This is a genomic window from Pseudomonas zanjanensis (assembly GCF_014268745.2).
In the GTDB taxonomy this organism is placed as follows: domain Bacteria; phylum Pseudomonadota; class Gammaproteobacteria; order Pseudomonadales; family Pseudomonadaceae; genus Aquipseudomonas; species Aquipseudomonas zanjanensis.
Genome location: NZ_JABWRB020000009.1, coordinates 1 through 56,505 on the forward strand (window position 1 = coordinate 1; position 56,505 = coordinate 56,505).

The following is a 56,505-nucleotide window of genomic DNA, read 5'->3' on the forward strand; positions in this document are numbered from 1 at the left end:
CTAAAACAGACCTTCCACCAAACACATAACCTTGTGGCGAGGGAGCTTGCTCCCGTTGGGCTGCGCAGCGGCCCCAAGCCCTCAAAAGCGACGACTGCTTCGCAGCCGAGCGGGAGCAAGCTCCCTCGCCACAAGAGCCCTGCAATCACCGCGTTTATTTCGATGTAGGACCACGTAGGAGCAGGCTACGCCGCCTTGCGCCATTGCCTACAACTACGCCAGAATCCGCCGGCTTGTGCGCCTTGGGCTCGGGCTTTATCGTTTCCCCGTCGCTGAAAATCAGCGATCGGGTTTAGCAGCTCGAACAACATCAAGGCACGCCAGCGTCGCCATTCGAACAGTCGATCATCATCGACTTGTCAGCATTATGGCGGCTATGCGTGGGGCACTTCGGTGCGCCGGGTTCCTTGATGCCTGGTCTGCTAACCCGCGTACAGCCGCCACCCTCTTCGTTTAGCAGCGACGGGGGACGACTCCACTCATCAAGGAGTTTCATCTATGTTCAAAGCAACCCCCAACCCGCCAGATACCGACCCAGCCAACCCGAACTCAAAAGAGTTCGACGAAACAGCTGACCGCGTCCTCGACTACTACCTCAACCCAAAACCCAGCAAACCCGAGGCCGATCCAAGCCAACTGTTCACCGTCGTCAATGGCGTCGACACCGAAACCCTGCTCGCCAACCTCAGCGAAAACCTGGCCTCGGCCAACGCCATGGTCAGCGACCTGGCATTCGACCTGAAAGGCTCCAGGCGGCAAGTCGCCCTAGGCATTCAGCAATTGATCGAACTAAGCGTTTTACTGGCGAACCGGGCACTGGACAACGTCGAACCCCGCCAGTCGACATAGCGCATCCCCCTGTGGCGAGGGAGCTTGCTCCCGTTGGGTTGCGCAGCGGCCCCAAGCCCTCAAAAGCGACGACTGCTTCGCAGCCGAGCGGGAGCAAGCTCCCTCGCCACAGTTAGTGCGCCAAGCCATCAAATAAAGGTCTCAACCGATACGCCGAAGCGCTCCGCCAGCCAGCGGATCTGCCTTAAATTGAGCTGACGCTTGCCACTCAATATCTCCGATACCACCGACTGGGTACCGACACCCGGCAAGTCGCTCTGGCTCTTCCCATGCTCGCGCATCAAATAACGAAGCGCCTCAACGCCAGTGGCCTTGGGCATCGGTCGGTGTTGATGATCCCAGGCCTCGATCCATTCACCGATAATGTCCACCAGGCTCATCAGCGGATGGGCTTCTTCTTCGCCAACCAACTCCAACAATTCATCGAGCGCTGCGACCAACCGGTCGTAATCCTCTTCGCTCCTGGGCTTACGCAGCAAGGGAGACACAAACTCCCAATGGGCGGCGACTTGTTCGATCAGTGCACTCATCCCTTTTCCTCATCGCATTTTGCTATGGACGAGTTAAGCACAAATCGCACTTATCGCAAATTGCGATAACGCTAGGAAGAAAGATGACAGCTTTTACGGCGAGGATTGTCTGGACGAGAGTCATCGCGAGCAAGCTCGCTCCACAGGGGTGGGGTGTTGTCGCAAATATCGCGGTCACACAGCCATCCATGTGGGAGCTTGCTCTCGATGGCGATCTTGAATTCATCGCCCCCTGATCACCCAACCTTATCGTTCCCCTGCTCAGGCGTCTCGATCCCCGGCTCTGCCTCTTCAACCCCCTTCTCCTTGGGTTTTGCCGGCGGCTTTTCCTCGGGATAACCGGGCATGCCGCGGGCGTCTTCAGGGGTCAGTTCGTCCCGATCATGGCGACGGTCGGTGGCGTAGGCCGGGGCGGCGTTGGGGTCTTCGTCGCGGCCGGCGGTGCCGAGGACGAAGCCGTCGTCGTTGGGGTTGTCCACTGTTTGGGGAGTGGCTGGGTCTTGAGGATGGCTCATGGGACCTCCTGAGTCTGCAAACAGGTACGTGGTGTCTTTTTGAGGCCGTGACAGCTTTTCAGTGCGGCGCACCTGATGAATGGCAACCTTGATAAATGTCCTTGGAAAAGCCTGGAGTGTGAGTTCCTGTGGGAGCGGGCTTGCTCGCGAAGGCGGCGTATCAGACACATAGATGTTGACTGATACACCGTCTTCGCGAGCAAGCCCGCTCCCACAAGGAGAATCCGGTGGCATTACTGTCTCCGTCCTACGCCATATCACTGTGGCTGAACTCCTCGGCCAGAAAGTCGATCAGCGTACGAACCGACGGCAGCAACCCGCGGCGTGAGGCGAAGATCGCATGGACGATCCCGCATTTCGGCGTCCAGCCCGGCACCAGTTCCACCAGCCGGCCGGCCGCGATGTCTTCGCGCACCACCACGGTGGGCAGGTGGGCGATGCCGATGCCTGCCAGCACCGCATGACGCAGGGCCAGCAGGTCGTCGGTGACCATGCGTGGCGCGTGACGGATCAGCGCGCGGGTGCCATCCGGGCCGAACAACTCCCACTGGTATTCCCGCTGCGCCGCGCCCCAGTGCACGCTGGGCAAGCCGTTGAGGTCCGCCGGGGAGGCCGGTGAAGACAAGCGCTCAAGGAACGCCGGGCTGCCCACCAGGCATTGGGTGCTGTTGCTCAGCACCTTCATGACCATGTCGGTGTTTTCCAGCGGCGGAAAGCGCACCCGCAAGGCGATATCGAACCCTTCATGGATCAAGTCGACCCGGCGGTTGGTGCTCTCGATGAACAACTCCACCCGCGGGTACTTGAGCATGTAGCGGGTCAACATCGGCCCGACCCAACTGTTGAGCAGCGCCGTCGGGCAACTGATGCGCACCAGCCCCTGGGGTTCGGAGCGGTTGCGCTCGATCACTTCCGCCGCGCTCTCGGCCTCGACCCGCATCGCCAGGCAGCGCTGGTAATAGGCCTGGCCGATCTCCGTCAGCGTGCAATGGCGGCTGGTGCGATGGAGCAACCGTACCCCGAGCCGCTCTTCCAACTGGGCGATACGCCGGCTGAGCTTTGACTTCGGCATGTCCAGCGCCCGGCCGGCCGCGGCGAACCCACGGTGCTCGACCACCTGGGTGAAATAGTAAAGCGTGTTGAGGTCTTCGATGATCGTTCTCCAGATAGAACGCTAAGGCTGATTTTCGCAGTCTAGCGCTTCAAAGGTGCCAGTTTTAATCTACACCCATCGAAACGCAACACGGATTCAAACCGGCGCTTCGGCCAGATGAGTCACCCAATAATCGCTGCACCGAATTCAAAACCTTAACCACGCCGAAACCTTCGGCAAACAAAACTTAATGAGGGCTACGCCATGACTACTTCCTACAACCGTCTCGACAAAGATAACGCCGCCGTTCTGCTGGTCGATCACCAAGCCGGTCTGCTGTCGCTGGTACGCGACATCGACCCGGACCGTTTCAAGAACAACGTACTGGCTCTGGCTGACCTGGCGAAGTACTTCCAACTGCCGACCATCCTCACCACCAGCTTCGAAACCGGCCCCAACGGCCCGTTGATGCCCGAGCTCAAGACATTGTTCCCGGACGCGCCGTACATCGCCCGTCCTGGCCAGATCAACGCCTGGGACAACGAAGATTTCGTCAAGGCAATCAAGGCCACTGGCAAGAAACAACTGATCATCGCCGGCGTCGTCACCGAAGTCTGCGTAGCCTTCCCGGCCCTGTCAGCCCTGGCTGAAGGTTTCGAAGTGTTCGTGGTCACCGATGCATCTGGCACGTTCAACGAACTGACCCGTCAATCGGCCTGGGACCGCATGTCTTCCTCCGGTGCGCAATTGATGACCTGGTTCGGCCTGGCCTGTGAACTGCACCGCGACTGGCGCAACGACGTGGAAGGCCTGGCGACCCTGTTCTCCAACCACATCCCGGACTACCGCAACCTGATGACCAGCTACAACACGCTGACCAACGCAAAATAACTGGCAACACTGAACTAAATGTGGGAGCGGGCTTGCTCGCGAAGACGGTGTGTCAGTCGACATCTAGGTGTCTGACACACCGCATTCGCGAGCAAGCCCGCTCCCACAGGTTTTTGCAGTGGTTTCTATATAGTGTTCAATCTGTGCCAATGATTTTCTGGAGACTGACCTGATGCTGATCCCCTGCCCCCATTGCAACGGGCTCAATCGCATACCCGCCGAACGCCTGGGCGACCAGCCCAAGTGCGGGCGCTGCAAGGCCCAGGTGTTATTGAGCAAGCCGTTCGAACTCAAGCAAGGCGACTATGCCAGCCAGATCAAAGGCGACCTGCCGTTGCTGGTGGATGTGTGGGCCGATTGGTGTGGGCCATGCAAGTCCTTCGCGCCCGTGTTCGAACAGGTCGCCGCGCAACTGGCGGGCAAATGTCGGCTGGCCAAGCTCGACAGCGAGGCCAACCAACAGTTGTCGGCACAGTTGGGGATCCGCTCGATTCCCAGTCTGATTCTGTTCAAGGATGGCCGGGAAGTGGCGCGCCAGAGTGGGGCGTTTCCCTTGCCTCAATTGATGAGCTGGTTGCGCAGCCAGGGGATTTGAAGCCATGAGATGAATGTGTGCGAGCTTTGTGGGAGCAAAGCTTGCTCGCGATCCAGGCGCTGCGGTCCTCAAGAGACCGCGGCGTTTTCATCGCGGGCAAGCCTTGCTCCCACAAAGCCCGCTCACACATCTTGGTTTTGCACAGGTCAGATTCAGGCGCTTTCCAGCAGGCTATGCAACTCCATGAACTGTTGGGTCAGTTTGTGTCGCGGGTCGAGGTGGATCAGCGGCAGGCTAGCCTGGTGGGATTCGCGCATGCGCACCGAACTGCTCAGGTACACCGGCAACACCGGCAGGCCTTCGGCGATCAGTTCGTCGAGAATCTGCTGGGGCAGGCTGGCGCGGGCCTGGAACTGGTTGACTACGATACCTTCGACTTCCAGGCCTTCGTTATGGTCGTCCTTGAGCTCTTCGATTTCCGCCAGCAGGCCGTACAGGGCCTGACGGGAAAAACTGTCGCAGTCAAAAGGTATCAATACCCGATCAGCGGCGATCAGCGCCGAAACCGCATAGAAATTCAAGGCTGGCGGGGTGTCCAGGTAAATCCGGTCGTAATCCTCCTCCAGCTCTTCGAGCAATTTGCGCAGCTTGTTGATCTTGTGCTTGGCCTCGAGCTTGGGCTGCAGGTCCGTCAGCTCCGCCGTGGCGGTGATGACATGCAGGTTGTCGAAGGGTGTTTCGTAGATATCCACCTTGTTCTTTTTCGAGAACGGACCGGACGACAGGGTCTGCTTGAAGAAATCGGCAATGCCCATGGGGATGTCATCGCCGGTCAGGCCAGTCAGGTATTGAGTGGAGTTGGCCTGGGCATCCAGGTCTATCAATAGCGTGCGATAGCCTTCGCTGGCGCTGACCGCCGCCAGATTGCAGGCGATGCTGGACTTGCCCACGCCACCTTTCTGATTGAACACCACACGCCGCATGTCAAAACCTCCGTGTATCAAAGATTCCCGAGTGTAGTAGGGCGCGACACCGCTTAGCTACCTTCTGCGTAGAAGGACTACAGCGACGGTGGCTTTTCCAACGATTCAGGCGTCAATTAAGTCCAGTCAATGACAGGAACAACCGACAGACAAACTCGCGATGATCGCGACAATGGTCTTGCCTGGCACTGAGCGGACCAACCCGTACGTTTTTGCTGGACAAAATGTAACCAGTATTTGCTACAAGCCAACCGCACCGGGATAATGCGCGCCACTTGGGTCGCAAGGCCATGCAGGGTTGGACGCGGGTCAAACCACTGAACCGTGACAATAAAAGCCCGCAGGGGTGGGGTGAAGTTTGTGATCAATTTCAATATCGCCCAATGGCGCGCATGGGCCCCTGGGCTCGAAAGCGTGGATGATTGGCAGGCATGGAGCCGACAGCCGGTCGTATTGCCAGCCAGCGATGCCGCCCCTGACGTCTCGTTCCTGCCCGCCATGCAACGCCGGCGCCTCAGTCGCCTGGCGCGGATGGCCTTCAGCGTCGGCTGGCCACTGGCCGAGGGCCGTCCGGCCCTACCGTTGGTCTTTATTTCCCGTCACGGTGAAACCCCGCGCACTTTCGAGATTCTGAAGGACCTGGCGGCCGACCTGCCCTTGTCGCCGACCCAATTCAGCCTGTCGGTCCATAACGCGGTGATCGGCCTGTGGTCGATCATGCGCGGCGAAACCAGCGAAATGACCGCCCTGGCCGCCACGGGCGATGGGTTGGAGCACGGCGTGCTGGAGGCCGCAGCGCTGTTGAACGAAGGCTCGCCGGCGGTGTTGCTGGTGATTACCGAAGAACAACCGCCGCAGGTCTACGCACCGTGGGTCGATGACGTGCCTTTTCCCTATGCCGTGGGCCTGCTGCTGACCCCGGGCGACGATTGGCAACTGGACCTGTCCGCACAGGCCGACCACTCGCCAGGCGGCGACTGGCCCCATGCCCTGGATCTGTTGCGTACCCTGCTGAACAACGAAACCACCTGCCAACATGCCTGGAAGAATCGTGTATGGACCTGGCAACGCAACCGGTGACCGGCAAACATCGCGACGCCTATTACTGGCGCCTGGTCGCGACCGCCGCCAGCTTCGCCCTGTTCGGGCTGGGCGGGCTGTGCCTGCGTTTGCTGGTGTTCCCGTTGCTGGCCTGGTTGCCCGGAGATGCCAAGGCCCACCGACAAAGGGCTCGTCGCACCGTCGGGCGGTTGTTCTGGTTCTTTATCCGATTCATGGCCCGCACCGGGGTGCTCACCTACCAGATCGATGGTGCCGAACGGCTCGGGCGTCCCGGACAGATGATCATTGCCAATCACCCGTCGCTGATCGACGTGGTGTTCCTGATCGGGCTGGTGCGCGACGCCAACTGCGTGGTCAAGCAAAGCCTGTGGGAGAATCCTTTCACCCGTGGTCCATTGCGTTCTACCCAATACATCAGCAACGACGGCAGCATGGACATGCTCGATGCCGCCAGCGACGCCTTGCAAAATGGCCAGACGCTGATCGTCTTTCCCGAAGGGACGCGCACCCAGCCAGGCCAGGTGCCGGCCTTTCATCGGGGGGCCGCGGCCATTGCCCTGCGGGGTGCGAAAATCCTCACGCCCGTCACGATCAAGGTCAACCCCACGACCCTGACCAAGGCCGAACCCTGGTATCGCATCCCTTGGTGTCGCGTGCACTTCAGTTTTCACGTCGGGGCCGATATAGACCCACAGGCGTTCGCCGCGCTCGGCCCGCCACCCCAGGCTTCGCGCAGGCTCAACGATTTCTTGCATCACTATTACATCAAGGAGCTCGCCGAAGATGAGCGATCTGCACCGTGACATCAAACAGCTGATCATCGAAGCCCTTGGCCTGGAAGACATCGGCATCGACGACATCGGCGACCATCAGACCCTGTTCGGCGAAGGCCTGGGCCTGGACTCGGTGGATGCCCTGGAGCTTGGCCTGGCGATTCAGAAAAAATATGGCATCAAGATCGACGCCGACGCCAAGGACACCCGTAACCATTTCAGCAATGTGGCAAGCCTTGCGGCCTTCGTCACTGCAAAAAGCGCCTGAGACCGACCATGCAAACTCGTGACGACATTTTCAACACCCTGCGTGATGCCCTGGTCGAACTCTTCGAACTGGACCCAGCACGCGTGACGCTGGAATCGAACCTGTACCAGGACCTGGAAATCGACAGCATCGATGCGGTCGACCTGATCGATCACATCAAGCGCCAGACTGGCAAGAAAATCGCGGCCGAAGAATTCAAGTCGGTGCGCACCGTCAATGACGTGGTCGAGGCGGTCTATCGACTGGTCCAACCGGCCGCATGACCCGGCTGATTGGCCTCGGCCTGCTGCTGGCAGGCCTGCTGTACCCCTTTGCGGTGTATTTCGGCATGGAGCATTTCGCCCCGTGGCAGTTCGGGCTGCTGCTGGGGAGCCTGTGGCTGGCCCGGGCGTTGCTTGGCAAGGGCGGCGCCGGCAGCCGTTGGATGGCTGTCACGGCGATCGGTTTTTGTGTGTTGCTCGCGCTGTTCGACAGCCCGCTCCTGCTGCGCTGGTACCCGGTGCTGATCAGCGGGTTCATGCTCGGGCTGTTCGCCCTGAGCCTGAAATACGGCCCGCCGATGGTCGAACGCCTGGCCCGCCTGCGCGAACCGCAGCTGCCGGCCAAGGCCGTGGTGTATACCCGCCAGGTCACGGTGGCCTGGTGTGTGTTTTTCCTGTGTAACGGTTTGCTCGCCGCCGCCCTGACCATTTGGGCGCCGCTGAGCTGGTGGATGTTGTACACCGGCCTGATTTCCTACGGATTGATGGGGCTGCTGTTTGCCATTGAATGGCTCATACGACAACGGGTAAGAGGCCGCCCATGAATTGGATAACACTTGAGCAGATGTTGCTCAGGGCTCAGCCGGAACGCACCGTTACGGTCGCTCCGGCGCTGGATCATTCGCAACTGCGGGAGGCGGCGTTGTGCCTGGCGGCCGGCCTGCAAGCCAGGGGCGCGCGGCATGTGGCGGTGCACCTGGACGATGCCGCCGACCTGGCCATCGCCCTGCTCGGCGCTTGGCGTGCCGGGGTGCGGGTCCTGCTGCCCGCCGACCTGCAAGCGCAGACACGCCAGCGCTGGGCGGCGGACGTGGACCTGTGGCTGACCGACCAGCCCGGCGACACCCATCCCGGCGACGTGCGACACGCACCGATGGATGGCGCCGAACTGAACCTCGATCACTGTTGGCTGAGCCTGTGCACCTCCGGCTCCAGCGGCGAGCCCAAGCGCATCGAGAAAACCCTGCGGCAGTTGAGTAACGAAGTCCAGGCCCTGGAACAGCTGTGGGGCGCCGACCTCGGCCCGGCCTGCATGATCGGCAGCGTGGCCGCCCAGCACATCTACGGGCTGCTGTTCCGGGTGCTGTGGCCGCTGTGCGCCGGGCGTCCATTCATGCGTCGGCAACTGGCGTTTCCCGAGGACCTGCAACGGGCCAGCCGCGAACAACCGGCGTTCGCCTGGGTCGCCAGCCCGGCATTGCTCAAGCGCATGGGCGACAACCTCGATTGGCCGGCCCTGAGCAGCGTGCGCCGAGTGTTTTCCTCTGGCGGCGCCTTGCCCTCCGAGGCTGCACAAAGCTTGCAGCGACGCCTGGGACAATGGCCGACGGAAATTTTCGGCAGCTCGGAAACCGGCGGCATCGCCTGGCGCCAGGGCGGCGGATTGTGGCAACCCTTTGCCGGCGTTGAGTTGAGCCAGGACAGCGACGGCGCCTTGCTGATCGCTTCGCCCTATCTGCCGGCCGGGCATGTGGAACATACCGCTGACGCAGCGCGGATCGCCGACGACGGGCGCTTCGAGCTGCTCGGGCGACTGGACCGTATCGTCAAGCTTGAAGAAAAACGCATTTCCCTGCCGATGCTGGAACAAGCATTGGTGGCCCACGACTGGGTCAGCGAAGCGCGATTGGGCGTGGTGCAGGAGAATCGTGCCTCCCTTGGCGCGCTGGTAGTGCTGAGTGATGCCGGCCTGCATGCCTTGCGCAACCAGGGCAGACGCGCCGTTACCGAGGGCCTGCGCCGGCACCTGAGCGCCCACTGCGAAACCCTCGCCCTGCCACGGCGCTGGCGCTGGCTGCGGCAGTTGCCGCTCAACGCCCAGGGCAAGTTGCCCCAGGCCGAGGTCGAGGCGCTGCTGCTGGCGCCACGTCCAAAAGGCCCCGAAGTCCTGGAGCGAGTCGAAACCGATGGGGAGTGGAGCCTGCAATTGATCGTGCCGCCAGACCTGGCGTACTTCAGCGGTCATTTTCCCTCCGCGCCGGTGTTGCCAGGCGTGGTGCAGGTCGACTGGGCCTTGAGCCTCGGCCGACAACTGCTGGACCTGCCGCCCCGATTTGTCGGCATGGAAGTGCTGAAATTCCAGCAACTGGTGCGCCCCGGCGATGAAATCCAGCTGCACCTGCGTTTCGACCGCGAGCGCGGCAAGCTGTACTTTGCCTTCCGCAATGACACGGCGGTGTGCTCCAGTGGGCGGATTGTGTTGGGGGGCAACAATGCTTAGGCATCTGCACAAATCACTGTGGCGAGGGAGCTTGCTCCCGCTGGGCTGCGAAGCAGCCCCTGGTTTTGCAAGAGCGAGCGCTTCGCACTCGAGCGGGAGCAAGCTCCCTCGCCACAATGGATTTGTGAAGGGCAGAAAACATGCATAACCCCTGCGCCGTCATCCCGGTCTACAACCACGAAACCGCCATCTCGGCGGTGGTCCTGGCGTTGCTCGCCAACGGCCTGCCCTGTGTGCTGGTGGATGACGCCAGCAGCCCGGCGTGTGCCGCGGTGCTGGAACGGCTGGCCGAAGGCGAGCAGGTGCATCTGCTCAGGCTGGCCGTCAACCAGGGCAAGGGCGGTGCAGTGATGGCCGGCCTGCGCGAAGCCTCGCGCCTGGGTTTCAGCCATGCGCTGCAGGTGGACGCCGACGGACAGCACGATCTTGGCGACGTGAAAACGTTCATCGAGCAATCCCGGGCCCACCCGGACGCGGTGATCTGTGGGTATCCGCACTACGACGCCAGCGTGCCGAAAGGCCGCCTGTATGCGCGCTACCTGACCCACGTCATGGTCTGGATCAACAGCCTGTCCCTGAAAATCCGCGACTCGATGTGCGGTTTTCGGGTCTATCCCTTGGCACCGACCCTGGCCGTGATCGACTCGGCCAACATCGGCAAGCGCATGGATTTCGACTCGGACATCCTCGTGCGCCTGGCCTGGCGCAATCAGCCGATGCACTGGCTGCACACCCGGGTCCATTACCCCCAGGATGGGGTTTCGCACTTTCGCCTGTTCCACGACAACGTGCTGATTTCCAGCATGCACACCCGGTTGTTCTTCGGCATGCTGGTGCGCTTTCCCCTGATACTCTGGCGACGGTGGCGGGCATGAGTCTTCAGGCAGACAAACAGCATTGGGCCGACCGCCAGGAGCGCGGCAGTTACTGGCTGATGAAACTCACCGCCCTCGCCGCCAAGGTGCTCGGCCGGCGCTTGCTGACGCCGGTGCTATACGGCATCGTCCTGTACTTCTTCATTTTCGGTCGTAGCGCCCGGCAGGCGGCCTGGCAATACCAGCAACGCCTGGCCGACTGGAGCGCACGTCCCGAATTGCGCCCGACCCGCTGGCGGGTGTTCGGGCAGTTCATGGCCTTTGCCGATTCCCTGCTCGATAAACTCGACGTCTGGAACGGCAAGCTGAGCATCGACCAGATCGAAATCGTCGACCCGGCGCTGTTGCGCAATCACCTGCGCGATGCCCGCGGACAAATGCTGGTGGGCGCGCACCTGGGCAACCTGGAGATGTGCCGGGCCCTGGCCGAGCTGGGCGAGAAAGTCACCATGAACGTGCTGGTGCACACCAAGCACGCCGAGCAGTTCAACCGCTTGCTGGGCGAAGCCGGCGCCACGCACCTGCGGCTGATCCAGGTCAGCGAACTGGACCCGGTGATCATGTTGCAGCTGAGCGAACGCCTGGAGCGCGGCGAATGGCTGGCGATTGCTGGCGACCGCGTGCCGCTGCACGGCGGGCGCAGCGTGACCGTGGATTTCATGGGCCACCCGGCGGCATTCCCGCAAGGCCCGTGGTTGCTGGCCGGCCTGCTCAAATGCCCGGTCAACCTGCTGATGTGCCTCAAGCACGAGGGGCGCTATCGCGTCACCCTCGAACCCTTCGCCGATGCCGTGACGTGGAAGCGCAACGAGCGTGAGCAAGTGATCGCCCACTGGGCCGCCCGCTACGCCGAACGCCTGGCGCAATACTGCCTCCAGGGCCCGCAACAGTGGTTCAACTTTTACCCTTTCTGGAAGACCGATGACGATGCCCACTCTTGAGCCGGTAACCTTCGGCGAACGCCCCTTGCGCATTGAAGACGTGCTGGCCCTGGCCAACCGCCAGGCGCCGACGCAGTTGCAGGATGACCCGGCGTTCCGCCTGCGCATCGCCAAGGGTGCGCAATTCCTCGATTCCCTGCTGGACAAGGAAGGCGTGATCTACGGCGTGACCACCGGTTACGGCGACTCTTGCGTGGTGGCCGTGCCGCTGCACCACGTCGAGGCCCTGCCCCGTCACCTGTACACGTTCCACGGCTGCGGCTTGGGCAAGCTGCTCGACGCCCAGGCCACTCGCGCCGTGCTCGCGGCGCGTTTGCAGTCGCTGTGCCACGGCGTGTCGGGGGTGCGGGTGGAACTGCTGGAACGCCTCCAGGCCTTTCTCGAACACGACATCCTGCCGCTGATTCCGGAAGAAGGTTCGGTGGGCGCCAGCGGCGATTTGACGCCGCTGTCCTACGTCGCCGCCACGCTTTCCGGCGAACGGGAGGTCATGTTCCGTGGCGAGCGCCGCCTGGCCGCCGACGTGCACCGTGAACTGGGCTGGACGCCGCTGGTGCTGCGGCCCAAGGAAGCCCTGGCGCTGATGAACGGCACCGCGGTGATGACCGGCCTGGCCTGCCTGGCCTTCGCCCGCGCCGACTACCTGCTGCAATTGGCGACCCGCATCACCGCGCTGAACGTGGTCGCCCTGCAAGGCAACCCGGAACACTTCGATGAACGCCTGTTCGCCGCCAAACCACATCCGGGGCAGATGCAAGTCGCCGCGTGGCTGCGCAAGGACCTGGCAATCGACGCGCCGACCGCGCCACTGCATCGCCTGCAAGATCGCTATTCCCTGCGCTGCGCGCCGCATGTGCTCGGGGTATTGGCCGACAGCCTGGGCTGGCTGCGCGGGTTCATCGAAACCGAACTCAACAGCGCCAACGACAACCCGATCATCGACGCCGAAGCCGAGCGCGTGCTCCATGGCGGGCATTTCTACGGCGGGCATATCGCCTTCGCCATGGACAGCCTGAAGAACCTGGTGGCCAACGTCGCCGACCTGCTGGACCGGCAACTCGCGCTGCTGGTGGACGAGCGCTACAACCACGGCCTGCCGAGCAACCTTTCCGGCGCCAGTGCCGAGCGAGCGATGCTCAACCACGGCTTCAAGGCCGTGCAGATCGGCACCAGCGCCTGGACCGCCGAAGCCCTGAAAAACACCATGCCGGCCAGCGTGTTCTCGCGCTCCACCGAGTGCCACAACCAGGACAAGGTGAGCATGGGCACCATCGCCGCCCGGGATGCGATCCGCGTGCTGGAACTGACCGAACAAGTGGCCGCCGCCACCTTGCTCGCCGCCAACCAGGGCGTCTGGCTGCGCAGCCGTGCCGAAGACGCACGTCCACTGCCACCGGCCCTGGCCGCCATGCACGAGCAACTGGCCGAGGATTTCCCTCCGGTCATCGAAGACCGCGCCCTGGAAGGCGAACTGCGCCTGTGCCTGCAACGTATCGCCGAGCAACACTGGAGGCTGCATGCGTAGCCAAGGTGTTTTGCACGTCGACACGCAGATCGTGGTGCCATTTTTCGACGTCGATTCGATGAACGTGGTCTGGCACGGCCATTACGTCAAATACCTGGAAGTGGCCCGCTGTGCCCTGCTCGACCTGATCGGCCACAACTACAACGACATGCTCGAATCGGGCCATGCGTGGCCGGTGATCGACCTGCAGTTGCGCTACGTACGCGGTGCCGTGTTCGGCCAGGCCCTGACCGTGCGCGCCAGCCTGGTGGAGTGGGAAAACCGGCTGAAGATCAATTACCTGATCAGTGACGCCGCGACAGGCGAACGCTTCACCCGGGCCAGTTCAGTGCAAGTGGCCGTGGACATGGCCACTCGCGAGATGCTGCTGGCCTCGCCACGGGTCTTTGTCGAAGCCGTCGAGAGGAAACTGTCATGAAGCGCCTGTTCATCTGGTTGCTGCTGTGCAGCCTGTCGCCGCTGGCCCAAGCGTTCGATCTACAACAATTAAGTGACCAGCTGGCCCGCCCGGAGGTGATCCACGGCCAGTTCATCCAGGAAAAACACCTGCGCGCCCTGCCCCAACCCCTCACCAGCAAGGGCCGCTTCGTGCTGGCGAAAAACCACGGGCTGCTGTGGTTGCTGCAAACCCCGCTGCAACAGGACTACCGCATCACCGCCCAGGGCATCGCCCGGCGGGACGGCAATGCCTGGCAAATGCTGCCGAACAAGAGTGCCGGCGCCGAGCAGAACCGGCTGTTCCTGGCGGTATTGCAGGGCGACAGCAGTGGCCTGCAACGGGATTTCGAGCTGAGCCTGTCGGGCGAGCCGCAGCAGTGGAAGCTCACCTTGACCCCGCGCTCGGTGCTGCTCAAGCAAGTCTTCAACCAGATCAACATCGACGGCGGCGAACTGGTCCAGCGCATCGAATTGCTGGAAACCCAGGGCGACAGCACCGTGCTGCGCATGCTGGACGCTACCGCCGCGCAACCTTTGAGCGAAGCGGAGCAACATGATTTTGCCGAGTGAACGGATGCTGCCCCGGCTGTTCCTGATCCTGCTGCTGGCGGTGCTCGCGCTCGCCGGCTGGCAATGGCGCAACGGCGCGCCGCTGTCGGCCAACCTCATGGAGCTGGTGCCGGGCACATCGCCCGACGCCCTGGAACTGATCGCCGAGCAGCGCATGCAGGAGCCGCTCAACCGCGAGGTGCTGGTGCTGGTCGGCCATACCGATCGCCAGCAAGCCATCGCCCTGGCGCAAACCCTGGGCGAGCAATGGCAGGCCAGCGGCCTGTTCGACAAGGTGCAGTGGACGCTGCAGGCCGACGTGCCGGCGCTGCGCACGCAACTGCTCAACGGCCGGCTGGCGATGCTCTCGGCGGCGGACCGGGAGCAATTGATCGAGCAGCCCCAGGCCTTCATCCAGCAGCGGGTGCAGGCCTTGTTCGATCCGTTCAGCGGTTTCAGCCTGGTGCCGAACCAGGACGATTGGCTGGGCCTGACCGGGCGTATCCAGAACAGCCAGCCACAACGCGGTGCGATCCAATTCGACATCGGCAGCGGTGCATTGGTCGCCGATGCCGACGGTAAAAGCTGGGTGATGCTGCGGGCCCGCGCCCAGGGCAACGCGTTCGACATGAACCTGCCGCTGCAAGTGGCCGAGCTGCTGCAACGCAGCCGCGACCAGGCGAGCCAGGCCCAAGGGCAATTGCTGGCCGCCAGTGGCCTGCTGTACGCCGCCAGCGGCCAGCAACAGGCGTCGCGGGAAATCACCTGGGTTGGCGGTGGTGCAACCATCGGCATCTTGATGCTGCTGTTGCTGGCCTTCCGGCGCCTGCGTGTGTGGCTGGCGTTCGTGCCGGTGCTGGTGGGCATGCTGTTCGGCGCGGTGGCGTGCGTGGCGTTGTTCGGACGCATGCATGTGATGACGTTGGTGCTGGGTTCGAGCCTGATCGGTGTCGCGGTGGATTACCCGCTGCACTACCTGTCCAAGAGCTGGAGCCTCAAGCCGTGGCGCAGCTGGCCGGCCTTGCGCCTGACCCTGCCGGGGCTGAGCCTGAGCCTGGCGACCACCTGCATCGGCTACCTGGCCCTGGCCTGGACGCCGTTCCCGGCCCTGACCCAGATCGCGATATTCTCCGCCGCCGGGCTGGTCGGCGCCTACTTGACCGCGGTCTGCCTGTTGCCGGCGCTGCTCAAAGGCGCAGACCTGCGTCCGGCCCAGTGGCCGCTGCGGCTGTGCGAATGCCTGCTCCAGATCCGCCAAGCGTTATTGGCAAGGGTGCCCACGCCGGTGCTGCTGGTGCTGTTGCTGAGCTTCTGCGCGGGCGGCCTCTGGCACCTGACCACGAAAAACGATATCCGCCAATGGATCGGCACGCCCCAGCACCTCACCGACGAAGCCCGCGACATCGCGCGCATCACCGGCTTTCAGCCCACCAGCCAGTTCTTCCTGATCCGCGCCGATGATCAGCCCCAACTGCTGGAGCGCCAGACCGCCCTCAACGAGCGACTGGACCAGTTGATCGCCCTGGAAAAACTCCAAGGCTACCTGTCACTGAACCAACTGGTAAGCCCGCCCGCCGACCAGCAGAAAGTGCGCCAAGCACTGGCCCGATTGCCGGACTTCTGGCAACCGCTGCTTGACCTGGGCGTGCCGGTCGCCGCACTGCAAGGGGAGCTGGCGCAATTGCAGGCCTTGCCGGTGACAGACATCGATGCCGCGCTGGCCGGTCCCCTGGCCGAGCCGTACCGCACACTCTGGCTCGGCCCCACGACGCAAGGCGTGGCCGCCATGATCAGCCTGCAAGGCTTGAACGATGCCGCGCTGCTGCGCGTGCAAGCCGTAGACCTGCCGGGCGTGCAACTGGTGGATCGCCTGGGTGACCTGAACCGGGTCTTCGCCGCCACGCAGGTCAGCGCCGCCGAGTTGAAACTGGCCTCCTGCGTGCTGATTGTGCTGCTGCTGATCTGGCCTTTCGGGGTTAGCGCGGCCTTGCGCATCGTTGCCCTGCCGTTGCTGGCCGCGCTATGCAGCCTGGCGAGCCTCGGCTGGCTGGGACAACCACTGACGTTGTTCAGCCTGTTCGGCCTGTTGCTGGTGACGGCCATCGGCGTCGATTACGCGATCCTGATGCGCGAACAGATCGGCGGTGCCGCCGTGAGCCTGCTGGGCACCCTGCTGGCAGCGGTCACCACCTGGCTGTCGTTCGGCCTGCTGGCATTGTCCAGCACACCCGCGGTGAGTAACTTCGGCCTGGCGGTGAGCCTGGGGCTGGCGTTCAGTTTCATGCTGGCGCCGTGGGTCGGGCGCCAGGAACACCCTATACCTGCTCAAGAAGATCAACGATGACCCAGGATATTCAAGGAATCCCCATGCCTGTCACTGAAACGGAATATCGCCAGGTCGTCATCATCGGTGCCGGCCCCTCCGGTGCCATCGCCGCTGCCCTGCTCAAGCGCAAGGGCCACGATGTGCTGGTCATCGAGCGCCAGCATTTTCCACGGTTCTCCATCGGTGAGAGCCTGTTGTCCCATTGCCTGGATTTCGTTGAAGAAGCCGGCATGCTCGATGCGGTGAATGCCGCCGGCTTCCAGCGCAAGAACGGCGCCGCGTTTGCCTGGGGCGAACGCTACAGCGCCTTCGATTTTGGCGAAACCTTCAGCAACGGCAAGCCCACGACTTTCCAGGTGCAACGCGCCGACTTCGACAAGTTGCTGGCCGACCAGGCCGCCCTGCAAGGCGTGGAAATCCGCTACGGCCAAGCGATCACCAGCGCCGACTTCAGCCTCGCCAAGCCACGCCTGGGCGTGCAGCGCGAAGACGGCAGCGAGTACCGTGTCGAAGCCGACTTCGTGCTCGATGCCAGCGGCTATGGCCGCGTCCTGCCGCGCCTGCTGGACCTTGAGGCGCCGTCGAACTTCCCGGTGCGCCAGGCCGTGTTCACCCACATCGAGGATCGCATCGACGCCCCGGCGTTCGACCGGGAAAAAATCCTCATCACCACCCACCCGAGCAAACGCGACGTGTGGTTCTGGACCATTCCGTTCAGTGGCGGACGCTGCTCGGTGGGCGTGGTCGCGGCGGCGGAACATTTCGCCGGCCGCACCGACGACCTCGATGCGTGCCTGCGCGGTTTCATCGACGAAACCCCGAGCCTGGCCGGCGTACTGCAGAACGCGGTGTGGGATACTCCGGCGCGGACCATCGGCGGCTACTCGGCCAACGTCAAGACCCTGCACGGCCCGGGCTTTGCCCTGTTGGGCAACGCCGCGGAATTCCTCGACCCGGTGTTCTCCTCCGGCGTGACCATTGCCATGCGGTCGGCGAGCATGGCCGCCGACGTGCTCCACCGTCAGCTGCAAGGGGAAAGCGTGGATTGGCAAAGTGAGTTCGCCGAACCGCTCAAGCGCGGCGTCGATACCTTCCGCTGCTACGTCGAAGGCTGGTACGCCGGGACGTTCCAGGACGTGATTTTCTACACTGAAGGCTCTGACGACATCCGCCGCATGATCAGCTCGATCCTGGCCGGCTACGCCTGGGATCAGCGCAACCCGTTCGTCAGTGAACCCAAGCGGCGCCTGCGCATGCTCTCGGAAATCTGCGCGAGCCCGGCGCCGAGTCAGCAACCATGAGCTACCTGAGCGACAACTACGTCGAAGAAACCCGCTTCGGCTTCTGGTTCCTGCGCAGCCACACCTGGCAGCACCATGTGTTGCGCGTGGCGATCAACGACCTGCGCAGCCTGTTCAGCACCGCGCTGCCGACCAACCCGGTACTGCTGGACGCCGGCTGCGGCCAGGGCAAGTCGTTCCAGTACCTGCGCCAGGCGTTCGCACCACAACGCCTGATCGGCGTGGATGCCGACCCTCACAGCCTCGACCTGAGCCGGGAGGAAGCCGCGCGCCAGGGCATGGCCGTGGAGCTGATCGGCAGCGACTGCGCGACCTTGGCGGTGCCCGACGCCAGCGTCGACCTGCTGTTCTGCCACCAGACGTTCCATCACCTGGTGGAACAGGAAAAAGCCCTCGCCGAGTTCTACCGCGTCCTCAAGCCCGGCGGCTATTTGCTGTTCGCCGAATCCACCGAAGCCTACATCGACACCTGGGTGATCCGCTGGCTGTTCCGCCATCCGATGCACGTGCAGAAAAGTGCTGCGCAGTACCTGCAGATGATCCGCGATCAAGGGTTCCAGTTCGAAGAACGCAACGTGTCCTACCCGTACCTGTGGTGGAGCCGCGCCAAGGATTTCGGCCTGCTGGAGCGCTTCGGCCTACGCCGGCCCAAGCCCTTTGGCGAACGTGAGGAAACCTTGGTCAACGTGGTGGCGCGCAAGCCTTGCGAAGGGGCTGCCGGATGATCCGTGGCCTGCTGATCGCCTGCGTGTTGCTGCTCAGTGCCTGCGCCAGCCAGGCACCGTTGCCCGCCCGCACGCCAACCCTGGCGCTGCCGATGCAACTGCACATCGAGCGGACAATGGCCGGCCAGCGTCAGGACTGGTTGCTGGTGGTCCAGCGCGAAGGCACTGGCATCCGTTGGTCGATGATGGACCCGTTGGGCATTCCCCTGGCCCGCCAGCGCCTGGTCGATGGCCAGTGGCAGGCCGACGGTCTGCTGCCCCCCAATGCCGAGGCCCGGGAGTTGTTCGCCGCCCTGCTGTTCGCCCTGACGCCTGAGGTCGAGCTGCCCGGCAACTACCCGGCGGCGCGACAACAGGCCTCGCAACGGAGCCTCGAGAATCGTTGGCAGGTGCGCTACACACAACCGCTGGATTTTGAAATGAGCCTGCCCCAAGGCCTGCGCTACCGCATCACACCGTTGACCGAGAACGCCCCATGACTCATGCCGATCAGCCAAGTGAACACCACGGGGAAACACACAAACCGTGGCGAGGGAGCTTGCTCCCGCTGGGTCGGTCCGACGCCTCGGGCGCAGCAGCCCAAAAACAGGGCCGCTTCGCGCCCCAGCGGGAGCAAGCTCCCTCGCCACAGGATTATTGCTCGGCTTTATTTCTCTTACTGACTGGCATTAGCCCATGACCGCCTATTTGAATGCCCTCGGGGTGATCTGCGCCCTGGGTCGCGACAAACACACCGTCGCGCGCAACCTGTTTGCCGGCGACTGCTCGGGCGTGCGTATCGAGGACGGCTGGGTGGCCGAACGGGCCTTGCCGGTCGCCGCGGTGCCCGGTGAACTCGCGTCCATCCCCCCGGCCCTGGCAGCGCAACGCAGCCGCAACAATCAACTGCTGTTGGAGGCGGGGCTGCAAATCCGCGCCGAGATCGACCAAGCCATCCAGGCCTACGGTCGCGCCCGCATCGGCATCGTCCTGGGCACCAGCACATCGGGTATCGATGAGGCCAGCCAGGGCATCGCCCATTACCTGCGCGAGCAACGCTTCCCTGACGGCTATGACTACCAGCAACAGGAGCTCAGCGCGCCGGCCAACTTTCTTTCCGACTGGCTCGGCCTCAGTGGCCCGTCCTACGTGATTTCCACGGCCTGCACCTCCAGCGCCCGCGCCTTGATGAGCGCCCGGCGCCTGTTGGACCTGGGCCTGTGCGATGCCGTGCTGTGCGGTGGCGTGGACAGCTTGTGCAAATTGACCCTCAACGGTTTTTCCGCACTGGAGGCGGTGTCGAACGAGCGCTGCAATCCGTTCTCGGTGAACCGCAGCGGCATCAACATCGGCGAAGCAGCGGTGCTGTTTCTCATGTCCAAGACGCCAGGCGAGGGTGTACCGATTGCCTTGCTCGGCGACGGCGCCAGTTCCGATGCCCACCATATTTCCGCGCCTGAGCCCAGCGGTCGCGGCGCGCGCCAGGCCATGGAAAAAGCCCTGCGCTGCGCCGGCCTCGACGCCAGCCAGATCGATTACCTGAACCTGCACGGCACCGCCACGCAACACAATGACGCCATGGAAAGCCAGGCCGTGGCCGGGCTGTTTCCGGCGGGCGTGCCCTGCTCGTCCACCAAGCCCATGACCGGCCATACCCTCGGTGCGGCGGGGGCGTTGGAAGCGGCGTTCTGTTGGCTGGCCCTGAGCACCGAAAACACCGCCCTGGCCCTGCCGCCGCATGTCTGGGACGGCCAGGCCGATCCTGCCCTGCCGGCGCTGGACTGGGTCACCATCCACACCCGCCTGGACCCGGCCACCCCGCGTCGCCTGATGAGCAACTCATTTGCCTTCGGCGGCAACAACGTCAGCCTGATTATCGGAGACGCCCCATGATTGACTGGCCGCTCGCCGAACTGCTGCCCCATGCCGGCGACATGATCCTCATCGACCGGATCCTGTCGTTCGATGACGAACAGATCCACACCCACGCCACCGTCACGTCCGGCGGCTTGTTCAACCGCGACGACGGTGCACTGCCGGCCTGGGTCGGCATCGAGTTGATGGCCCAGAGTGTCGCGGCGTTTGCCGGTTGCCACGCACGCCAACGCGGCGATGCCGTGGCGCTGGGTTTTCTGCTCGGCACCCGCAAGTTCGAATGCAACGTCGACTGTTTTCCCCTTGGCACCGAGCTGAGCATCCATGGCGTGCGCTCCCTGGAAGACGACAACGGCATGGGCGTGTTCGAATGCCACATCCACGCGCCAGGCATCCATGCCACGGCCCGGCTCAATGTCTTCCGTCCGCCCCAGGCCGCCCATTACCTTCATGAACCGCCCGCAACAGGAAACCCGTCATGACTGAATCCGTACTGGTCACCGGCTCCAGCCGTGGCATCGGTCGCGCGATCGCCCTGCGCCTGGCCCAGGCTGGGCATGACATCGTGCTGCACTGCCGCAGCGGCCGCGCCGAGGCCGAAACGGTCCAGGCGCAAATCCAGGCCTTGGGCCGCAACGCCCGGGTGCTGCAATTCGACGTGGCCGACCGCGCCGCCTGCAAGGCCGTTCTCGAAGCCGACGTGGAAACCCACGGCGCCTATTACGGCGTGGTGCTCAATGCCGGCCTGACCCGCGATGGCGCCTTCCCGGCCCTGAGCGAGGACGACTGGGATGTGGTGATGCGCACCAACCTCGACGGTTTCTACAACGTGCTGCATCCGGTGATGATGCCGATGATCCGTCGCCGCGCCGCCGGACGGATCGTCTGCATCACCTCGGTTTCCGGGCTGATCGGCAATCGCGGCCAGGTCAACTACAGTGCCTCGAAGGCTGGGTTGATCGGCGCGGCCAAGGCATTGGCAATCGAGTTGGGCAAGCGCAAGATCACCGTCAATTGCGTCGCGCCGGGGTTGATCGACACTGCCATGCTCGATGAAAACGTACCCGTGGAAGAACTGATGAAAATGATCCCCGCCCAGCGCATGGGCACCCCGGAAGAAGTGGCGGGCGCGGTGAACTTCCTGATGTCCGCCGAAGCCGGCTACATCACCCGGCAGGTCCTGGCCGTCAACGGAGGCTTGTGCTGATGAAGCGCGTCGTCGTCACCGGCATGGCCGGCATCACGTCCATAGGCAGCGACTGGGACACCATCGCCGCCAACTTCGCCGCCAACCGCAGCGGCATCCGACGCATGGATGAGTGGGACCGTTTCACCGAACTGAACACCCGCCTGGCCGGGCCCATCGACGACTTCCAGGTTCCGGCCCACTGGACCCGCAAGCAACTACGCAGCATGGGCCGGGTCTCGCGCCTGGCGGTGGGCGCGGCGGAACAGGCCCTGGCCGATGCCGGCCTGCTGGGCGACGAATCGATCAAGGACGGGCGCATGGGCGTGTCCTGCGGTTCGTCCACCGGCAGCACCGACGAGATCAAGGCGTTCGGCAACATGCTGCTCAACAGCGTGGCCGAAGGGTTGAACGCCAACTCCTACGTGCGAATGATGCCCCACACCACGGCGGCCAACATCAGCATCTTCTTCGGGCTGACCGGACGCCTGATCCCGACGTCCAGTGCCTGCACCAGCGGCAGTCACGGCATCGGCTATGCCTACGAAGCCATCAAGTTCGGCCGCCTGCCGTTGATGCTCGCCGGCGGCGCGGAAGAACTGTGCCCGACCGAAGCGATGGTCTTCGATGCCCTATACGCCACCAGCCTGAAAAACGATGCGCCGCAAACCAGCCCCCGGCCCTACGACAAGGGTCGCGATGGCTTGGTGATCGGCGAAGGCGCCGGCATGCTCGTGCTGGAAGAACTGGAGCACGCCCTGGCCCGGGGCGCACGGATTCACGCCGAGATCGTCGGCTTTGGCAGCAACGCCGACGGCCAGCACGCCACCCGTCCCGAACTGATCACCATGCGCCGGGCCATGGAACTGGCCTTGGAAGACGCCGGCCTCGAACCCTCGGCCATCGGCTACGTCAATGGCCATGGCACCGCCACCGAACAGGGCGACATTGCCGAAACCCAGGCCACGAGCAGCCTGTTTGGCGAACACATGCCCATCAGCTCGCAGAAGAGCTTCCTCGGCCACACCCTGGGCGCCTGCGGAGCGCTGGAGTCCTGGTTCAGCATCGAAATGCTGAACCGCGACCTCTACGTGCACACGTTCAACCTCGATGAAGTCGACCCCCAGTGCGGCAAGCTCGATTACCTGCGCAACGAATTCCGGCCGATGAGCCATGAATACGTGATGAACAACAACTTCGCCTTCGGTGGGGTCAACACCTCGCTGATTTTCCGCCGCTGGCATTGATAACCGCTATCCCTGGTCAAGGAGACTGATGATGTCATTGAAGAAAATCGCTGTTACCGCCGCCCTGTTGCTCAGCGCCATGCCGCCCCTCAGCCAGGCCCGTGATACCACGCTTTACCTGCCTTTCGACAAAGTCGTCAACGAAGCCATCCGCACCGGCAAGATCGACCGCAGCGTGAAGTTTTACCTGGCGGGCGACGAGCCTCAGGGCAAAGTCAGCGTGCTCAGCGCTGGCGAAGTCACCAATAAAAAAACCAATGCCTTCAACAAATCCGACGTAGAAGCCTGCGAATGGGTAGTGCAATCGGCGCTGATCAGCCTGCACCAAGCCGCCAAGGCCGCGGGCGCCAACGCCGTTATCAACATCGTCAGCTTCTACAAGCGCAACGAACGCCGGGATGCCACCACCTATGAATGCCACGCCGGCGCGATCATGGCCGGTGTTGCGTTGAAAGGGGACTTGGCGAAGGTGCAATAAAAAGCGCCTGGAGCTGTGTAGGAGCGGTAGGAGCGGTAGGAGCTGACGAGTGCAACGAGGCTGCGATCTTTCCTCAGATATTTAGTCCCAAAAAGATCGCGGCCTTCGGCAGCTCCAGGGCCGATCGCGGTGGGGCAGCGCCGATGAGGCTGATGTGCCGCCGTCATCGCGAGCAAGCTCAGCTCCCACAGGGTTCATTGGCACCCCCAAACATTGCCGACACCCCAGGTCCACTGTGGGAGCGAGCCTGCTCGCGAAAGCGGTGGTTCAGTTGGCGTAGATGTCGATTGCACTGCCATCATCGAGAGCACGCTCGCTCCCACAAGTTCTGGGCTTGGCGCCATGGTGCTCTTCAACCTGTTTGGAAATATCCGGCAGCCCGTTTGCCAAGCAAGAATCTTGCTCTCGCTGGTCGGCAGCCCTCGTTCACAAAAGATAATCCTAAATCGTACTCGGGTGCAGGCGATGAACCTCCGCCAGCTTGAGAGCAGGCAAAAAATCCTCCGCCATCGGCACCCCCTCCCGCACGATGATCATGAAACGCCTCTGAAGCGTATTGATAATCTCGTCACCATTGCTCAGGCGACTGCCGACCAGCGCAATGTCGCTATTGTTTTTCCCAGCGCCGGTGATGATCCGTGCCGTGCTGCCATCGGCGTATACCACCTCATCGCCTTTCTGCGCGGCGCGTACTTTCCAGCCATTGTCCAAGGTGAACGTCAACGACGATGACACTTGCTGGATCGTTCCGCCGTCCCGCGTCTGGCTGCCCTCGGTGGCCACTCGATAGATGGCGATTGGCGGATGAGCTTCGACAAAGGCTTTTTGTCGACTCACGAATGCCGCGACGTCTTCGCCGTAACCCTCAAGTAGCCGGGGCTCCAAGTACAAGTCATCCAGATGACGAAGAGCTTCATGGGAGATTTCGTTGGTGTAGGGGGCATCCAAAGATGAGTGCATTTCCAGGGACCTCATTCATGGGCTTCAGGCTGCATCCCTTGCACGGGGAAGGAGCACTGAGCCGGCGGCTTCGGAATGATGAATGAGACGTTGCAGCGCGGGTGAGTCGCAACCCCTGCGGAGTGGTCTGTGTTACGAATCGGAAGCGTCGTAACTGGAAATGTGCGTTTTCCTACAGCCGAAAGGTATTCGACACAACTTTTCGTCCCGCCCTGTCCTGCTGATGCCGATTTAGGCAGCGCTCTTTGCCGCTTGTCGGAACTGTCAGCTCTGACAGTTTCGATGGGCGTCCCCATGGCTTCAGGCTTTTAGCCGTTATCCAGGTCAACGTTCGTTAAAACTGTTCGACCTTATGAGCTGCAATTCGCATCTCAAGAAAATTAACTTGGCTCCAAACATGGATGAAAAATTGATCAACACAATAGCCTGGTCGGGCCGCGCAGCCATGTCTTCCAAACACGCAACAGCGTCTTCGGCGGAACCAAACAGCGTCGTTGTCGACGGCGCGACATTTACCCATTCCTATGTGTCCGTGAACGGTATTCGCCTCCACTACCTTATGGGCGGTGACGGTGAACACCCGATTTTGCTGGTGCATGGTTTTCCGGGCAGTTGGCGTAGTTGGGAACCGTTGATGGGCACGTTGGTGCGTGCCGGTTATACGCCCGTGATTCCTGATTATCGTGGAGCGGGGGCAACTGATGTATCAGCCAGTGGCTACGATAAAAAAAGCATGGCGCATGACTTACACGAACTGATAACGCTCTTGGGCTTCAAGCAGGTTGATATCGTAGGTCACGACATGGGTTTAATCGTTGCCTATGCCTACGCGGCACTGTATCCGGATGAAACGAAACACATCGTATTGATGGATGGGTTCATTCCAGGCATCCCCGGGTGGGAAAACGCTTATAACGGAAACCCTGCTGCGGGCACTACCAGCAAATGGCATTTTCGCTTCTTTGGCAAAACGGCCATTGGCATGATCAAAGGGCATGAAAAAACCTACCTGGATATGTTTTTTGATGACTTTGTATTCGAGGGCAACGATAAAGTGTCCGATGAAGTGCGACAGGCATTGGTAGACGACTACGCCCGGCCAGGCCGCATGGAAGCGGCATTCAAGCTTTATGCAGCCTGGATAGAGCATGACGCGAACGACAACCTGGCGTTTGCCAAGCATAAATTGACTGTTCCGCTACTCACCATCGGCGGCGACCACTCGAGAGGAAAAACCTTGGCCGAGCAGGCCCTGTGCATTGCGACACAACCGCACTCATTGATATTGGTCAATACCGGCCATTGGGTGCTGGAGGAGCAAATGCAAGCGACCAGTGAGGCAATCCTGGCGTTCCTCACAATAAAAAAATGACAAGTGCGCCCACTATCAAATCAACAAGCCTGCGACTGTCTGGAGGATGACCGAAAGAGAAAGCTGCCCAGGTTCATGATGGAGTCATGAACGAGGAAGGCGCCTTTCGGCGCCCTCTCAAACAGCACGAATCAAGACAGCCGGGTTATTGCGCTTGAATCAACTTGCTTTCCGCCACGCCGGCACGGCCGGTTTTATCATCGACGACCTGCAGGTTGTTACGAGCCTTGATGAAACCCACTTTCACTTCCTGCCAGACGAAATAGTTCTTGCCGGCCTCTGCGCTGAGCTTGAGCTCTGAATCGTTTTCCGCAGATGAGACCAGCGTCTGCTGGCCAGCCGGTACCGTTAGCATCAAATACGACTTGGCAACGGTCTGTCCGACGGCTTTGCCGTTGAGTGTTACCGGCATTTTTACCCCGGCACCCATGCTCTCGTTGCGGTAAACGTAGATATTCGCTTTGTCAGGGACAGTCTGGAAGGTTTTCGCCTGCGCATCCTGGGTGTCATCCGCCATTTTTACCGAAGCACACCCTGTGGTCAGCGCGGCGACTGCCAGCAAGGCGGTAAAGGTCAACTGCTTGAACATCCTGTTTCTCCATGATTGGGTTGGTCGAACAATTGAATATCGGCCGAGACGTTGGAAAACTAAAGCAATCTTCATATGCCGGCCAAGGGTGGATGCTGCCATGGCGCCTGGCAACAGCAAGCCTCAAGCCCAGACAGGTAACGCCACCCCATCGGTCAACAACGCCACAAACGCCGCCGCCATCGGCGAACGCTGGTCCTTGCGCTGCACGAGCCACACCGCCGACACCGCCGCCGGGTCGAGTAGCGGGCGATAAACCACCCCATCGATACGCATCCGCTGGTAGGACGCCGGCAATACCGAAACGCCCAGCCCCGCCGCGACCAAGCCAATGATGGTCATGGCTTCACCGGCTTCCTGGGCGAAATGCGGGCTGAAACCGGCGTCGCGGGCCAGGCTCAGGAGTTGAGCGTAGAGGCCGCTGCCGTAGCTGCGGGGGAAAAATACAAACGGCTCCTGGGCCAAGGCCGAGAGGAACAGGCCGTCTTCGTTGCCTTGGGCCAGGGGATGCTTGGCACTGAGCACGGCCACCAGCGGTTCGCGGCTGAGTTCGATTTCCGTCAAGGTGTCGGGCAGGGGCAGCGGGCGCATGATGCCCACCTCGATCACTTCATCGAGCAGTGCGTCGGCGACTTGGGTACTGCTCATTTCCCGCAGGTTCAGGTGCACCGCCGGGAAGCGTTGCCGGAATGAAAAAATCGCCTGGGGGATGGTGGAATTGAACGGTGCCGAGGAGGTGAAGCCGATTTTCAGCTCACCCAGTTCCCCTAGCTGGGCACGGCGGGCTACGTCGGCGGCCTTTTCGACTTGGGCCAGTACCCGTCGCGCCTCCTCGAGGAACAACCGCCCGGCCTCGCTCAATTCGACCCGACGGTTGGTACGCTCGAACAACCGCGCACCAATCTCTTGCTCCAGCGCTTGGATCTGCTGGCTCAACGGCGGTTGGGAGATCCCCAGGGCCAACGCGGCCCGGCCAAAATGCAGTTCTTCGGCCACAGCGATGAAGTAACGCAGGTGACGCAGTTCCATGGGCCATCCAATAGGTCGTTTAACGACTTAAACAGGTCGAACAATATATTGGATAGAAACATTAGCCGGCTATATGCTTTTTTCATTGCCTGCCTGATCGTGTCCTTGCGAGGTCCACTGTGAAAACTGCTGTCGCTCCACTGGCCCATGAAATCCCGCCGCGTGCGCAGGACGATGTCGCCGTCGAACTCAAGGACATCTACATCGAGAAAGGCACGCCGTTGTTCATGCGCACGGTGCTGGCGCTGTTCTGCGGTGGCTTTGCGACCTTCGCCCTGTTGTATTGCGTGCAACCGATGATGCCGCTGCTGTCCAAGGAGTTTTCCATCAACGCGGCGCAGAGCAGCCTGGTCTTGTCGGTGGCGACCGGCCTGCTCGCCATCGGCCTGCTGATCACCGGTCCGATTTCCGACCGCATCGGCCGCAAATCGGTGATGGTCACGGCGCTGTTCGCCGCGTCGCTGTGCACGATTGCCAGCGCGATGATGCCGACTTGGGACGGTGTACTGCTGCTACGCGCCTTGGTCGGGCTGTCGTTGAGCGGGTTGGCGGCGGTGGCGATGACTTACCTGAGCGAGGAAATCCACCCCAAGCACATCGGCCTGGCGATGGGGCTGTACATCGCCGGCAACGCCATCGGCGGCATGTGCGGACGCCTGATCGCCGGGGTCCTGATCGACTTCGTCAGTTGGCACACCGCGATGCTGGTGGTAGGTGGCCTGGCGCTGATTGCGGCGGCGGTGTTCTGGCGGATTCTTCCCGAGTCACGCAACTTCCGTCCCCGTTCCCTGCACCCGCGCAGTCTGTTGGACGGTTTCACCCTGCACTTTCGCGATGCCGGGTTGCCGCTGTTGTTTCTCGAAGCGTTCGTGCTGATGGGCGCCTTCGTGACGCTGTTCAACTACATCGGCTATCGCCTGCTGGCCGAGCCTTATCATCTGGATCAGGCCTTCGTCGGGTTGCTGTCGGTGGTGTATCTGTCGGGTATCTACAGCTCGGCAAAAGTCGGCGCACTGGCGGACAAGCTCGGTCGGCGCAAAATGCTCTGGGCGACCATCGCGCTGATGCTCGCTGGCCTCTTGCTGACCATGGCCACGCCGCTGTGGCTGGTGATCCTGGGCATGCTGGTGTTCACCTTCGGTTTCTTCGGCGCCCATTCGGTGGCCAGCAGTTGGATCGGCCGCCGCGCTCTCAAGGCCAAGGGCCAGGCCTCGTCGCTTTATCTGTTCAGCTATTACGCCGGGTCCAGCGTTGCAGGGACGGCGGGCGGCGTGGCCTGGCACCTGGGCGGCTGGAACGGGATCGGTTTGTTCATTGGTGGCTTGCTGGTGATTGCGTTGTGGGTGGCGGTGAAGCTGGCGAAATTGCCGTTGTTGCCGGGGAATGTGCAGGTTTAGGCCCTCACGACTTCACGACCCAAACCAGGGACAGCGCGGACACTTTGTGGCGAGGGAGCTTGCTCCCGCTCGGCTGCGCAGCAGTCGCAACCTGGTTGGCGGGGTTCACCTGTTGCACCGCGGCGTCTGGTTTTGGGGCGGCTGCGCCACCCAGCGGGAGCAAGCTCCCTCGCCACAAGAGCCCATGCGCCTGGCCAAAATTGTTGTTTACTCGGTCGGTCATTGACGTAAAACCACCCGCGCACCCAGCACACCATTCTCAGCTTCCAGAGTCAGCGACTGCAACACCGCGCCATCACGCTCTTGTTCATCCAGCCAACGAAGCAACGAATTGGCCTCGCCACTGACGGCGAGTCGCAACGAATCGCCGTCGACCTCCATTTGCGCTATGTCCAACCCCGCCGCTGTCGCATCCTCGTTGACGCGCACCGACAAGGGCCGGGTGCCGGCCGTTGTTTCCCGGGTGGGTTCGGCGCGCTGGATCCGGGCACTCAGTTCGGCCTGTTGGCGATGTTGTCGTTCGGCAACCTCCAGCCGTTGCCGAGTCGGTTGCCAGATCGAGGTGTAGGCCACAGCCACCAGCACCAACCCGGCAAGTCCCAGCAACAGCCCTTGCTCGCGACGCGATGTTCTCCCCCAGGCCTGTTTCAAGACCCGCCATCCATCGATGTTCATCAACGGCTCTCCAGTGTGAGGATGGCCTGCACGCGGTTGTTTTGCTTGCTGGCGCTGCCCAGGGAGACGGGCAATCCGTTTTGCTGTCCGCGTTCACGCAGTTGTTCAAGCTCGACAAAACTGTTCGCCGTCAGCTGGATTTTCCAGCCTTCGCCTTCGCGAAAAACGATGCGCTGCACCTCAACGGTGCTGGCACCGATGACCTGCTCGGTCAGACGGGTCAGACGCGCAACCTGAGTGTCCGGACCTGGCCCACGCCGGCTCTGCAATGCCTGGAACTGCGCCGCCAGGTCGACGATCCGCTCCTGCTCCGGATGCAACGACCTGAATCGCTGTTCGCTTTGGACGTACAGACGCCGGGTTTCACTTTCAAGAAAGCCTATGCGCGCTTCACTGAAGGCCCAGGTGAGCATCAACGCGCCGAGCGCAGCCACCGAGGTGCCTCGCCACGGCAGCGGTTGGCGGCGCCGACGGAACTCGCCTTGCAACAGGTCAATGGGATGTCCGCCCGTGCTCAACAGCCACTCATCGATGCCTTGGCGATCACGGTCCTCGTCCAGCCAGTGCATCTCCTCAGGCAAGCCAGGCTTGAGCGTTGCCAAGCCTTGTACCGACAACGACAACCGCGCCGACAGTCCTCCACCCAACAGCCAGCGCCCGAACCAGCGCACCCCAAACGCCTGGTCATCAGCAATCAGATCCGCATCGACATGCACCGCACGGGTATCGATGCCTTGCTCGGCGAGCAGCGCCAACAGCGCCTGGAACCGCGCCCGCGCCGTCACCATCAGCGGATAGCGGTGCTGACGGTCCCGCGGGCCGATGCTGATGTGCAGCGCCTCCAGGTTTTCACTCAGTTGCTCTTCGATGGCGAATGCGAGGGCCTGGGATCGGGGCTGGCGTCGAGAGGGCCACGGATCGCTGCGCAACCAACTGCACATTTCCATTGGCAACAGCACATCGACGGGCCGGCCGTTCAACTCGCCGGCCGCCTCGTGCAACGGCAGGCGACGACGCTCGCCGGTTGGCGACCACACGCAGCACGGCCAGTTGGCGCAAGGCGCGTCCAGCCCTTCGGCGGTCAGGTAAAGCCAGGCTTTCATCAAGGAAACTCGCTGGGGTTGAAGGGTAAGAAACGACGCTGACGAACCGTCCAGCGTCCACTAACGGAATCGCGCTCGATATCCGAGGTCAGGCGCAGACGGCTGTCGGCATGGATCACGCTCACAGTGATTCGAAACCAGCGGCTGCCCACGCCCAACCCATGGCTGTTGAGGCCGACTCCGGACAGCAACGGGTCGTTGGTAAACGCCTGCACGCTGGCGTATGGCACGTGACGACGTTGCTTGACCAATGCCTGGGTGGGCCCGGCTTCCATCCCATCGAGGGTCATCAGCACACGCTGCGAGGCGGTATTGATGTTCAGCCGCGCGTCCTTGGGCAGCAACACCACCCAGGGCTCCAGGCGCCGCAGCGTCTGGCCGTCGACGCCCGGCAGCAGACGCAGTTGACTCAACTCCTGAACCGGCCCGACCTGGGGCAACGTCAGTGGCGGCAGATCCAGCAAGGCCAGCAGGCGACTCCAGCGATCGAGGCTGACCTGATCGATTTGCCCCAGCGCCAGCAACGTGTTGAGATTCAGGCGCCCGGACAAATCCTCGATAGCGATGCGCAGCTCGGCGCCGTCCACCTCCAACACGGGCTCGAGCCGAGCCCAATCCTGGCTCAGGTCAACGGGCCCGGACGACGTGATCCCACTGCCTTCCAACACCACCCGCGCCCAGTCTTCACCCGCCAACCCTAGTTGCCGCAACTGGACCTGTTGCAGTTGCTGCGCACTGCTGTGCAACAACAGGCGATGGCTGCGCAACAGGCCACCGACCAGCAGCAAGGCCAGGCTCAGCACCAGCAGCACGCTGATCAGCGCCACGCCGCGTTGGCGCCTCATGGCAGCGCCTCTGGCAACAGCAACACTCGACGGACCTGCTCGAAACGCCCCGCCGACACGATCAACTCCAGCGCCAGCGGCGCGCTGCCCCTCGCGGTTTCGCGGTGCCAGCCCCGCTGGCGATCGAATACGCGCCAGCTCAGGCTGTGGACGTCGTCGAGCAGTTTCTGCCGCTGCGCAAGCGTCGTGCCTTCACCGACACTCTCGCGCCATAACGCACCGCCCTGGAGCTGATAGGTCACCGCTTGCCGTTCGCTGCGCGGCTGGTCCAATGGATTGCGCCAATGGCTGCGCTGCAACCGCAAGTGCCCCGGCGCGAGCACGACCGAGTCGACAACCGCCTGCCACACATCCCGTTCGATCACGCCGACAGCACGCTGCAAGGCCCGGATGTCGCGCTCATGCTGACCGGCTCCCTGCTGGGTCCGCACCACGCCATCGAATAGCCGCCAACTGGCCAGGCCGAGCAAGGCAAAAATGGCGATGGCGATGACCAGCTCCAACAAGGTGAAACCCGACTGCTTATTCATGATGGCTTCGGATCCACCCAATGGTGCGGTGCGCGACGGTCGCGCTATCGCCGCGGCTAACCTGGATCTCGACCTGCAACAGCCGCCCATCACGGGCCGGGGCAATCCGCTGTTGCAAGACCCAATCGCGGCGATCAAGGTACCGGCTCAGTCGCTGTTGTCCGGGCGCCGGGATAGCTTGCAGGCGCAGTTCGCTCAACTGATTGTCCGCCAGCCAGGCGCCGAACAGACGGTCCTCCAGGCTAGCGCTTTGCTTGAGCACGAACTGGCTGGCCGAAAGCACTGCCGCCGCCAGCGTCGCGAAAATCGCCAGGGCAATCATGACTTCCAACAGCGTGAAACCCTGGCAACCGGCGGCCTGCCTGCGCGCGTTACTCATCGATCAGCAGCTCCGCCAGACCATCACTCGAGACCCGGGCAATCGCCTGCCCAGCGACTTTGATCAGCAGCCTGAACGGGCTGATCTCGTCACTGCTGAGCATCAGCAACTGCGGTGGGCCTTGAACGTCGTCGAGGCGCAGGACGTGACCCTCCTGCTCCAACCCGAGCGTCAGGCCCTCGGGCAATCGATGCAACGCCGATACCGCCGTCCAGTCCTGGGCTTCGAGCCGCAACGCCTGATAACCGTCGGGCTGCACACGCACCCCGTATTCCTGCCCGTCCAATACCGCCCGCTCGCGCAACTGCTGCACCACTGCGGCAAATTCCCGGGCCTGCTGCCGGGCTTCACGCGCCGGGCTCGGTCCCGTGGCGAAGCGGACCATGCCCGCCAGGATGCCGATCAAGACGATGACGACCATCAGCTCCAGCAAGGTGAAACCCCGGCAACGATGCTGCATGTTCACTCGGTCCAATTGCCGATGTCGGCCGCCATCCCTTCACCACCCGACACGCCATCGGCGCCCAGGGAGTAGAGGTCATAGCCGCCATCGAGGGATTTGTGCCCGGGATTGAGGTACTGGTAGGGCGTGCCCCAGGGATCGACCGGCAGGCTTTTCAGATAACCCTGAGGGTTCCAGCTCCTCGCCACGGGCGTGCCGGACGGGCGCTTGCTCAACGCCTCCAGGCCTTGTTGGGTCGAGGGGTAATGGAAGTTGTCGAGACGGTACATTTCCAGGGCCGTGGCGATTGCCTGGATGTCGGTACGGGCGGCCGTCACCTTGGCCTGGTCGGGGCGGCTCATGAACTGCGGCACCACGATGGCGCCCAGCACGCCAATGATGACCACCACCACCATGATTTCGATCAGGGTAAAGCCGCGTTGTTGATGAGGTGCGGATCGGTTGCTTTGGAGTTTCATCGGTCAATTCACCAATTGGTTGAGACTAAGGATCGGTAGGAGAATGGCCATGACAATCAGCAGCACGACGCCGCCCATCAGCACCAACATGGCCGGTTCGAAAAGGCTCACCACCAGCGCGATGCGCGCCGCGAGGCTGGCCTCCTGTTGTTCGGCGGCCCGGGCGAGCATGTTGTCGAGTTCGCCGGCCCGCTCACCGCTGGCGATCATGTGCAGCATCAACGGCGGGATGTCGCCGCCCTGCTCCAGGCCACGCGTAAGCGTCCCGCCTTCGCGGACCGAACGGGCGACGTCGGCCATGCGGGCGCGGATCGTCAGGTTGCCGATCACCTGCGCGGCGATGTGCAGGGCGTCCACCAGCGGCACCGCGCTTTTGCTCAGGATCGCCAGGGTGCTGGCGAATCGGGCCGCTTCCATCGCCCGCAGCACTTCGCCCAACACCGGCAGCCGCAGCAACACACGGTGCCAGCGCAGGCGCCACGCCGGCTGGCGCAGGCTCCAGCGCCACAGCCCGAACAGCCCGGCCAGCGCACCGAGCATCAACAGGCCATAGCGGCGCAAGCCATCGCTCACGGCGATCAGCGCCTGGGTCAGCCAAGGCAATGGCTGGCCGCTGTCGATGAAAATCTTCACCACATCCGGCACCACGTAGCCCAGCAGGAAGCCAACAATCGCGACACAGGCCAGCATCAGGATCAGTGGATACACCAACGCCAGTTGAATGCGCTGGCGCGATGCCTGCCGCGCTTGGGTGTAGCTCGCCAACTGCTCCAACACCTGGCCCAGGTGACCGGATTGCTCGCCCGCCGCGACCGTGGCGCAGAACAGCTCGGGGAACGCCTGGGGAAAGGCCCTCAGGGCCGTCGCCAATGCGTGGCCTTCCATCACCCGGCTGCGCACCGCCGCCAGCAGGTGGGCGACGCGGCGCTTCTGGCTCTGTTGCGCCACAGCTCCCAGGGATTCTTCGAGGGGCAGGCCGGCCTGGATCAACGTGGACAACTGCAACGTCAGCAATGCCAGATCCGCCGGGCTCAAACGCGCTCCGGCATGCCGCCCGCCCAAGGTTCGCGGTTCCTTGGCTTCAGCCAGTTCGCTGGGCAGCAAGCCGCGCTCGCGCAGCAACTGGCGAGCGTGGCGCGGGCTGTCGGCTTCCACACGGCCCTTGCAGCGGCGGCCCTGGGCGTCTTCGGCCCGATAGTCGAAGGTCGGCATGGTGCTAATCCTCCTGGGTGATACGCAGCAGTTCGTCCACGCTGCTCAGGCCTTCCAGCACCCGCTGGAGACCGTCCTGGAACAGGCTGCGGGAGGTCTTGCGCGCCTCGGCGGCCAGCACCTGCTCGGTGGCGCCCTGATGAATCAGTTGCGACAGGGCGGCGCTGACATTGACCAGCTCATAGATCCCGAAGCGCCCGCGATAACCTTTCTGGCAGTGCTCGCAGCCCCGGGCCTTGAACAACCGGGGCGCGGCAGTGGCGTCGAGGCCCAGGCGCCGGCAGGTGGCGGCGTCCGCCACATAGGGCGTCTTGCAGGACGGGCACAGACGACGCAGTAAGCGCTGGGCGACGATGCCAGCCAGGGACGACGCCAGCAGATAGGCATCCACGCCCATGTCCACCAGCCGCGTGACCGCGCCGACGGCGGTGTTGGTGTGCAGGGTCGAGAGCACCAAGTGCCCGGTCAGCGACGCCTGCACGGCGATTTCGGCGGTCTCGCGGTCGCGTATTTCACCGACCATCACCACGTCCGGGTCCTGGCGCAAAATGGCCCGCAAGCCGCGGGCGAAGGTCATGTCGACTTTCGGGTTGACCGGCATCTGGCCGATGCCCGGCAGGTGATATTCGATGGGGTCTTCGACGGTGAGGATGTTGCGGCTCTGGTCATTGATGCTGCTCAGCGCCGCGTACAGGCTGGTGGTTTTCCCCGACCCCGTGGGCCCGGTGACCAGCACGATGCCGTGGGGCTTGCCGAGCAACTGGCGCAGACTCGCCAAGGTGTCGTCGGGCAGGCCCAGGCGCTGCAGCTCCAGGCGCCCGGCCTGCTTGTCGAGCAGGCGCAACACCACGCGCTCGCCATGGGCCGAAGGCAGGGTCGAGACCCGCACATCGACCTCGTGCCCGGCCAGGCGCAAGGCCATTCGCCCATCCTGGGGCACGCGTTTTTCGGCGATGTCCAGGCGCGCCATGACCTTGATCCGCGACACCAGCAGGTTCGCCAGTTCCCGGCGCGGCCGGAGCATTTCCTGCAACTGACCGTCGATGCGCATGCGCACCGACAGGTACTGTTCGAACGTTTCCAGGTGCACATCCGAGGCGTGTTCGCGGACGGCCTCGCTGAGCAGCGCATTGATCAGGCGGATGATCGGCGCATCGCCCTGCTGCTCCAGCAGGTCGGTGGTCTGCGGCATCTGGTCGGCCAGGCTGAGCAGGTCCAGTTCCTCGTCCAGGCCTTGGGCGACCTGTTCGGCGGCGCTCTGGCCCTGGCGATAGACGCTAGCCAGGCGCGCAGCGAACTGTGCCGGCTCCAGTATCTGGATCGGCAAGTCCCGCCCGCACAGACGCTGCACTTCGGCCACGGTGGTGAGCGGTGTATCGCGGCGCATGACCAGGCTCAACGTCGGCCCCGCACCTTCCAGCATCACGCCCAGGCGCCTGGCGAAACCAAAGGGCAACGGGGCTTGCGGTTCAGTCACAGGGCACCCGAGCGCTGTTGCGGATCAACCGCCGCGGCATCTGTGGATGACTCGAACAGCTGGCGGGCGTCCCGGGGCAACAGCAGCGAATTGTTTTTTTGCGAGCCGGGCTTGCTCAACTCCCGAAGCGCGTCATAGCGCTGGCGGCTGACCTCGGCAAGGTCTTCGTTGCTGCGCACGATGGTCGGGCGCAGGAACACCATCAGGTTGCTCTTGGTCTGGGTGTCGCGGTTCCAGCGAAACAACGCACCCAAATACGGAATGCTGCGCAGCAACGGCACACCGCTTTGCTGGGTGCGGACACTGTCGCGGATCAGGCCGCCAATCACGATGATCTCGCCGTCGTCCGCCAGGATCGTGCTCTTCAAGGCGCGCTTGTTGGTGATCAGGTCGGAGGAGTCCACGCCGGAAACAGACGGCGCGATGTCCGAAACCTCCTGCTCCACTTCCAGGCGCAAGGTCGAGCCTTCGTTGATGTAGGGCTTGACCTTGAGGCTGATGCCGACGTCCTTGCGCTCCACGGTGGTGAACGGGTTGTCCGCGCCGTTGCCACTGGTGGCGTAGGAGCCCGTCTTGAACGGGACGTTCTGGCCCACGATGATTTCCGCTTCCTGGTTATCCAGGGTCAGCAGGCTGGGGGTGGACAGCAGGTTGCTATGAGTGTTGCTCGCCAGCGCCGAGATCAGCGCACTGAAGCGGTCGCCGCCCAGCCGCAGGATCGCACCTTCCGGTCCTTTATCCAGCTCACTGAGGTTCAGGTTGCCGATGATCGGGATGTCGGTACCCGGAAAGTTGATAAACCCGGTCGCGCTGCCTCTGTCGAGGCCCCACTGCACGCCCAAGGCTTCGGTAATGTCCCCGGAAACCTCCACGATGGCCGCGTGGATAAGCACTTGGGCCCGAGGTTGATCCAGTTCACGGACGATGTTTTCAATGATACGAATCTGGGCCGGCTCGGCGATCAGCACCAGGGCATTCTGGCTTTCATCGGCCTTGATCATGAACGGCCGGGTGGCGGCAATGTCTCGCTGGCCAGCGAGTGCCGGTGTGGTTTTTTTATCCTGCCCGACGCCTTCCAGCACTTCGGCCAATTGCTTGGCATCGCTGTGGCGCAGGCGGATGACCCGGGCGTTGTCCTGGGATGCCGCAGCCGGGACATCGAGGCTCCGGGCCAGGTCGACCAGGCGCTGGCGCACCGTCGGCGGGCCGATGATCACCAGTCGATTGCTGCGGGCATCAGCGATCACCACGCCCGCCATGTCACCCTCGCGCTTGCCGACGGAGGCTTCCATCAGTGGCGCGATGTCCCCGGCCTGGGCATGCCGCAACCGCACCGCCACATGATTGCGGTTGCGCCCTGAGTCCAACTGCCGAACCACGTCGGCGAGGCGCTGGACATTGGCAGCGGTGTCGGTGACCACCAGGGCGTTGGACGATACCGAAGGGCCGACGTAACCATTGGCCGACACCAGGGGCCGGATCAACCCGGCGACGTCGGCGGCGATGCTTGATTGCAGGTCCAGGACCCGGGTGACGAACTGCGACGGCGTGGCGTTTTTTGCATCCGCGATTGCGGCGCGCGTCTTGGCATCGCTGACCGGGGTGATCAGGATGCGCTCGCCCTCGTCGATCACCGTGAAGTTATGCGCATCGAGGACCGAATAGAACAACCGACGCACGCCTTCGCGGTCCAGCGCCTCGCGGGACATGACGGTAATGCGTCCTGAGACTCTGGGATCGAGCACCACGGTCTTGCCGAGGATCGCTGAGAACTCCTCGACCACGTCGCGCAGTTCCGCGTTGTTCATCGCCAGTTGCCACTGGGCCTCTTCGGCCTGCAGTAAACCGACGGGCATCAGCAGGCAGGACGCGGCGAGGCAGAACAGGACGCGCGAAACACGGCCCCGGATAAAGCTGTTCATGAATTCGATCACTCTAATTGCCCGGCCACCGGGCGTAGGTATTGCGAGGAGTGGATAGCCGCTTGGCGCCCATCTTCGGGGTCCAGCTGGCGCAACAAGGGCTTGGCCGCCGGTTGCAGGGCCAATCGCTCTTCACGTCCATTGCGCCACAGCGTCACATGGCTGGTCTCGACCCGGCGCAGCACACTGCCACCGGGCAAGCGCTCACCCACCTGATAAATGCGCGGGCCGGCGGCGTCCGCCAGCAAGGCCCGCGACAAACCTTGGTCGGCAACGAAACTGGCTTGCAACGTAATGGGTTCGGCGCTCGGTGCCTGGGCACCTGCAGGCACCAGGCCGAGCACGGTCGCCACCGCTTGCACGTTGGGCACGTCGCGAACCGGCGCCACCGGTGAGTCGGCCAGCGCCGGCAGGTCATGGCCCAATGCCTGGCGAAAACGCCACTCTTGTCCGGCCAGGAATCCCCCATAGAGCAGCGGCACGAGCAGCAACAACAGCGTCGGCAGACGGCTGCCGACCCGAAACGACAGGCTCACCTTTGCACTCTCCGAAGCGTGTTTGCAGGCTTGGCGAAGGACATTCGCCGCACCACCCGGCGTCCGGAAAACTCGTGCCAGAGCACCGCGCACAGATGCAGCGCGACGAGCATCGAAAGCACCACGCAAGACAGCCTGTGGACGGTGTTGGCCAGGTCGATCAACACCGGATCAGCCAATGGCTGGGGGAATCGAACGAGGCCAAAGACACTGATGGGGCTTTTCATCATCAGCACACCGGTCACCAGTACGACACCGATGACCAGATAGATAAGCCCATGCACCGCCAAGGCCAGCCGCTTGTCCAATGAAAGCGTCGCGCCACGGGGCGCCAGCTCGCAAACGAACAGCCAGGCCCGCCATAGGAAAAACGGAATGAACAGCGTCGTCAGCGACACATTGAGTGAGCCGACCCACTGTTCGGTCGAAGCGGATACCGAGTTGAACGCCACATAAAAACCGGACGCCAGCGCCCATAAGATAATGGCCGCCGACAACCAGTGCAGCAGCACACGTCGCCTGGAGTAAGGAATAGACATCACTGCGTTCTCATCTGAAAGCCCCAGGCAACCCGTACGGATCGGCTGGGGCTATGCCTGTCAGGACTTACAGCTTGTCCCAGGCGCTCTGCCAGGACGCACCGACACCTGGCTCAAAGCCGTTCGCTGTCGGGGAGTACTGCTTGCAGTAGCCGGACGCGGGGAACGGCTTGCATTCGAAGACTTCGTCAGTCTTGGGCTGCAGCACTTTCGTACCGGCGGTGTAGTCGCTGATGCCTTCAGGGAACACGAAGTCGTATTCAACACCTGCGCCCTCGCCGGTCAGGGTGACCGTCTGGGTCTCCTGGCGCGTGGTGCGGCCGTCTTCGGTGGAGCCCACCAGCGTCAGGGTATGAACCCCTGGGGCGCTGCGCACGTCCAGGCTCAGCGCAGTGCTGCCTTCACCCACCTTGCTCACGACACCCACTTGCTTGTTCTTCTCATCGAACAACGTGGCTTCGAGGTTCATCCGGCGGTTTGTCTGCGCGGCGAACGCCATGCTGACCCGACCTTTGTCGAGTACGTACTCTGGCTGCAGGGAGGAAATTCCCAAGCTGGCGCCCGTGTCTTCCTGCATGTCCAGTTGCACTTCATAGCGGGTCACACCGCTTTCTTCCTGGGCGTACAGGCTGTTGGCGCCCTTGATCGGCGTGATATTGCCTTCGTCGTCACGAACACCGGCACGAATCGGGGAATGGGCGTTGTTGATGGCTTCGGCCAGTTTGAACGACCAGTTTCCAGCCTCGCCTTCTTCGGCGTTGTCGATGCTGATCTCTACGCTGTATTGGGCATTTTCGCCGGTGGCGGAGAATGCCCGGGCCTTGACCTTGTCCCCTGCCAGCAACGGGGTGGATGGGGTAATGCTGCCCACCGGTTTCCAGCCGCCCGGCAATGCGGCTTCGGCGAGGATGTTCACATCCACAGGGTTATAGAACGCGTTATCGGTATCGCCCACTGTCCAGACGCCCAGGATGACGTGGTGACCCGATTTACTGTCAGGAATGACGCAGTTGTGTGGGGCACCGGCTACCGGGGGTTGATGACCACCATCCACCGTGCAGAACGGTGTGTTGTCGAACGAGGCGCGCTTGAGCACTTCGTTCGGGTTCCAACCGTCGCGGGTAATGAAGTATTCGTGTTTGGTCGCAGGGTGCGCGGCGGAGTATTGCCATTGAAACGTGATGTTGCGGTCCCTGATTTCAGTCAGGTGCCAGCGCGTGGCAGATTGCGCATCGAGGGCAGAAAAACTGGCTTTGCCGCCACTGGCGATTTTGCCGTCGACAGGGCCTTGCAGCGGTGCACCACCGACGCCACTCGGGAAGCCCTTGAAGGTTTCGCCGGTACTCTGCGGTTCGTACTGCGCGCCGCCGCAGTTCAGGTTGACACCTTGCTTGCACAACAGCGCACGGGAAGGCGGTACTTCGACGAAACCATGGGCCAGCACACTTTGCGATGCCGCCATGGCCGACAACAGAACTAACGAGGACGCACACCCGGTTAATACATTGCTCTTGTTGAAATTATTCTTCATATAAATTCCAGACCAGTCATCAAAAATGAAAGACGTATCACCGTCTTCTTGAAAGGTGCGCCATACCGCTCGGCGCGTACCCTTGCAAGTGCCGGAACCTTATAGAAAGTTGAACGTGCCCTATGTAGGACAAATCTCTCAACATAGAAGGAATGATCTCTGAATCAATTACCCCTACATAACCAGAGAAACATCTTACGAACAGAAATAACTATCAACTAAAGACAAACAAACACACCTGAAAAAATAATCGGCTGTTTTATCTCGGATCGCTAAACAAGCGGACATTAAAAAGCCTGTCCGGCACAGGTCCGGACAGGCTGGGTGACGGGGGCCGCAAGTCAGACGTGATATTGCGCCGACAACTCATGCACCGCCCGCAGGAAGGCACCGGCGTGTTCCGGGTCGACTTCCGGGGTGATGCCATGGCCGAGGTTGAACACATGGCCGCTGCCACTGCCGTAGCTGGCCAGGATCCGCCCGACTTCAGCACGGATCGCTTCAGGCTTGGCGTAGAGCACGGTCGGATCCATGTTGCCTTGCAGGGCGACCTTATGACCGACACGCTCGCGAGCGTTGCCAATGTCGCAGGTCCAATCCAGGCCCAAGGCGTCGGCGCCGGCCTCGGCAATGCTTTCCAGCCACAGGCCGCCGTTCTTGGTGAACAGGATCACCGGGACTTTGCGACCTTCGTGCTCGCGGATCAGGCCGCTGACGATCTTGCGCATGTAGGCCAGGGAAAACTCCTGGTACGCCGCTGCCGACAGGTTGCCACCCCAGGTATCGAAAATCTGCACCGCTTGCGCACCGGCCATGATCTGGCCGTTGAGGTAGGACGTGACCGACTGCGCCAGCTTGTCCAATAACAAGTGCATGGCTTGCGGGTTGTCGTAGAGCATCGCCTTGGTCTTGCGGAAGTCCTTCGACGAGCCGCCTTCGACCATGTAGGTCGCGAGGGTCCACGGGCTGCCGGAGAAACCGATCAGCGGCACACGGCCGTTGAGTTCACGGCGAATGGTGCTGACCGCATCCATGACGTAGCCCAGGTCCTTCTGCGGATCGGGAATCGGCAGGGCTTCGATGTCGGCCAGGGTGCTGACGACTTTCTTGAAGCGCGGGCCTTCGCCGGTCTCGAAGTACAGGCCTTGGCCCATGGCATCGGGAATGGTGAGGATGTCGGAGAACAGGATCGCCGCGTCCAGCTGCGGGTAACGGTCCAGCGGCTGCATCGTGACCTCGCAGGCGAACTGCGGGTTCATGCACAGGCTCATGAAGTCGCCCGCCTTGGCGCGGCTGGCGCGGTATTCCGGCAGATAGCGACCGGCCTGGCGCATCATCCACACCGGGGTGACGTCTACGGGTTGCTTGAGCAGGGCGCGAAGGAAACGGTCGTTCTTCAGGGCAGTCATGTCGGCATCCGGAAAAAAAGTGCGGGCATTTTCTCAGAGCGCGACGCAAAAGGCACGGCAAGAGCCGTGCCTTTTATCTATCGAGGCAATTTGTCGCAAGGAGTCCACTGAGTTCAGCAGTATCCGGAATCAATGTGGGAGCGAGCCTGCTCGCGAAGAGGCCGGCAAATCCAACATCGAAGTTGGCTGACAGACCGCTTTCGCGAGCAGGCTCGCTCCCACAGGGTTACTGCATTTCAGGCTTGGAGACGGGTCAGACCTGCAAGTAATCCAGGATCCCTTCCGCCGCATTGCGGCCTTCGAAGATCGCCGTCACCACCAGGTCGGAACCGCGGACCATGTCGCCACCGGCGAAGATCTTCGGGTTGCTGGTCTGGTGTTTGTACTGGCCCTGTTCCGGTGCCACGACACGGCCCTGGCTGTCGGTCTGGATGCTGAACTGCTCGAACCACGGCGCCGGGCTCGGGCGGAAACCGAAAGCGATGACCACGGCGTCGGCCGGGATGATCTCTTCGGAGCCCGGGATCGGCTCGGGACTACGGCGGCCACGGGCGTCCGGCTCGCCGAGACGGGTCTCGACCACCTTCACGCCTTCGACCTTGTCTTCACCGACAATAGCGATCGGCTGGCGGTTGTAGAGGAACTTCACGCCTTCTTCCTTGGCGTTCTTCACCTCTTTGCGCGAGCCGGGCATGTTCGCTTCGTCACGACGATAGGCACAGGTCACCGACTTGGCACCCTGGCGAATCGACGTGCGATTGCAGTCCATCGCCGTGTCGCCACCGCCGAGCACCACGACCTTCTTGCCCTTCATGTCGACGAAGTCTTCCGGCGACTTTTCGAAGCCCAGGTTGCGGTTGACGTTGGCGATCAGGAAGTCCAGCGCGTCGTAGACGCCCGGCAGGTCCTCACCGGCAAAGCCGCCCTTCATGTAGGTGTAGGTGCCCATGCCCATGAAAACCGCATCGTATTCTTCGAGCAGTTGTTCCATGGTCACGTCCTTACCCACCTCGGTGTTCAGGCGGAACTCGATGCCCATGCCGGTGAAGACTTCGCGGCGATTGCTCAGCACGGTCTTTTCCAGCTTGAACTCGGGAATGCCGAAGGTCAGCAGACCGCCGATTTCCGGGTTCTTGTCGAACACCACCGGGGTCACGCCACCGCGTACCAGCACGTCGGCACAGCCCAGGCCCGCCGGGCCCGCGCCGATGATCGCCACGCGCTTGCCGGTCGGCTTGACCTTGGACATGTCCGGGCGCCAGCCCATGGCGAACGCGGTGTCGGTGATGTATTTCTCCACCGAACCGATGGTCACCGCGCCAAAACCGTCGTTGAGGGTGCAAGCCCCTTCACATAGACGATCCTGGGGGCACACCCGACCGCAGACTTCCGGCAGGGTATTGGTCTGGTGGGACAATTCGGCGGCCTGGAGGATGTTGCCCTCGGCCACCAGTTTCAGCCAGTTGGGAATGAAGTTGTGCACCGGGCACTTCCATTCGCAGTACGGGTTACCGCAACCCAGGCAGCGGTGAGCCTGGTCGGCCGACTGCTGGGGTTTGAAAGGCTCGTAGATCTCCACGAACTCTTTCTTGCGTTGACGCAACAGTTTCTTCTTCGGATCCTTGCGCCCGACATCGATGAACTGGAAGTCGTTATTCAGACGTTCAGCCATTGTTAAAACCTCATCAAACTCTTCAGGCGCATATCACTGCGGGTTGGCACGAGTGCTGGAAAGCAACGATTTCAGGTTGGCAGCCTTTGGCTTGACCAGCCAGAAACGGCGCAAGTAGTCATCGAGGTTCTCGGCGAGCTCACGACCCCACTCGCTGTCGGTTTCCGCGACGTACTCGTTCAGCACGTTTTGCAGATGGCTGCGGTAGGCCTCCATCGCCTCGCCGCTGATCCGCTGGATTTCCACCAGTTCGTGGTTGACCCGGTCAACGAAGGTGTTGTCCTGGTCGAGCACGTAGGCGAAACCGCCGGTCATGCCAGAGCCGAAGTTATAACCGGTCTTGCCCAGCACGCAGACAAAACCACCGGTCATGTACTCGCAGCAGTGATCGCCGGTGCCTTCCACCACGGTGTGGGCGCCGGAGTTACGCACGGCAAAACGCTCGCCCGCGGTGCCGGCGGCGAACAGCTTGCCGCCCGTGGCGCCGTAGAGGCAGGTGTTGCCGATGATTGCACTGTCCTGGGTCTTGTAGACGCTGCCCTTGGGCGGAACGATGACCAGCTTGCCGCCGGTCATGCCCTTGCCCACGTAGTCGTTGGCATCGCCTTCCAGGTACATGTTCAAGCCACCGGCGTTCCAGACGCCGAAGCTCTGGCCCGCGGTGCCCTTGAAGCGGAAGGTCACCGGTGCCTTGGCCATGCCTTGATTGCCGTGCTTGCGCGCGATTTCGCCGGAGATCCGCGCACCGATGGAACGGTCGCAGTTGCAGATATCCAGTTCGAACTCGGCACCGCTCAGGTCGTTGATCGCCGCAGCGGCCATGTCGACCATCTTCTCGGCCAGCTCACCCTTGTCGAAGGGCGGGTTGCGATCAACCTGGCAAAACTGAGGCTTGTCTGCCGGAATCAGATCGCTGCCCAGCAACGGGGTCAGGTCCAGGTGATGCTGCTTGGCGGTCTGCCCCTCGATGATGTCCAGCAGATCGGTACGGCCGATCAGCTCTTCAAGGGAGCGCACGCCCAGTTTCGCCAACCACTCGCGGGTTTCCTCGGCCACGTAGGTGAAGAAATTCACCACCATGTCGACGGTGCCGATGTAGTGGTCCTTGCGCAGCTTGTCGTTCTGGGTCGCCACGCCGGTAGCGCAGTTGTTCAGGTGGCAGATGCGCAGGTATTTGCAGCCCAGGGCGATCATCGGCGCGGTGCCGAAGCCGAAGCTCTCGGCGCCGAGGATGGCGGCCTTGATCACGTCCAGGCCAGTCTTCAGGCCACCGTCGGTCTGCACCCGGACCTTGCCGCGCAAGTCGTTGCCGCGCAGGGTCTGGTGGGTTTCGGCCAGGCCCAGTTCCCACGGCGCACCGGCGTACTTGATCGAGGTCAGCGGCGATGCACCGGTGCCGCCGTCGTAGCCGGAGATGGTGATCAGGTCGGCATAGGCCTTGGCCACGCCGGCGGCGATGGTGCCAACGCCCGCTTCCGCCACCAGTTTCACCGAGACCAGCGCCTTGGGGTTCACCTGCTTGAGGTCGAAAATCAGTTGCGACAAGTCTTCGATCGAGTAGATGTCGTGGTGCGGCGGTGGCGAGATCAGGGTCACGCCAGGAACCGCATAGCGCAGCTTGGCAATCAGGCCGTTGACCTTGCCGCCGGGCAGTTGGCCGCCTTCGCCGGGCTTGGCACCCTGGGCGACCTTGATCTGCAGCACTTCAGCGTTGACCAGGTATTCCGGTGTCACACCGAAGCGGCCGGTGGCCACCTGCTTGATTTTCGAACTCTTGATGGTGCCGTAGCGCGCCGGGTCTTCGCCGCCTTCACCGGAGTTGGAACGCGCACCGAGGCGGTTCATGGCTTCGGCCAGGGCTTCGTGGGCTTCCGGGGACAACGCACCGAGGGAAATACCGGCCGAATCGAAGCGCTTGAGCACCGATTCCAGCGGCTCCACTTCACTGATGTGCAGCGGCGTGTCGAGGGTCTTGACCTTGAGCAGGTCGCGGATCATCGACACCGGACGGTTGTCCACCAGCGAGGTGTATTCCTTGAACTTGCCGTAGTCGCCCTGTTGCACGGCGGCTTGCAAGGTGTTGACCACGTCCGGGTTGTAGGCGTGGTATTCGCCACCGTGAACGAACTTCAGCAAACCGCCCTGCTGGATCGGCTTGCGCGGGCTCCAGGCCTCGGCGGCCAGGGCTTTCTGTTCGGCTTCGATGTCGACGAAGCGCGCGCCCTTGATACGGCTCGGCACGCCACGGAAGCTCAGCTCGCAGACTTCCTCGGACAGGCCGATGGCCTCGAACAATTGCGCGCCACGGTACGAGGCGATGGTCGAGATGCCCATCTTCGACAGGATCTTGAGCAGGCCCTTGGTGATGCCCTTGCGGTAGTTCTTGAACACCTCGTAGAGGTCGCCCAGCACTTCACCGGTACGGATCAGGTCGCCCAGCACTTCATAAGCCAGGAACGGATACACCGCCGAAGCGCCGAAGCCGATCAGCACCGCGAAGTGATGCGGATCGCGTGCGGTAGCCGTTTCCACCAGGATGTTGGAATCGCAGCGCAGGCCTTTTTCGGTCAGGCGATGGTGCACCGCACCGGTGGCCAGCGAGGCGTGGATCGGCAGTTTGCCCGGGGCGATGTGACGGTCGGTCAGCACGATCTGGGTACGCCCGGCGCGCGCCGCTTCTTCAGCCTGGTCCGCAACGTTGCGGATCGCCGCTTCCAGGCCAATGTTCTCGTCGTAGTTCAGGTCGATGACCTGACGCTCGAAGCCGGGACGATCGAGGTTGGTCAGCGAGCGCCACTTGGCCGGGGAAATGACCGGTGAACTGAGGATCACCCGCGAGGCGTGTTCCGGCGACTCTTGGAAAATGTTGCGCTCGGCACCGAGGCAGATTTCCAGGGACATCACGATCGCCTCGCGCAGCGGGTCGATCGGTGGGTTGGTCACCTGGGCGAACTGCTGGCGGAAATAGTCGTACGGCGTGCGCACGCGTTGCGACAACACGGCCATCGGCGTGTCGTCGCCCATGGAGCCGACCGCTTCGTAGCCCTGCTCGCCCAACGGACGCAGCACCTGGTCACGCTCTTCGAACGTCACCTGGTACATCTTCATGTACTGCTTGAGCTGGTCGACATCATAGAAAGCCGAACCGTGGTCGTTGTCTTCCATGGTCGCCTGGATGCGCAGGGCGTTCTTGCGCAGCCATTGCTTGTACGGATGACGGGACTTGAGGCGGTTGTCGATGGCATCGGTGTCGAGGATCTGGCCGGTCTCGGTGTCCACGGCAAAGATCTGGCCCGGACCTACGCGGCCCTTGGCGATGACGTCCTGGGGCTGGTAGTTCCAGACCCCGATTTCCGAGGCCAGGGTGATGAACCCGTTGGTGGTGGTGACCCAGCGCGCCGGACGCAAACCGTTACGGTCGAGCAGGCAGACGGCGTAGCGACCGTCGGTCATGACGATACCGGCCGGGCCGTCCCACGGCTCCATGTGCATGGAGTTGTATTCGTAGAAGGCGCGCAGGTCCGGGTCCATGGTCTCGACATTCTGCCAGGCTGGCGGCACGAGCATGCGCACGCCACGGAACAGGTCGATGCCACCGGTCACCATCAGCTCCAGCATGTTGTCCATGCTCGAGGAGTCCGAACCCACGCGGTTGACCAGCGGGCCGAGCTCTTCGAGGTCCGGCATCAAATCGTTGGCGAACTTGGTGCGACGGGCCACGGCCCAGTTGCGGTTGCCGGTGATGGTATTGATCTCGCCGTTGTGGGCGAGGAAGCGGAATGGCTGGGCCAGCGGCCATTTCGGCAGGGTGTTGGTGGAGAAGCGCTGGTGGAACACGCAGATCGCGGTTTTCAGGCGCTCATCGCTGAGGTCTGGATAGAAGGCGGTGAGGTCCGCCGGCATCATCAGGCCTTTATAAATGATGGTCTTGTGGGAAAAGCTGCAGATGTAGTGATCGGTGTCGGCGGCATTGGCCACGGACGAACGACGACGGGAGCTGAACAGCTTGATCGACATGTCCTGGTCGCTCAGGCCTTCGCCAGCGATGAACACCTGCTCGATCTGCGGCAGGCGCTCGAGCGCCAAGCGGCCGAGGACGCTGGTGTCGATCGGCACTTTGCGCCAGCCAACCAGTTGCAGGCCGGCGGCCAGGATCTCGCGATTCATGTTTTCGCGAGCCGCCTCGGCCTTCACCGGGTCCTGGTTGAAGAACACCATGCCCACGGCGTACTGCTTGGGCAGGGTTACCCCAAACGTTTCCCGGGCTACGGCACGCAGGAACTCGTCGGGTTTTTGAATCAGCAAGCCACAACCGTCACCGGTCTTGCCGTCGGCGTTGATCCCACCGCGGTGGGTCATGCAGGTCAGGGCCTCAATGGCCGTTTGCAAAAGGGTATGACTGGGCTCGCCCTGCATATGGGCTATCAGGCCAAAACCGCAGTTATCCTTGAATTCATCTGGTTGGTACAGACCTGCTTTCATAGACACTTTCTCACCAGGCTGCCTCTTATCGAGACAAATTTCTTTTCAATTCAACCAGTTGCATGCCGCGCCGAACGTACGCCAGCTTTGCGGGGGCAAAAGGGAGGTCATTGTACACACCGACACAGGGGCTCACAAATTTGACGACGAACTGTCGCAAATCCATGTCGCATTTGTGAAAGGTTTAAAGCTATATGCTGTGCTAGTCAAAACTTTTTTGGGTTCGACCGCTACGACTCAAACGCTACTGTGACGCAGACACCACAAGGCGCGCGGCCTGAAAGGCCGCCCGCCCTTGCGGAAATTTTGAGGTTGCCGGGAGAGGCGGCCTGGGTAAGGCCGCCGAATCTTCAGCGAGTTGCTGCCAGTTCCTGTTGGACGCTGGCGACAGTGCGAGGCCAAGGTTTACCAGCCTGAACCTTCGCTGGCAAGGCCTTGATGGCGGAAACGGCTGCATCACGGTTGGCGAAGCTGCCGTAGGTGATGACATACAGCGGCTTGCCATTGAGGACTTTCTTGAAATAGCGGTACTCGCCGCCCTGTTCCTTGACGAAGTTCTGCGCCGCGGTTTCGGAGCTTGTGCCGAGGATTTGCACCACGTAGTTGCCCGGTGCCTGGCCGGCGTACCAGCTACCGCCCGCGGCCTTGGCCGGGGCAGCGGCAGGCTTGGCCGCCGGTGCTGGCGCTGCCGGCTTGGCCGCAGGCGCTGGAACCGGTGCAGGCTTGGCGGTGGCGACCTGAGTGGGCGCTGGGGTCGGCTTGGCGGCTGGAGCTGGTGCAGGCGTCGTCGGCGCAGGACCGGCCGGTACGCCCGCAGGCGGCGCGGTGGTGGTCACGGTAGGTGGCACGTCGCTGGTGTCTTCGACCGGAGGCGGCGCACCGTCGTCACCCTCGGTGATTCCACCTGCGGCTTCCGCCAGGGGCCCACGCATGACCGGTTGCGAGTTACCGACCAGCGGCAGCGGCATCGGCTGGGTGTTGCCGGCAAATTCCACCGCCGGTGCACCGCCGTTGGGTTGCGGTGTACCTTGGCCAAGGGGCAGTTGCGCCTGTTCGTTGGCAGGTGCGCCGGTGGTTGGCGCCTTGCTGCGACCCGGCATCAGCCAGGCGGCGGCAACCGCGACCACGACGACGGCGGAAATTGCCAATACGTGTTTCTTCGGCATGTTGAACCCCATACTTGGACGCTTCACCGCTGAGCGGCTGGCAATCATGACTTCGATGAGAGCATCGCGGGCAACCTGGTTGATGTTGCCAGGCCAACCGTCGGCGCTTTCGTGAATCTCAGAGATCTGATCGGCGGTGAAAAGTTCGATGCCCCGCCCCGCACCTTCAAGACGCTGGGCCAGGTATTCACGGGTTTCTTCCTCGGTGTAGGGCGCCAGTTCGATGACGTGGAAGCGCTCTTCCTCGAGGTTCAACTGGTCCAGGTCGGCGATCAGCGACGACTCGCCGAACAGGAACACATGAGGGCGACCCTCCGGCGCACCGGCCGCCAGGGCCAGCAGGGCTTCGAGGGCCGATTCGTCAAGTTGCTCGGCATCGTCCACCAGCAGATAGACTTCCTGCCCGGTCAGCGCCAGTTGCACGATCTGATCGAGAATGGCACCGACTTCAGCCTGGGCGACGTTCAGCGCCTGGGCCACCTGGCGCAACACGCCGGCGGCATCGCCGGCGCCACGGGCCGACACCACCACGCTTTGCACCGACTGTTTGTTGGTGCTGGCCACCAGGGCCTGGCGCAGCAAGGTCTTGCCGCTGCCCTGGGGACCGGTGACCACCAGGAGCAACTGGCTGTAGCGCGCCAGGTGATGCAACTGGCCCAGCACCGGCTTGCGCTGGGCGGGGAAGAACTTGAAGCCCGGGACCCGTGGGGCAAAAGGGTCATGACTCAATTGGAAATGGCCGAGGAAAGCCTCGTCGGCATGCAAACTAGTCATCGCAGTCTTATTAACCTTTAAGCTGAGCCAGGGCGCGGTAGTCCGCTCCCAGCGTGGCCTGTAGAACTTCTTTCGGATAATCGTCGGTCACCACCGCTTCGCCCATGTGGCGCAGCAGCACCAGGCGCAGACGACCGTCGATCACTTTTTTGTCGATTGCCATGTGTTGAAGAAAATCCGCCTCGCTCATTTCCTCGGGCGGAACCACCGGCAGCCCGGCGCGCTGGAACAGACGAATACCGCGATCGCGCTCCTGCTCGCTGATCCAGCCCAGGCGCGCGGACATCTCCAGGGCCATGACCGTACCGGCCGCAACCGCTTCACCGTGCAGCCAGACACCATAGCCCATGTGGGTTTCGATGGCATGGCCAAAGGTGTGCCCCAGGTTGAGCGTGGCGCGCACCCCGGACTCACGCTCATCGGCACCGACCACGGCGGCCTTGGCGGCGCAGGAGCGCTCGATGGCGTAGGTCAGCGCCGCTTGATCCAACGCACGCAGGCGGTCGACGTTCTCTTCGAGCCAGCCCAGGAACGGTTCGTCGCAGATCAGCCCGTACTTGATGACTTCCGCCAGCCCCGCAGACAGCTCGCGAGCCGGCAAGGTATTGAGGGTGGCGGTGTCGATCAGCACCACGTTGGGCTGATAGAACGCACCGACCATGTTCTTGCCCAGCGGATGGTTGATTCCGGTCTTGCCGCCCACCGACGAGTCGACCTGCGACAACAGCGTAGTGGGGATCTGGATGAAATCGACACCACGCTGGTAGCAGGCGGCGGCAAAACCGGCCATGTCGCCGATCACACCGCCGCCCAGGGCAATCACCGTGGTACGGCGATCGTGCCGTGCGGTCAGCAGGCCGTCGAAAATCAGTTGCAGGGTTTCCCAATTCTTGAAGGCTTCGCCGTCGGGCAATACCACGGAAATCACCGAAAAGGCCGACAGGCTGCGGGTCAGACGCTCCAGATACAGAGGCGCGACGGTTTCATTGGAAATGATCGCCACTTGCCGCCCGGCGATATGCGGCGCCAGCAGTTCGGGCTGGTCCAACAAGCCTTCGCCAATATGAATCGGGTAGCTGCGCTCGCCCAGGTCGACCTTAAGTGTCTGCATGTGTCCCCACAGTGAAGATGGAATCAGGCGTCCTGCCTGCAATTAACGAAAGTCCACGGTGCTTGTCCTGACGCCAGTTAATGGCCATACGCCACGCCCCAGACGGGCCAAAACGGGACGTCGAGGATAGCGCATTTCGCCAGGCGCATTAACGGGGCGGTAGCTGCTGAAGGCGATCGAGAATATCCAGCACCACCATCCGCGGCGGCCGCTCATCGGTTTCCACCACCAGGTCGGCGATCTCCCGATACAACGGATCACGCAGCTCCAGCAGGTCGCGCAGGGTCTTGGCCGGGTCGGCGGTGCGCAACAGCGGCCGGTTGCGGTCCCGGGCGGTGCGGCCGACCTGCTGCTCGACAGAGGCGTGCAAATAGACCACTCGTCCGCCGGCATGCAGCGCCCGACGATTGGCTTCGCGCATCACCGCACCACCGCCGGTGGCCAACACCACGCCCTCGAACGCGCACAGCTCGGCAATCATCGCCTGCTCACGGTCACGAAAGCCCGGCTCGCCTTCCTTATCGAAGATCCATGGGATATTGGCACCCGTGCGCAATTCAATTTCCTTGTCGGAATCTTTGAACGGCAGGCGCAGCTCTTTGGCCAGCAAACGGCCGATGGTGCTTTTTCCAGCGCCCATCGGCCCAACAAGAATCAAATTTCGCACAGAATCAACGACTCACAGCAATCGCCTGGTTATTCATGATACGCGGAGTGAGGAACACCAGCAGCTCGGATTTTTTCTCCGAAACCACATCACGCCGGAAAAGGCGGCCAAGATACGGCACATCGCCAAGAAATGGCACCTTATCTACGACCTTGCTCTGAGTATTTGAGAAAACCCCGCCAATCACAATGGTCTCGCCATCATTGACCAAGACCTTGGCGTTGACTTCGTTTTTCTTGATCGGCGGCACATCCTGCACCTTGTTCAGGTAGTCCGGCTCATCCTTGGTGACCTTGACCTCCATGATGATGCGGTTGTCCGGGGTGATTTGCGGGGTCACTTCCAGGGACAGCGAGGCCTCCTTGAACGACACCGAGGTGGCACCGCTGGAGCTGGCTTCCTGATAAGGAATCTCCGTGCCCTTGAGGATCTTGGCCGTCTCCTTGTCGGACGTCACCACCTTGGGCTGGGAGACGATTTCCCCGTTACCGGTTTTCTCCATGGCCGTCAGCTCAAGGTCCAGCAATACGTTGTCGGTGATGAACGCAATGCCGATCCCCGAAGTATTGCCCGAGGCGCCCAGGTCCACGAACGGCTGATTGGTGCCGGTACTGCCCGGCGTGCCAATGGTCGTGGAGGTGCCGGTGGTCACCCCCGAGGAGTTCCAGTTGCCCTTGTTCTGGATCGAACCGCCCCAGCGCACGCCCAGGCTTTTGTCGTAGTCGACGTTGGCCTCGACAATGCGCGCCTCGATCATCACCTGGCGTACCGGAATATCCAGCTGCGCCACGATCCGGCGCAGTTCGTCGAGCCGATCCTGGGTCTGGTAGGCAATGATGTTGTTGGTGCGCTCATCCACCGTGATCGTGCCGCGCTCATCGGCTTTCGCCTCGGCGCTGGTCACCGACTGGAACAGCTTGGCGATGTCCGCCGCCTTCGCATAGTTGACCTGCAGCAGCTCACGCCGCAGTGGCGCCAGGTCGGCAATCTGCTTTTGCGACTCCAGCTCCTGGCGCTCCCGCGCCGCGATTTCATCGGCCGGGGCCACCAGCAGCACGTTGCCGACCTTGCGCTTGTCCAGGCCCTTGGTCTTGAGCACCAGGTCCAGCGCCTGGTCCCACGGCACATTTTGCAGCCGCAGGGTGATGCCACCCTGCACCGTGTCACTGGCCACCAGGTTCAGGTTGGTAAAGTCGGCAATCAATTGCAGGACCGAACGCACCTCGATGTCCTGGAAGTTGAGCGAGAGTTTTTCGCCGCTGTAGGCAGCGCGGTCGGCGTTGCGTTTTTGCAGGTCGTCGACGGTCATGGGCCGGACGCTGACGGTGAGCTTGTTGTCGGTCTGGTAGGTCGAGTAGTCGAAGGTGCCGCTGGGCTCGATGCTGATGGTCGCTCGGTCGCTACCGGCGCTGGCATTGACGAATTGCACCGGGGTGGCGAAGTCCTTGACGTCCAGGCGCACCCGCAGCGGCTCGGGCAATTGGGTCTTGGCGAAATTGAGAATGATCTTGCCTTCGCGCTCCTGGATGTCCGGGGCGATGGACGGATCGGACAAATCGATCACCACGTTGCCTTCGCCCTGGGTCCCGCGCTGGAAATCCACCCCACGGATCGCCTTGCCCACCGGCGCACTGCTCCTGGCAGGCGCCGCGCTGGCAACCGCCGGGCGCGGAGCCTGGGCGGTACTGTTGCGGGCAGTGCTCTTCGGGGTGGCGCCCTTGCCGACCACCACGAACAGGTTATTGCCTTCGACCCGAGTGTCATACGGCGCCAGTTGGGTCAGGCCAATGATCAACCGGGTGCGATCCCCTGCCTCGACCACGGTGGCGCTACGCGCATTGCCCCCACCCAGGTCGCGGGTTCTACTGGCCAGTTGATTGGTCACGCCCGGCAGGTCCAGCGCAATCCGGGCCGGTTGTTCGGTGGTGTAGCCCCGCGGTGTCGGCGGCGGTCCGTCGAAGGTAAGTTTCAACTCGACACGGTCCCCCGGCAACGCCGCCACATCCAGCGTCTTCAGGCCGGCCCCAAGAACCATCGGCGATAACAGCGCTGTCCATAGCGAAATACCGAGGGCTGAAAAAAACCTGTTCATTGTTCGACTTCCACTATGAATGCTCTTTCAAAGGAATGGTCCGGGGTCGCTCCAGCCAGGCACCCTCGCCATCGGGAACGATTTCGACCACATCGACCTGGGTGGCGCTGATGGCGACGATCCGCCCGTCGTTGCGTCCCAGATAGTCACCGACCTTGAGCCGGTGCACCCCGCCCGCGCCCCGCAGGAGCGCGAAGGAGCCCGCGGCGTTGGAGATCGTACCGACCATTTCGAACTGTTCGATGTTGAAGCCTTCCAGGTACTGCTTGACCCGGTTGGGGTCGGGCCGGACGTTGCGCGAGCCGCGCTGCCGGTCGGCCTGGTCCACACGGACCTGCCGGGAAAACGGGCTGCGCAGGTTGGCGGCGCTGTAGGTAAAGGTCTCCTGGGGCCTGAACGTCGGCGTCGGCTCGATCTTGCCGGGCGGGCGCAGGCGCACTTCGTTCATGTAGGCGTCCAGGTCGCTGAACCCGCTGTCATTGTTGCAGCCCGCCAACACGACCAGGCCTGCCAGCAGACAGAGACGGCACACCATCGGCCTCATGGCTGCGCCTCCTGCTCGTTGTAGCGGTAGGTCTTGGCCTGGATGCTCATGCGCAGTTTCGTGCCAGCCTCGGGCTCCATCGGGGCGATCTCGAAATCATGCAGCGTGACGATCCGGGGCAGCCCCGCCACCCCACTGACGAACGTCGCCAGGTCGTGGTAGCCGCCGGTCACGGTGATCTGGATCGGCAGCTCGATATAGAAAGGCTGGGTGACTTCCGGCAGCAGCTTGATTTCCTCGAACTCCAGGCCGCTGCCCAACCCGGTGCGGGTAATGTCTTCCAGCAGGCCCGGCACCTCGGTATCGCTGGGCAATTGCCGCAACAGCACACCAAAAGACGTTTCCATCTGTTTCATCTGCTCGGTGTAGCGTTCCAGGTTCGCGGCCATGTGGGCCTTGCCCGCGAATTGCGCCTTGAGCGTGTTCTCTTCCTCGCGCACCTGCTGCAATTGGTTTTCCAGGTCACTCAAGGCAAAGTTATAGCCCAGCCCCAGCACCAGGGCCACCAGCAGGATGCCGGCCAGCCATTTGATCGGTGCCGGCCAGGAGCCGATATTGTTGGTGTCCAGATCATTGATGTCGATCTTGCGCAGCGCGTCGAACCACTCCCCCGGCTTCATTCGGCGTCCTCCACTTCGACCGGGCGGGTCTGGCGAACCGTCAGCTGGAAAACGTTGGCCTGGTCGAGCTGGCCAGCGGTGGTCGCCTTCACCTCCGTCAAACTGGGCGCATCGAACAGGTCCGACGAGTCCAGGTTGCGCATCAGGTCCGAGACCCGGTTGTTCGATTCCGCAGCGCCCTTGATGAAGAGCGTCCGGTCTTCCATTTTCACTTCGGTGAAGTAAACGCCATCCGGCAGGGTCCGCACCAACTGGTCGAAGATGCGTCCGCTGACCGGTCGATTTCCTTGCAAGTCCTGGATGATGCGCATGCGCTCCAGCAATTGCTGGCGACGGGCTTTCAATTCGCTGATCTGCTTGATGCGCTCATCGAGCACGGCGATCTGGCCGGAGAGATGGCTGTTGCGAGCGACCTGGTGGTCGATGGCGTTGTCGATGTAGCGGACGGCGACCAGAATCACCCCGACCGCTCCGACCAGCGCGCCCACCAAGGCCAGCAGAAAGCGTTTGCGCCGTTCTTCGCGCAGCTCTTCGCGCCAGGGAAGCAGGTTGATCCGCGCCATCAGTCGAAACTCCTGAGGGCCAGCCCGCAAGCGATCATCAGCGCTGGCGCATCACTGGCCAGGGCACCGGCATTGACCTTGCTGCTCAGGGCCATGTTGGTGAACGGGTTGGCCACCTGGGTCGGCGTGCCCAGGCGTTGCTCGATCAGCCGGTCCAGGCCGGCGACGGAAGCCGTGCCCCCGGCCAGTAGGATGTGATCCACCGCGCTGTACTGGCCCGAGGCGAAGAAAAATTGCAGGGAGCGCGAAACCTGCTGCACCAAGGCCTCGCGAAAAGGTTGCAACACTTCGCCGAGATAATCGTCCGGCAGCCCACCCTGCTTCTTTGCCAGGCCCGCCTGCTCGGGTGTCAGGCCGTAGCGGCGCTGAATTTCCTCGGTCAACTGGCGGCCGCCGAACAGTTGTTCGCGGGTATAGATGATGCGCCCGTTGTGCAACACGCTGAGGGTGGTCATGGTGGCGCCGATGTCGATGACCGCCACGGTCAGCCGCTCCTGGGACGCGGCCAGTTGCGTGGCGAGCAGGCCAAACGCCCGTTCCAGCGCATACGCCTCCACATCTACCACCCGGGCCGTCAACCCGGCGAGCGCCAACGCCGCCTCGCGGACCTCGACGTTTTCCTTGCGACAGGCCGCCAGCAGTACTTCGACGCGTTCGGCGCTGCGGGGCGAAACGCCCATCACTTCGAAATCGATGGCCACCTCATCCAGCGGATAGGGGATGTATTGATCGGCCTCGATCTTGAGCTGGTTCTCCATCTCGTCGTCGGACAGGCCGGCGTCCATCTCGATGGTCTTGGTGATCACCGCCGAGCCCGCCACGGCCACCGCCACGCTGCGCAGGGGTGTCCGGGCCTTGGCCAGCAGCCGCGACAACGCCTGCCCCACCCCTTCGAGCTCGGCGATGTTCTTCTCGATCACGGCGTTGGCCGGCAACGGTTCGACCGCGTAGGACTCGACGCGG

Annotated in this window: 56 protein-coding genes (1 of these 56 only partly in view); 25 read left to right on the plus strand and 31 right to left on the minus strand. The window is 62.6% G+C overall.

Features of this window, described 5'->3' with window-relative positions; genetic code table 11:
• Nucleotides 1–498 precede the first annotated feature (498 nt).
• The gene (locus tag HU715_RS26205; RefSeq protein ID WP_186706036.1) at nt 499–849 is read left to right on the plus strand and encodes a DUF6124 family protein; all 351 of its coding nucleotides are present in this window, start codon (nt 499–501) and stop codon (nt 847–849) included.
• A 128-nt stretch (nt 850–977) separates the two neighbouring features.
• On the opposite strand, the gene HU715_RS26210 is transcribed toward HU715_RS26205, so the two are convergent.
• The 3 genes from HU715_RS26210 to HU715_RS26220 form a co-directional block, all read right to left on the minus strand.
• Nucleotides 978–1,379 carry a helix-turn-helix domain-containing protein gene (locus HU715_RS26210; protein WP_186706037.1) on the minus strand — a complete coding sequence of 134 codons (402 nt, stop codon included), beginning with the start codon at nt 1,377–1,379 and terminating at the stop codon, nt 978–980.
• A 236-nt stretch (nt 1,380–1,615) separates the two neighbouring features.
• A complete protein-coding gene (locus HU715_RS26215; protein ID WP_186706038.1) occupies nt 1,616–1,894 on the minus strand; it encodes a hypothetical protein in 279 nt (92 codons plus the stop codon).
• 247 nt (nt 1,895–2,141) lie between these two features.
• Nucleotides 2,142–3,047: a LysR family transcriptional regulator gene (locus tag HU715_RS26220; RefSeq protein ID WP_217884362.1), complete on the minus strand. Its 906-nt coding sequence runs from the start codon at nt 3,045–3,047 to the stop codon at nt 2,142–2,144.
• Nucleotides 3,048–3,251: 204 nt separating this feature from the next.
• On the opposite strand from HU715_RS26220, the gene ycaC reads away from it, so the two are divergent.
• Nucleotides 3,252–3,878, plus strand: coding sequence for an isochorismate family cysteine hydrolase YcaC (gene ycaC, locus HU715_RS26225; protein ID WP_018603387.1), 627 nt, complete (start codon nt 3,252–3,254; stop codon nt 3,876–3,878).
• Nucleotides 3,879–4,050: 172 nt separating this feature from the next.
• On the plus strand, nt 4,051–4,473 hold the full coding sequence (gene trxC / locus HU715_RS26230) for a thioredoxin TrxC (protein ID WP_186706039.1): 423 nt from the start codon (nt 4,051–4,053) through the stop codon (nt 4,471–4,473).
• Nucleotides 4,474–4,625: 152 nt separating this feature from the next.
• On the opposite strand, the gene HU715_RS26235 is transcribed toward trxC, so the two are convergent.
• A complete protein-coding gene (locus HU715_RS26235; protein ID WP_186706040.1) occupies nt 4,626–5,396 on the minus strand; it encodes a ParA family protein in 771 nt (256 codons plus the stop codon).
• 360 nt (nt 5,397–5,756) lie between these two features.
• Here HU715_RS26235 and HU715_RS26240 point away from each other — a divergent pair, with 360 nt between their 5' ends.
• The 20 genes from HU715_RS26240 (at nt 5,757) to HU715_RS26335 (ending at nt 23,425) form a co-directional block, all read left to right on the plus strand.
• Entirely contained in the window at nt 5,757–6,476 is a 720-nt protein-coding gene (locus HU715_RS26240) for a beta-ketoacyl synthase chain length factor (protein ID WP_186706041.1), read from the plus strand.
• The gene (locus HU715_RS26245; RefSeq protein ID WP_186706042.1) at nt 6,452–7,261 is read left to right on the plus strand and encodes a lysophospholipid acyltransferase family protein; all 810 of its coding nucleotides are present in this window, start codon (nt 6,452–6,454) and stop codon (nt 7,259–7,261) included. Before HU715_RS26240 ends, HU715_RS26245 begins: the two co-directional genes overlap by 25 nt.
• On the plus strand, nt 7,242–7,499 hold the full coding sequence (locus tag HU715_RS26250) for a phosphopantetheine-binding protein (RefSeq protein WP_186706043.1): 258 nt from the start codon (nt 7,242–7,244) through the stop codon (nt 7,497–7,499). The genes HU715_RS26245 and HU715_RS26250 overlap by 20 nt, the downstream gene beginning before the upstream one ends.
• Nucleotides 7,500–7,507: 8 nt before the next feature.
• Nucleotides 7,508–7,762: an acyl carrier protein gene (locus tag HU715_RS26255; RefSeq protein WP_186706044.1), complete on the plus strand. Its 255-nt coding sequence runs from the start codon at nt 7,508–7,510 to the stop codon at nt 7,760–7,762.
• Entirely contained in the window at nt 7,759–8,304 is a 546-nt protein-coding gene (locus tag HU715_RS26260; protein WP_186706045.1) for a COG4648 family protein, read from the plus strand. Before HU715_RS26255 ends, HU715_RS26260 begins: the two co-directional genes overlap by 4 nt.
• The gene (locus tag HU715_RS26265; protein WP_186706046.1) at nt 8,301–9,980 is read left to right on the plus strand and encodes an ApeI family dehydratase; all 1,680 of its coding nucleotides are present in this window, start codon (nt 8,301–8,303) and stop codon (nt 9,978–9,980) included. Before HU715_RS26260 ends, HU715_RS26265 begins: the two co-directional genes overlap by 4 nt.
• Before the next feature lie 140 nt (nt 9,981–10,120).
• Complete coding sequence (locus tag HU715_RS26270; RefSeq protein ID WP_186706047.1) at nt 10,121–10,855, plus strand: glycosyltransferase family 2 protein; 735 nt, start codon at nt 10,121–10,123, stop codon at nt 10,853–10,855.
• Nucleotides 10,852–11,796 carry a lysophospholipid acyltransferase family protein gene (locus HU715_RS26275; protein WP_186706048.1) on the plus strand — a complete coding sequence of 315 codons (945 nt, stop codon included), beginning with the start codon at nt 10,852–10,854 and terminating at the stop codon, nt 11,794–11,796. The genes HU715_RS26270 and HU715_RS26275 overlap by 4 nt, the downstream gene beginning before the upstream one ends.
• Nucleotides 11,777–13,321, plus strand: a complete 1,545-nt coding sequence (locus tag HU715_RS26280; protein ID WP_186706049.1) for an HAL/PAL/TAL family ammonia-lyase — start codon at nt 11,777–11,779, stop codon at nt 13,319–13,321. Before HU715_RS26275 ends, HU715_RS26280 begins: the two co-directional genes overlap by 20 nt.
• The gene (locus HU715_RS26285) at nt 13,314–13,739 is read left to right on the plus strand and encodes an acyl-CoA thioesterase (RefSeq protein ID WP_186706050.1); all 426 of its coding nucleotides are present in this window, start codon (nt 13,314–13,316) and stop codon (nt 13,737–13,739) included. Before HU715_RS26280 ends, HU715_RS26285 begins: the two co-directional genes overlap by 8 nt.
• Complete coding sequence (locus HU715_RS26290; protein WP_186706051.1) at nt 13,736–14,329, plus strand: LolA family protein; 594 nt, start codon at nt 13,736–13,738, stop codon at nt 14,327–14,329. Before HU715_RS26285 ends, HU715_RS26290 begins: the two co-directional genes overlap by 4 nt.
• Nucleotides 14,313–16,652: an MMPL family transporter gene (locus HU715_RS26295; RefSeq protein WP_186706052.1), complete on the plus strand. Its 2,340-nt coding sequence runs from the start codon at nt 14,313–14,315 to the stop codon at nt 16,650–16,652. The genes HU715_RS26290 and HU715_RS26295 overlap by 17 nt, the downstream gene beginning before the upstream one ends.
• Nucleotides 16,653–16,675: 23 nt before the next feature.
• Nucleotides 16,676–17,935 (plus strand): NAD(P)/FAD-dependent oxidoreductase, encoded by a 1,260-nt coding sequence (locus HU715_RS26300; RefSeq protein ID WP_186706053.1) that lies wholly within the window; start codon nt 16,676–16,678, stop codon nt 17,933–17,935.
• On the plus strand, nt 17,932–18,660 hold the full coding sequence (locus HU715_RS26305; protein ID WP_186706054.1) for a class I SAM-dependent methyltransferase: 729 nt from the start codon (nt 17,932–17,934) through the stop codon (nt 18,658–18,660). Before HU715_RS26300 ends, HU715_RS26305 begins: the two co-directional genes overlap by 4 nt.
• Nucleotides 18,657–19,139, plus strand: coding sequence for a DUF3261 domain-containing protein (locus HU715_RS26310; protein WP_186706055.1), 483 nt, complete (start codon nt 18,657–18,659; stop codon nt 19,137–19,139). Before HU715_RS26305 ends, HU715_RS26310 begins: the two co-directional genes overlap by 4 nt.
• A 196-nt stretch (nt 19,140–19,335) precedes the next feature.
• On the plus strand, nt 19,336–20,532 hold the full coding sequence (locus HU715_RS26315; protein ID WP_186706056.1) for a beta-ketoacyl-[acyl-carrier-protein] synthase family protein: 1,197 nt from the start codon (nt 19,336–19,338) through the stop codon (nt 20,530–20,532).
• On the plus strand, nt 20,529–20,996 hold the full coding sequence (locus HU715_RS26320) for a hotdog family protein (RefSeq protein WP_186706057.1): 468 nt from the start codon (nt 20,529–20,531) through the stop codon (nt 20,994–20,996). Before HU715_RS26315 ends, HU715_RS26320 begins: the two co-directional genes overlap by 4 nt.
• Nucleotides 20,993–21,721, plus strand: coding sequence for a 3-oxoacyl-ACP reductase FabG (gene fabG / locus HU715_RS26325; RefSeq protein WP_186706058.1), 729 nt, complete (start codon nt 20,993–20,995; stop codon nt 21,719–21,721). Before HU715_RS26320 ends, fabG begins: the two co-directional genes overlap by 4 nt.
• Nucleotides 21,721–22,947, plus strand: a complete 1,227-nt coding sequence (locus HU715_RS26330) for a beta-ketoacyl-ACP synthase (RefSeq protein ID WP_186706059.1) — start codon at nt 21,721–21,723, stop codon at nt 22,945–22,947. The genes fabG and HU715_RS26330 overlap by 1 nt, the downstream gene beginning before the upstream one ends.
• 31 nt (nt 22,948–22,978) lie before the next feature.
• A complete protein-coding gene (locus tag HU715_RS26335; protein WP_186706060.1) occupies nt 22,979–23,425 on the plus strand; it encodes an excinuclease in 447 nt (148 codons plus the stop codon).
• 441 nt (nt 23,426–23,866) lie between these two features.
• Here HU715_RS26335 and HU715_RS26340 read toward each other — a convergent pair whose 3' ends face one another.
• On the minus strand, nt 23,867–24,385 hold the full coding sequence (locus tag HU715_RS26340) for a PAAR domain-containing protein (protein WP_186706061.1): 519 nt from the start codon (nt 24,383–24,385) through the stop codon (nt 23,867–23,869).
• A 397-nt stretch (nt 24,386–24,782) separates the two neighbouring features.
• Here HU715_RS26340 and HU715_RS26345 point away from each other — a divergent pair, with 397 nt between their 5' ends.
• Complete coding sequence (locus tag HU715_RS26345; RefSeq protein WP_189656170.1) at nt 24,783–25,757, plus strand: alpha/beta fold hydrolase; 975 nt, start codon at nt 24,783–24,785, stop codon at nt 25,755–25,757.
• A gap of 145 nt (nt 25,758–25,902) precedes the next feature.
• Here the strand turns inward: HU715_RS26345 and HU715_RS26350 are convergent, their stop codons facing one another.
• Entirely contained in the window at nt 25,903–26,346 is a 444-nt protein-coding gene (locus HU715_RS26350; RefSeq protein ID WP_186706062.1) for a DUF2846 domain-containing protein, read from the minus strand.
• A 123-nt stretch (nt 26,347–26,469) separates the two neighbouring features.
• Nucleotides 26,470–27,375, minus strand: coding sequence for a LysR family transcriptional regulator (locus HU715_RS26355; protein ID WP_186706063.1), 906 nt, complete (start codon nt 27,373–27,375; stop codon nt 26,470–26,472).
• Between the two features lie 140 nt (nt 27,376–27,515).
• On the opposite strand from HU715_RS26355, the gene HU715_RS26360 reads away from it, so the two are divergent.
• Nucleotides 27,516–28,772: an MFS transporter gene (locus tag HU715_RS26360; RefSeq protein ID WP_225917703.1), complete on the plus strand. Its 1,257-nt coding sequence runs from the start codon at nt 27,516–27,518 to the stop codon at nt 28,770–28,772.
• A 219-nt stretch (nt 28,773–28,991) separates the two neighbouring features.
• Here the strand turns inward: HU715_RS26360 and gspM are convergent, their stop codons facing one another.
• The 24 genes from gspM to HU715_RS26480 all read right to left on the minus strand — a co-directional run.
• Nucleotides 28,992–29,447, minus strand: a complete 456-nt coding sequence (gene gspM, locus HU715_RS26365; RefSeq protein WP_186706065.1) for a type II secretion system protein GspM — start codon at nt 29,445–29,447, stop codon at nt 28,992–28,994.
• Nucleotides 29,447–30,550, minus strand: coding sequence for a type II secretion system protein GspL (gene gspL, locus HU715_RS26370; protein ID WP_186706066.1), 1,104 nt, complete (start codon nt 30,548–30,550; stop codon nt 29,447–29,449). The genes gspM and gspL overlap by 1 nt, the downstream gene beginning before the upstream one ends.
• The gene (locus HU715_RS26375; protein ID WP_186706067.1) at nt 30,550–31,395 is read right to left on the minus strand and encodes a type II secretion system protein GspK; all 846 of its coding nucleotides are present in this window, start codon (nt 31,393–31,395) and stop codon (nt 30,550–30,552) included. The genes gspL and HU715_RS26375 overlap by 1 nt, the downstream gene beginning before the upstream one ends.
• Entirely contained in the window at nt 31,392–31,925 is a 534-nt protein-coding gene (locus tag HU715_RS26380) for a type II secretion system protein GspJ (RefSeq protein ID WP_186706068.1), read from the minus strand. Before HU715_RS26380 ends, HU715_RS26375 begins: the two co-directional genes overlap by 4 nt.
• Nucleotides 31,918–32,304, minus strand: a complete 387-nt coding sequence (gene gspI / locus HU715_RS26385) for a type II secretion system minor pseudopilin GspI (protein ID WP_186706069.1) — start codon at nt 32,302–32,304, stop codon at nt 31,918–31,920. The genes HU715_RS26380 and gspI overlap by 8 nt, the downstream gene beginning before the upstream one ends.
• A complete protein-coding gene (gene gspH / locus HU715_RS26390) occupies nt 32,297–32,764 on the minus strand; it encodes a type II secretion system minor pseudopilin GspH (protein ID WP_186706070.1) in 468 nt (155 codons plus the stop codon). Before gspH ends, gspI begins: the two co-directional genes overlap by 8 nt.
• A gap of 2 nt (nt 32,765–32,766) precedes the next feature.
• Nucleotides 32,767–33,225 carry a type II secretion system major pseudopilin GspG gene (gspG, locus tag HU715_RS26395; RefSeq protein ID WP_186706071.1) on the minus strand — a complete coding sequence of 153 codons (459 nt, stop codon included), beginning with the start codon at nt 33,223–33,225 and terminating at the stop codon, nt 32,767–32,769.
• 3 nt (nt 33,226–33,228) lie between these two features.
• Nucleotides 33,229–34,437: a type II secretion system inner membrane protein GspF gene (gene gspF / locus HU715_RS26400; protein ID WP_186706072.1), complete on the minus strand. Its 1,209-nt coding sequence runs from the start codon at nt 34,435–34,437 to the stop codon at nt 33,229–33,231.
• A 4-nt stretch (nt 34,438–34,441) separates the two neighbouring features.
• Nucleotides 34,442–35,914 carry a type II secretion system ATPase GspE gene (gspE, locus tag HU715_RS26405; protein WP_186706073.1) on the minus strand — a complete coding sequence of 491 codons (1,473 nt, stop codon included), beginning with the start codon at nt 35,912–35,914 and terminating at the stop codon, nt 34,442–34,444.
• Complete coding sequence (gene gspD, locus HU715_RS26410) at nt 35,911–37,836, minus strand: type II secretion system secretin GspD (RefSeq protein ID WP_186706074.1); 1,926 nt, start codon at nt 37,834–37,836, stop codon at nt 35,911–35,913. Before gspD ends, gspE begins: the two co-directional genes overlap by 4 nt.
• An 8-nt stretch (nt 37,837–37,844) precedes the next feature.
• Nucleotides 37,845–38,372: a type II secretion system protein N gene (locus HU715_RS26415; RefSeq protein ID WP_186706075.1), complete on the minus strand. Its 528-nt coding sequence runs from the start codon at nt 38,370–38,372 to the stop codon at nt 37,845–37,847.
• Complete coding sequence (locus HU715_RS26420) at nt 38,369–38,911, minus strand: cytochrome b (protein ID WP_186706076.1); 543 nt, start codon at nt 38,909–38,911, stop codon at nt 38,369–38,371. Before HU715_RS26420 ends, HU715_RS26415 begins: the two co-directional genes overlap by 4 nt.
• 67 nt (nt 38,912–38,978) lie before the next feature.
• Nucleotides 38,979–40,442, minus strand: a complete 1,464-nt coding sequence (gbpA, locus tag HU715_RS26425; protein ID WP_186706077.1) for an N-acetylglucosamine-binding protein GbpA — start codon at nt 40,440–40,442, stop codon at nt 38,979–38,981.
• Between the two features lie 341 nt (nt 40,443–40,783).
• Complete coding sequence (gene hemE, locus HU715_RS26430) at nt 40,784–41,851, minus strand: uroporphyrinogen decarboxylase (RefSeq protein WP_186706078.1); 1,068 nt, start codon at nt 41,849–41,851, stop codon at nt 40,784–40,786.
• Nucleotides 41,852–42,104: 253 nt separating this feature from the next.
• Complete coding sequence (locus HU715_RS26435) at nt 42,105–43,523, minus strand: FAD-dependent oxidoreductase (protein WP_003196992.1); 1,419 nt, start codon at nt 43,521–43,523, stop codon at nt 42,105–42,107.
• A gap of 33 nt (nt 43,524–43,556) precedes the next feature.
• On the minus strand, nt 43,557–48,005 hold the full coding sequence (gene gltB / locus HU715_RS26440; protein WP_186706079.1) for a glutamate synthase large subunit: 4,449 nt from the start codon (nt 48,003–48,005) through the stop codon (nt 43,557–43,559).
• 350 nt (nt 48,006–48,355) lie between these two features.
• Nucleotides 48,356–49,945: an AAA family ATPase gene (locus tag HU715_RS26445; protein WP_186706080.1), complete on the minus strand. Its 1,590-nt coding sequence runs from the start codon at nt 49,943–49,945 to the stop codon at nt 48,356–48,358.
• Between the two features lie 10 nt (nt 49,946–49,955).
• Entirely contained in the window at nt 49,956–51,056 is a 1,101-nt protein-coding gene (gene aroB, locus HU715_RS26450) for a 3-dehydroquinate synthase (RefSeq protein ID WP_186706081.1), read from the minus strand.
• 148 nt (nt 51,057–51,204) lie between these two features.
• Nucleotides 51,205–51,723: a shikimate kinase AroK gene (gene aroK, locus HU715_RS26455; RefSeq protein WP_060739556.1), complete on the minus strand. Its 519-nt coding sequence runs from the start codon at nt 51,721–51,723 to the stop codon at nt 51,205–51,207.
• Between the two features lie 4 nt (nt 51,724–51,727).
• Nucleotides 51,728–53,815 carry a type IV pilus secretin PilQ gene (locus HU715_RS26460; protein WP_186706082.1) on the minus strand — a complete coding sequence of 696 codons (2,088 nt, stop codon included), beginning with the start codon at nt 53,813–53,815 and terminating at the stop codon, nt 51,728–51,730.
• Nucleotides 53,816–53,828: 13 nt separating this feature from the next.
• Nucleotides 53,829–54,359, minus strand: a complete 531-nt coding sequence (locus tag HU715_RS26465; protein ID WP_272972270.1) for a pilus assembly protein PilP — start codon at nt 54,357–54,359, stop codon at nt 53,829–53,831.
• Nucleotides 54,356–54,979: a type 4a pilus biogenesis protein PilO gene (gene pilO / locus HU715_RS26470; protein ID WP_186706083.1), complete on the minus strand. Its 624-nt coding sequence runs from the start codon at nt 54,977–54,979 to the stop codon at nt 54,356–54,358. The genes HU715_RS26465 and pilO overlap by 4 nt, the downstream gene beginning before the upstream one ends.
• Nucleotides 54,976–55,542: a PilN domain-containing protein gene (locus HU715_RS26475; RefSeq protein ID WP_186706084.1), complete on the minus strand. Its 567-nt coding sequence runs from the start codon at nt 55,540–55,542 to the stop codon at nt 54,976–54,978. Before HU715_RS26475 ends, pilO begins: the two co-directional genes overlap by 4 nt.
• Nucleotides 55,542–56,505, minus strand: partial view of a type IV pilus assembly protein PilM gene (locus HU715_RS26480; protein WP_186706085.1) — the 3' portion only. The gene runs 101 nt beyond the window's last position; 964 of the gene's 1,065 nt are visible here — the last part of the coding sequence; its start codon lies beyond the right edge, outside the window — the gene reads right to left on this strand; its stop codon occupies nt 55,542–55,544. Before HU715_RS26480 ends, HU715_RS26475 begins: the two co-directional genes overlap by 1 nt.

Excerpts from the sequence above, each read along its gene's own strand:
- ycaC (WP_018603387.1), top strand. The coding sequence starts at position 3,252 with ATGACTACTTCCTACAACCGTCTCGACAAAGATAACGCCGCCGTTCTG.
- HU715_RS26210 (WP_186706037.1), bottom strand. The coding sequence starts at position 1,379 with ATGAGTGCACTGATCGAACAAGTCGCCGCCCATTGGGAGTTTGTGTCT.
- HU715_RS26340 (WP_186706061.1), bottom strand. The coding sequence starts at position 24,385 with ATGCACTCATCTTTGGATGCCCCCTACACCAACGAAATCTCCCATGAA.
- HU715_RS26290 (WP_186706051.1), top strand. The coding sequence starts at position 13,736 with ATGAAGCGCCTGTTCATCTGGTTGCTGCTGTGCAGCCTGTCGCCGCTG.
- gspM (WP_186706065.1), bottom strand. The coding sequence starts at position 29,447 with ATGAACATCGATGGATGGCGGGTCTTGAAACAGGCCTGGGGGAGAACA.
- HU715_RS26235 (WP_186706040.1), bottom strand. The coding sequence starts at position 5,396 with ATGCGGCGTGTGGTGTTCAATCAGAAAGGTGGCGTGGGCAAGTCCAGC.
- HU715_RS26245 (WP_186706042.1), top strand. The coding sequence starts at position 6,452 with ATGGACCTGGCAACGCAACCGGTGACCGGCAAACATCGCGACGCCTAT.
- HU715_RS26435 (WP_003196992.1), bottom strand. The coding sequence starts at position 43,523 with ATGGCTGAACGTCTGAATAACGACTTCCAGTTCATCGATGTCGGGCGC.
- HU715_RS26350 (WP_186706062.1), bottom strand. The coding sequence starts at position 26,346 with ATGTTCAAGCAGTTGACCTTTACCGCCTTGCTGGCAGTCGCCGCGCTG.
- HU715_RS26215 (WP_186706038.1), bottom strand. The coding sequence starts at position 1,894 with ATGAGCCATCCTCAAGACCCAGCCACTCCCCAAACAGTGGACAACCCC.
- HU715_RS26260 (WP_186706045.1), top strand. The coding sequence starts at position 7,759 with ATGACCCGGCTGATTGGCCTCGGCCTGCTGCTGGCAGGCCTGCTGTAC.
- fabG (WP_186706058.1), top strand. The coding sequence starts at position 20,993 with ATGACTGAATCCGTACTGGTCACCGGCTCCAGCCGTGGCATCGGTCGC.
- HU715_RS26250 (WP_186706043.1), top strand. The coding sequence starts at position 7,242 with ATGAGCGATCTGCACCGTGACATCAAACAGCTGATCATCGAAGCCCTT.
- HU715_RS26275 (WP_186706048.1), top strand. The coding sequence starts at position 10,852 with ATGAGTCTTCAGGCAGACAAACAGCATTGGGCCGACCGCCAGGAGCGC.
- gltB (WP_186706079.1), bottom strand. The coding sequence starts at position 48,005 with ATGAAAGCAGGTCTGTACCAACCAGATGAATTCAAGGATAACTGCGGT.
- HU715_RS26355 (WP_186706063.1), bottom strand. The coding sequence starts at position 27,375 with ATGGAACTGCGTCACCTGCGTTACTTCATCGCTGTGGCCGAAGAACTG.
- HU715_RS26300 (WP_186706053.1), top strand. The coding sequence starts at position 16,676 with ATGCCTGTCACTGAAACGGAATATCGCCAGGTCGTCATCATCGGTGCC.
- HU715_RS26295 (WP_186706052.1), top strand. The coding sequence starts at position 14,313 with ATGATTTTGCCGAGTGAACGGATGCTGCCCCGGCTGTTCCTGATCCTG.
- HU715_RS26320 (WP_186706057.1), top strand. The coding sequence starts at position 20,529 with ATGATTGACTGGCCGCTCGCCGAACTGCTGCCCCATGCCGGCGACATG.
- HU715_RS26285 (WP_186706050.1), top strand. The coding sequence starts at position 13,314 with ATGCGTAGCCAAGGTGTTTTGCACGTCGACACGCAGATCGTGGTGCCA.
- HU715_RS26255 (WP_186706044.1), top strand. The coding sequence starts at position 7,508 with ATGCAAACTCGTGACGACATTTTCAACACCCTGCGTGATGCCCTGGTC.
- gspD (WP_186706074.1), bottom strand. The coding sequence starts at position 37,836 with ATGAACAGCTTTATCCGGGGCCGTGTTTCGCGCGTCCTGTTCTGCCTC.
- HU715_RS26460 (WP_186706082.1), bottom strand. The coding sequence starts at position 53,815 with ATGAACAGGTTTTTTTCAGCCCTCGGTATTTCGCTATGGACAGCGCTG.
- gspF (WP_186706072.1), bottom strand. The coding sequence starts at position 34,437 with ATGCCGACCTTCGACTATCGGGCCGAAGACGCCCAGGGCCGCCGCTGC.
- HU715_RS26335 (WP_186706060.1), top strand. The coding sequence starts at position 22,979 with ATGTCATTGAAGAAAATCGCTGTTACCGCCGCCCTGTTGCTCAGCGCC.
- gspL (WP_186706066.1), bottom strand. The coding sequence starts at position 30,550 with ATGAAAGCCTGGCTTTACCTGACCGCCGAAGGGCTGGACGCGCCTTGC.
- HU715_RS26310 (WP_186706055.1), top strand. The coding sequence starts at position 18,657 with ATGATCCGTGGCCTGCTGATCGCCTGCGTGTTGCTGCTCAGTGCCTGC.
- HU715_RS26420 (WP_186706076.1), bottom strand. The coding sequence starts at position 38,911 with ATGTCTATTCCTTACTCCAGGCGACGTGTGCTGCTGCACTGGTTGTCG.
- HU715_RS26280 (WP_186706049.1), top strand. The coding sequence starts at position 11,777 with ATGACGATGCCCACTCTTGAGCCGGTAACCTTCGGCGAACGCCCCTTG.
- gbpA (WP_186706077.1), bottom strand. The coding sequence starts at position 40,442 with ATGAAGAATAATTTCAACAAGAGCAATGTATTAACCGGGTGTGCGTCC.
- HU715_RS26205 (WP_186706036.1), top strand. The coding sequence starts at position 499 with ATGTTCAAAGCAACCCCCAACCCGCCAGATACCGACCCAGCCAACCCG.
- HU715_RS26315 (WP_186706056.1), top strand. The coding sequence starts at position 19,336 with ATGACCGCCTATTTGAATGCCCTCGGGGTGATCTGCGCCCTGGGTCGC.
- trxC (WP_186706039.1), top strand. The coding sequence starts at position 4,051 with ATGCTGATCCCCTGCCCCCATTGCAACGGGCTCAATCGCATACCCGCC.
- pilO (WP_186706083.1), bottom strand. The coding sequence starts at position 54,979 with ATGAAGCCGGGGGAGTGGTTCGACGCGCTGCGCAAGATCGACATCAAT.
- HU715_RS26475 (WP_186706084.1), bottom strand. The coding sequence starts at position 55,542 with ATGGCGCGGATCAACCTGCTTCCCTGGCGCGAAGAGCTGCGCGAAGAA.
- HU715_RS26465 (WP_272972270.1), bottom strand. The coding sequence starts at position 54,359 with ATGAGGCCGATGGTGTGCCGTCTCTGTCTGCTGGCAGGCCTGGTCGTG.
- HU715_RS26270 (WP_186706047.1), top strand. The coding sequence starts at position 10,121 with ATGCATAACCCCTGCGCCGTCATCCCGGTCTACAACCACGAAACCGCC.
- HU715_RS26330 (WP_186706059.1), top strand. The coding sequence starts at position 21,721 with ATGAAGCGCGTCGTCGTCACCGGCATGGCCGGCATCACGTCCATAGGC.
- HU715_RS26445 (WP_186706080.1), bottom strand. The coding sequence starts at position 49,945 with ATGACTAGTTTGCATGCCGACGAGGCTTTCCTCGGCCATTTCCAATTG.
- aroB (WP_186706081.1), bottom strand. The coding sequence starts at position 51,056 with ATGCAGACACTTAAGGTCGACCTGGGCGAGCGCAGCTACCCGATTCAT.
- gspI (WP_186706069.1), bottom strand. The coding sequence starts at position 32,304 with ATGAGTAACGCGCGCAGGCAGGCCGCCGGTTGCCAGGGTTTCACGCTG.
- HU715_RS26305 (WP_186706054.1), top strand. The coding sequence starts at position 17,932 with ATGAGCTACCTGAGCGACAACTACGTCGAAGAAACCCGCTTCGGCTTC.
- gspG (WP_186706071.1), bottom strand. The coding sequence starts at position 33,225 with ATGAAACTCCAAAGCAACCGATCCGCACCTCATCAACAACGCGGCTTT.
- HU715_RS26380 (WP_186706068.1), bottom strand. The coding sequence starts at position 31,925 with ATGAATAAGCAGTCGGGTTTCACCTTGTTGGAGCTGGTCATCGCCATC.
- HU715_RS26265 (WP_186706046.1), top strand. The coding sequence starts at position 8,301 with ATGAATTGGATAACACTTGAGCAGATGTTGCTCAGGGCTCAGCCGGAA.
- hemE (WP_186706078.1), bottom strand. The coding sequence starts at position 41,851 with ATGACTGCCCTGAAGAACGACCGTTTCCTTCGCGCCCTGCTCAAGCAA.
- HU715_RS26345 (WP_189656170.1), top strand. The coding sequence starts at position 24,783 with ATGGATGAAAAATTGATCAACACAATAGCCTGGTCGGGCCGCGCAGCC.
- HU715_RS26375 (WP_186706067.1), bottom strand. The coding sequence starts at position 31,395 with ATGAGGCGCCAACGCGGCGTGGCGCTGATCAGCGTGCTGCTGGTGCTG.
- gspH (WP_186706070.1), bottom strand. The coding sequence starts at position 32,764 with ATGCAGCATCGTTGCCGGGGTTTCACCTTGCTGGAGCTGATGGTCGTC.